Here is a 57671-nt window from a genome sequence, read left to right on the forward strand (position 1 = left end):
GAGCTCTTACCTCACCAACTAGCTAATCTAACGCAGGCTCATCCAATTGCACAAGGTCCGAAGATCCCCTGTTTTCCCCCGTAGGGCGTATGCGGTATTAATCCGGATTTCTCCGGGCTATCCCCCACAACTGGGTAGATTCCTACGCGTTACTCACCCGTCCGCCACTCGACGCCTGGTAGCAAGCTACCATCGTTTCCGTTCGACTTGCATGTGTTAAGCATGCCGCCAGCGTTCAATCTGAGCCAGGATCAAACTCTTCAGTTAAATAGTGTCACGACATAAATGCCGTTAAATCTTTAAGCTGAAGCTCTAAATCCTAACTTAATACGTATAATCAAAAATTAACGTTCGTTAGGTTCATTGCTTCTTGCAGTCTATTGCAAGCTACAAATCCCCACACAAGTTATTTGGTCTAGTTTGTTAATTAGCTACCAAGATCTCTATCTCAGCGAGGAGGCGTATTCTATACAACCCTCAAATTCTGTCAAGTGATTTTATTCACTTTTTATTCAGCTTAGCAACTAACAACACCGTTTCTGCTGGGTTGTTGTGCCTGACTGAGCGGCGCATTATAGACATAAAGAAAAAGCTGTCAATGCCTTTATTTCAGTTTTGTTAAATTAACTTACAATTAACCAATGCAACCCTAAACCTTAGCTTCCGGTATTTAGTTGATGCACACCCTTAACCATATTAGATACTAACTTGAGTCATCATCCCGCTCATCAATGATTGAGCTGTAACAAGCAAGTAGTTACCAAAGGATTAATCAGAATCAGGATAAATATCTTTTAACTTGCGAGTCAGCGTATTGCGCCCCCAGCCAAGCAGGTCAGCTGCATCCTTTTTACGCCCGGCGGTCTTTTGCAGCGCGACCTCTAAGGCGAGTTTTTCAAACTCCGGCGTCAAATCGTCTAACACTCGTGTTTCACCCGCATTTAAACGGCGCTGAATTTCGTGACTCAACAAGGTTCTCCAGTCGCCAGAGGAAACAACCTCCTCAACATCCATTAGTTCTGGTGGCAAATCATCCATCGTGATGTCACGGCCAGATGCCATCACTGTCATCCAACGGCTAATATTTTCAAGCTGGCGAACATTCCCTCGCCAAGGCAAGGTTTGCAGGTAGTCGCTAACTTCTGGCAGCAGCACTTTGCATTCAACCTGAAGGTCTTCTGATGCGCGCTGTAAAAAATGATTGAGTAACAGTGGAATATCAGAACTGCGCTCGCGTAGTGGCGGTATCTGAACACGTATCACGTTTAGACGGTGGAACAAATCTTCCCGAAATAACCCTTCGCGCACCCTGTCTTCAAGATTTTGATGGGTCGCTGCAACAACACGAACATCTACATCGACTGGTACATGACCGCCTACTCTGTAAAATTTTCCATCTGCCAAGACTCGCAACAGTCTTGTTTGCAGATCTGCAGACATATCCCCTATCTCATCAAGAAATAATGTCCCATGGTTAGCTTGCTCAAACCTTCCTTTACGAAGCGCGTGGGCACCTGTGAACGCCCCCTTCTCATGACCGAATAACTCAGACTCGAGCAACTCTTTGGGAATAGCAGCAGTATTGATCGCTATGAACGGTTTGTCTGAGCGTGGGCTATGCTCATGCAAGGCCGCGGCAACTAACTCTTTACCCGTACCGGATTCACCTGTAATCAGCACAGAGATACTAGATTTACTCAAGCGACCAATTGCACGAAACACACCTTGCATCGCCAACGACTTACCAATAATACCGGATTGGTTCATCACTTGTGGCTCAGTCTCAGTCTGTGATGTTTTGCGTTGACTCTTGGTATGTTCCAGCGCCCGTCTGGTAAGATCAGTCGCCTCATTAATATCGAATGGTTTTGGTAAGTATTCGAACGCACCACTTTCAAACGCTGAAACCGCGCTATCCATATCAGAATGCGCTGTCATAATGATGACAGGTAATTCAGGATAATCACTTTGAACGCTGGCGAGTAACTCAAACCCATCCATATCCGGCATACGAATATCACTAATAATCGCCGCAGGACGCTCACGTTTAATGGCCTTTAGTAAGTCAGTCGCATTTTCAAAAGTTCGTACCGGGATCTCCGCACGACTCAACGCACGCTCTAACACCCAACGAATTGACTGATCATCATCGACCACCCACACAGCTTCGGATTGAGACATACAGGATTCTCCTAAAGTACTTGAATGGGCAATAACAACGTAAAACGCGTATCGCCTGGTGTAGATTGAAATTCGATAAGGCCGTCATGCGCATTGGCCAGTGATTGTGCAATGGATAGGCCTAGACCAGTTCCGTCCGGAGAGCCGCTAACCATTGGAAAAAATATTTTGTCTTTAATCGACTCGGGAATACCAACACCATCATCGACAATTTGTAACTTGAGGACCAAGCGATGCGTTTTATGATTCAGCATAAAACGTCGCAGAACCCGTGTTTTGAAGGTAACCACTCCCTTATTACCGACGGCCTTCAACGCATTCACGACCATATTCAGCACGATTTGAATGAGTTTATCTTTATCCGCCTGCATCTCAGGAATACTCGGGTCGTAATCAAAATGAATACTGACATCGGGTGACAGATCAACACTGACTAGTTTTCTAACACGCTCCAGCACCTCGTGAATATTCACCTTCTCCTGGACAGGTGGTGTATGTGATCCACTCATTCTATCGACTAACACCTGTAGGCGATCCGCTTCAGAAATTATAATACTGGTATATTCACGTAGATCAGGACTGGGTAACTCAGCTTCTAATAACTGTGCCGCACCGCGTAAGCCGCCCAATGGATTCTTTATTTCATGCGCCATTCCCTTCACTAAACTCTGAGTCGTTCTTAACTGACTCACTAGTGTTTCTTCCTGAGAAAGGCGAAGTTGTTGGTCGATTCGGTTTAACTCAACCAAAATACAATCCAGCTCACCCTCTACCAGATGCGCACTGACGACAATATCTGCAATTGCCATCTCCCCCTGAGATGCTTGCAGATGAATCTCACGTAGCGATTGTGTTTCATGCGTCTGTATGACTTTCTCTAATATAAGGTAGATCACATCCTGATTGAGTAGATGAGTGTAGGAACGCCCGGTCATGCGACGGCGGCTATGCCCGAACAGAACTTCTGCTGAAGCATTCATATACTGAATATTGAGCTTCTCATCTAACATTAAGACCCCTGTCGATAAAACGTCAGGTATATCTACTAGCTTTGTTTTCATTGATTCCTTTTCGTCATGAATACGGAGGACGTTTAAACCTCCTTATTTGTTACAGAGTGTCAAAGCAATTATCAGGCCAACCAGATTCGCTACCTACTCCGCCGCCTTCAAGTCTATTTTGCACCAAAACAGTGCTACACACCAAAATGATGCACCTAAAAAACTCCGGTGCACCAATACGAAACATGAAAACCATCTCCCAAGTAATCGTAATGCTGGATTTAACAGGCTGAATAAAAGTTGGCACGGGAAATGCTAGTAGCTTAACAACAACAAAACGTAGCGTAATAGCTACGACTGTCACCGGGCTTTGTTTGGGGAACAGTGAGGTTTTGTTATTTCATTTAATCATCAGGAGAGTATCTGCAATGAAATTAATCACTGCAATTATTAAACCTTTCAAACTAGACGATGTTCGGGAAGCACTTTCCGAAATCGGCGTAGCAGGTATTACTGTTACAGAAGTGAAAGGTTTTGGTCGTCAACAAGGTCACACCGAGCTTTATCGTGGTGCTGAGTACGTCGTTGACTTCCTACCAAAAGTTAAAATTGAAGCTGCTGTTGACTCTGACCTTGTTGATAAAGCGATTGAGGCCATCACGAAAGCTGCTAACACAGGAAAAATTGGTGACGGTAAGATTTTCGTTACTAACCTAGAACAAGCAATTCGTATCCGTACTAATGAAACTGGCCCTTCAGCGCTTTAAAGACAGGAGATAACAATGGAAAACCAAATATTTCACTTGCAGTATGCTATCGACACTTTCTACTTTTTGGTTTGTGGTGCGTTAGTGATGTGGATGGCCGCTGGCTTCTCAATGCTTGAAGCAGGCCTTGTTCGTAGTAAGAGTACGACTGAAATTCTGACAAAAAACGTTGCTCTATTCGCTATCGCTTGTACTGCGTACTTAGTTGTTGGTTACGACATTATGTATGACGGTGGAATTCTGCTGAAAGACATCGCGCTAGATGGTGCTGAAAACGCTGATGCAATGGTCGCTAAAGTACTAGCGGACTCTGCTGAAGCTGGTTTCGATGGTGACTCTGTTTACTCTAACGCTTCCGACTTCTTCTTTCAGGTAGTATTCGTTGCAACAGCAATGTCTATCGTATCTGGAGCAGTTGCTGAGCGCATGAAGTTGTTTGCATTCCTTATTTTCGCAGTAGTAATGACTGCATTTATCTACCCAATGGAAGGTTCTTGGACTTGGGGTGGTAAGTCTGTATTCGGTATGTTCTCACTGGGTGATGACTTCGGTTTCTCTGACTTTGCTGGTTCTGGTATTGTTCACATGGCTGGTGCAGCTGCTGCTCTTGCGGGTGTTATCTTACTGGGTGCTCGTAAAGGTAAGTACACTAAAGACGGTAAAATCAATCCGATCCCTGGTGCCAACCTACCGTTAGCAACACTTGGTACATTCATTCTATGGATGGGGTGGTTTGGCTTTAACGGTGGTTCTGTTCTGAAACTTGGTGATATCGGAAACGCTAACTCTGTTGCAATGGTATTCCTGAATACTAATGCTGCTGCAGCTGGTGGTGTTATTGCTGCGTTGTTCGTAGCTAAGATCCTGTTCGGCAAGGCTGACTTAACGATGGTACTAAACGGTGCATTGGCTGGTCTGGTTGCCATCACTGCTGAACCATCTACTCCTTCTCCAATGATGGCTACTATCATCGGTGCCGTTGGTGGTGTGATCGTTGTATTCTCCATCCTGTTCTTCGATAAGATCCGTATCGATGACCCAGTCGGTGCGATCTCTGTACACGGTGTTGTAGGTCTTTGGGGCCTGTTAGCAGTACCTCTAACTAACGATGGTGCAAACTTCGTAGGTCAGTTAGTCGGTGCAGGTGTGATCTTCGCATGGGTATTCGTTACTTCATTCATCGTATGGATTCTGATCAAAGCGATCATGGGTATTCGTATCTCTGAAGAAGAAGAGTACGAAGGTGCTGACATCGGTGAGTGTGGAATGGAAGCTTATCCTGAATTTACTTCAGCTCGATAAGCCACTACGCAACACTGCTTGATAATGACCGGAGCCTTTGTGCTCCGGTTTTTTATGCCTACCTTTCTGAATAGCATATTAACTATTTGGCCCATTGGTCTACTGAGACCTAACAGCCATGACTGAATTAGGGTAGCTTTCAGCAATTAACAACGATAGGCTACACTGCCCTTTTTCACAAACATCGCTGCGATATGACTGCTAGCTCAGAATTTTCTTTTTCGAATGCCGTTCTAGACTGGTTTGATCAACACGGTCGCAAGGATCTGCCATGGCAGCATCCCATCACTCCCTATCGGGTTTGGATCTCTGAGATCATGCTGCAGCAAACCCAAGTCACTACTGTCATTCCTTACTATCAGGCTTTTATGCAACGATTTCCTGATCTGAGTTCTTTAGCAGATGCACCAATTGATGATGTGCTCAAGCATTGGTCAGGTTTGGGCTACTATGCAAGAGCACGCAACCTTCATAAAGCCGCCCAACAAATTCGTGATCAACATAACGGAGAGTTTCCGGATACTCTCGAATCAGTTTGCGAACTCAGCGGCATCGGCCGCTCAACAGCCGGGGCTATTTTGTCGATTGCCTTCAAACAAAAACAAGCCATTCTGGATGGTAATGTAAAACGTGTACTTGCCCGATTTCACGAAGTCGAGGGCTGGTACGGCATTAGTCATGTGCAAAAAAAACTATGGCAACTCGCAGAAAGTCATCTGCCAGATAAGGTAACCCCTCAACGCTTCGCAGATTACACGCAGGCCATGATGGATCTCGGGGCGACACTCTGTACACGCTCCAAACCTGCTTGCTCTGCCTGCCCTCTGAAAAACCATTGCGCAAGCTTTAATCATCAAACGATACACCTATATCCCGCCTCTAAACCTAAAAAGGTCATACCTGATCGCCAAGCCATCATGCTGTTAATGCATCAAGGTGAGAATATTTACCTGATTCGCAGACCACCAACGGGGATATGGGGTGGCCTGTGGTGCTTCCCTCAGTTTGACGATATTGACTCAGCCACCGAATGGTTAGCGCAGCAGGGTAAATCCAGACAAGCGATTGATTCTGCCACAGCACTCCCCCACTATAAGCACACGTTTAGTCATTTCAGACTAACCATTACGCCACTGCTGATTCCTGATGATGACCTTGAGAGTTTAGGTGTCATGGAGACCAGAGAAGCGCTTTGGTATAACATAAACGACGAATTTGACGGAGGGCTTGCCACTCCGGTAAGAGATTTATTGACAACATTTAAGGAATTAACATCATGAGCCGAATGGTTAACTGCGTTTTGCTAAAAAAAGAAGCTCCAGGTTTAGAGCGAATGACTTACCCGGGAGACCTTGGTAAACGTATTTTTGAAAATGTTTCTCAGGAAGCCTGGACGCAATGGGTGGGTCACCAAACTATTCTGATGAATGAGTATCGTTTGTCTCCTATCAACCCTAAGGACCGTAAGTTCCTTGAGGAAGAGATGGAGAAATTCTTCTTCGGTGATGGTCCATCTGAAGTCGACAACCTCGTGCCACAAGGTTAATTCTAAATGGCTTCTGCGTTTATACCTGCCACCGTGCTTGAGAACTACCAATGGGCAGATAATCTCTTCTCTATCAAGCTGGAATCTGAGCTGCTCCCTTTTAGTGCAGGACAGTTTGTACGACTTCAGCTTGAGATTGAGGGTGAGAAAGTCGCAAAACCCTACTCACTGGTTAATTCACCACGGCAGAAAAATGCGGAAGTCTTCTATAACACTGTTGAAAGCGGCGTCATGTCTAATGCGCTCGCTGCACTGACCGCTGGGGACACAATTGAAATTTCCCAACCTGCTGCAGGCTTTTTTGTATTAGCAGAAGTTCCTGATACAAAAATTTTATGGATGTTTGCGACCGGTACTGGCCTCGGGCCTTACCTGTCCATGATGCAGGAAGATGAGATTTGGAATCGATTTGATAAATTAGTGCTGGTGCATGCGGTATCTTATGCCAACAATCTGGCATACCAAGCGCTGATTCACTCTTTAAAAACTCAACACTCCAACATACTAAGTTACGTACCAATCGTCAGTCGAGAGACCACTTCCGGAGCTCTACAGGGGCGCATCCCGGCATTAATAAGTGATGGACAACTAGAACAAGCAGCCGGCCTTCATCTGAATGCTGAAACATCGCATGTGATGTTATGTGGCAATCAGAATATGATCGCGGATACCAAAGTGGTGCTTGCCGAACTGGGTATGAAAAAACACCTGCGCAGAAAACCCGGCCATATAACCACCGAGCAATATTTCTAGCAGCTTAATTAACCGGGAATTGCAATAACTTATTTGTTTCGGTGATTCCCTGAGATGGATATCCGAATGGGTTATCGACATTAGGGCCATCAGGGTAAGGACTGTAAGGCTTATTTATCAAGGCTGAGTTTCTTAGTACATTAAATGTAACTGACTCAGCACTAATTAATGACCTGGCAGCTTTGTTAACAATATTGACCTGTAAAGTATGTTCCCCACGATCGAGATTAGTTAAGTTCGCAACTCTTGAAGTACTTCGGCTAACCTCCTGTCCATCCAAAGTCACCACAATTCTGTCTCCGGGACGTAGCTTGGGCGACACACTCAGTGCAACGGATACATCACCGTCGTTCGCACGAATCGCCTGCCCTTGCTTAGGTGCAATCACGTTCAGGCTTGTGTAGATTGGTTTTTTATCCGAGGACTCAACCTGTGCCACTGCCCCTTCAGGAACCTGATTTGATGCTTGAGTCACAACAGGGTTGGTTTTATAACGACTGGAAAAACCTTCCAGCACCGTTAGCTTTGGTGGCTCAATCGCTTTAGCCGTAACATTCTCGGGTGGCGTATCTCCATAGATTAGATTACCGGACTCATCAGTCCAGCTATATATACTGCCAGCTGCACTGACAACCTGCGAAGTCGCAAGGATAGTGATCAGTAATAAATTACGCATCCACTTAAACCTATCTGTTATTATTTCTACTCACAATATAGCAACACATTGAAAAGCTCGGGAAAATTCCCGATAACAGGGCATTAAACAAGGAGTAAAAGTATGTCGAAGAGTTTAACAAAGGATCAAGAAGTAACCTGGGGAATGGCAGCGCATCTATCCGCATTGCTTGGCATTTTATTCGCTCCGGGAATCGTCATAGGTCCATTGCTAGTCTGGCTCCTGAAGCGAAATGATAGCGAGTTTATCGACACTAATGGCAAAGAAGCACTTAACTTTCAACTGACTGTGTTAGCGGCTACTTTTATTCTGGCAATGCTATCGGCTATATCAGGAATCTTCTTAATTTTAGCCATGGCAGTTGGTATCGCTGGCCTTGGCTTTGCCATTTACGGCGGCCTTCAGGCTAAAAAGGGCATTAATTACGTCTACCCATTTGCAATCAGACTGATTAAATAAGTAATAGAAGTCCCACCTAAAGCAGGTGGGACATTAGTTCACTAGCAAGAACAATCCGTATATTCAGGAAAGTACTCTTCCTGCAAGTGATTATTGGGGACATAAGTTTCGCCAGATGCCACGCTGGTATCCACAGCACTTGTATCAACTGAGCTCGTATCCACTACTTTTTCTGGCACATCATAACTGTGCAAAGTAGTAATACCCACATAAGGCTCTATTGTGTGATGAGAGATTAAAAAATCTGCTCCTGCCGCCAGATAACTACCATTCACACCAGCGGTCAACAACGCTTGCTTTTGCTGTAAACTATAACCGCCACCATACGTTGCCTGCATATTTTCATCACCAGTCACCGCTTCTACCTTTACCTTATCCAGACCGTGGTGAGGCTTGTATGAAACACTGCCTTGCCAGCCACTGACGTCACCGTCTGTTTCAACGTCCACTGAACGATAACCTATTACCACATCCGGCTTCATTGTCTCCGAACCAAATGTCCATTGCAGTGAGGCAAATGGCGTATCCTCTTCTGTCGCGATAACGCTCACCGAACTCAGCATGACCGTGAGGCATGCAATAGATTTCCATATCTTCATTGCTATAATCCTTATATTAGTCTCAGACTACCAACTGATAGTCTATGAACTATTAGACCGGACTCAGCAAAATTTGGAGCACAGACTAACGGCCAGAACCTTCCGTTTGTCGGGGCAATTATTAAAACTTACCGGTAGCAACGGTGTAATAATTAAAACCAATGGTTACCAAAATAATCATTTTCATGAGAAATGACGTAGTATATGCTCGATAGTCTGACCCAGACATAAAACCAATATGCCCTCCGAACAATCACTGACTTCCATGAGTAACAACGACAAATCAAATTGGCTTTGGCCTGTATTGATATTAGCAATCGCTGTGACATTGATCTCAGGGATGATTTATGCGCAGAAGCTGATGCAGCAAGTGGAAACTATTGAACAAAATCAGGTATCTCAGTATGAGTCTCGCAGATTGATGCTGGCTCAGACTGATGCCTTGAACATCAACTGGATGCGCACACTCAACCCCCTTGCGAAGAACATCCAGGGTGACATTGTCTGGAGTAGTTCGATGCAACAAGGCATGATGCGTTTCGCAAATCTGGCAGCCTTGCCAAACGGGCAACAATACCATCTTCTCATCTATGATCTTGCCAGCCCTGCGGATAAACCAATCTCAATCGTGACCTTTTCCCCAGACCTGAATATCCCCACCGAACTACTGATTCCGTTCACTAGTAACAAGGTAATCAAAGAGCCTTACAAATTTATGATTATGCTGGAATATGAAGACAGTGAAATCACCTCAGAGCCTTTGTTACTCGCTCAGCCTTAGTCGCTTCAGTTAACACCTGCTCCATAGATATATTAGATTACGGTGAGATTTCTGCTAGTCTAACGAGTCAATTAACAGCCTCATTCTCAGCTATGCAAACACCCGCAGATTTTGACGTCACCATGCCAGACAACTCACGAGAGTTTTTGGAAGCAGAGTTAAAGAAACGCCAGGAACAACTACTTGCGCTCACACTGGAGTCAGACCCGCTGACACGTGCATCTCTGCAATTCGATACTGCTGAAATCATGATCGAGTTAGCAAAACCAGGAATGCCGGAAGCAGCTTGGGGACTTGCCAAAGAAGCAATGCTGATTTTTATAGAACATAAGCAATGGGAAGATGCTATCCGTGCCAGCGATGCTCTGTATCGTACCGAGTTACCGGCATCTGTTGTTGCGCTCGGTAACGGTTTGTGGCTTTCGATCACCTACCCCGTTGATACCGAGCTGAGTATTCTCATGCTCAACAATCTAATTCAGGATACTCCTGATAAATCAGATGGCGCGGCTGTCGCGGCCGCTGTTGCTCATTACTTAGCAGATTTAAGGCTTGAAGGAGAGAAAAGAGACAGCGTCATGTTTTTGACGGCAAGCATGCTCAGTAAAGTGGCGGAGCGTCACAGTAATGTTAATGATCAGGGGAAAATGAATTTCTGGATGGATAAGTTGGAATTGAATGACCCATCAGTGTTTTTACCAAGAATGGGACAGGTTCTGGACGCTATTGTTAACGGCCAATGGTGGTATGACCGTGATGCACTTCGTGCAGAATTACCGGTCAATTAGAATAGACTTATCGTGAATAACAACCGGGAAGGTTTTAATCGGAACTTCTCCCGGCTCTTCAGTGGGTTCACCAGTACGGACATCAAATCGCGCGCCATGCAAAGAACACTCTACATTAAAGCCTTTCAGACAACCATAAGACAGCGAAAAGTCTTCATGTGTACACAAATCTGCGACAGCAAAATATTCCCCATTAACATTACAGAGTAAAACAGCCTCACCATCTGTTGTGATACGCTTCATGGTTCCGGGTTTTAACTCATCAATTTCAGCGGCTTTAATCATAGGAACACCCTCTTGCATCAACATTGGATAATCGGCTGCGGAGACATCGGTCTTCGCGTTGCCAAGCTAATCAGCGAGTTATATCAGAATGTCCCACACAGGACTAGTGCCCTTATTAGACAGGAAAGCTCTGCGGAACGATGCAAGCAAGCCGGATTAGAAATATTACTTCACGATTTGGATGATCCATCACCTCTGGATGTCACATCATTTGAAAATGCGTCCGTCTATTACTTTGCTCCACCACCGAAAACAGGCGACATTGATACGCGCTTACAATACTTTCTGAACCAAACAGCAGGTGCGCCTAAGCGTATCGTGTTAATTAGCACCACAGGGGTTTATGGCAATAGTGATGGACAATGGGTGGATGAGGAAACTCCTGCCAATCCTCAAACGGATCGAGCGAAGCGTCGCCTGTCTGCTGAGAACCAAGTCTATCAATGGGCAACAACATACCAGCGCGAATATATCATTCTCAGAGTACCGGGGATTTATGCTAAAGACCGCCTTCCGTTGGAACGGCTAAAAAAAGGGCTACCTGTCGTGCAAGAATCAGAAGCTGCTTTTACTAATCGCATTCATGCAGATGACTTAGCACGAATTTGTATTGCAGCAATGGAAAGTGACATCAATGGCGAGATATTCAATACCACGGACGGTCATCCCGGTACCATGGTTGAATACTTTAACAAGGTTGCTGATTTTGCAGGTCTGGAGCGCCCCCCTCAAATTAGTTTAGCAGAAGCCAAACTAAAACTAAGTAAAGGAATGCTCTCATATGCAATGGAATCACGACGTATTCGTAATGACAAGTTATTGAAACTATTAGATATCGAGCTAAGCTACCCTACCCTAGAAGATGGCTTAAAATGAGCATCAGCAGACTCGGGTCAATCAGGCACTCTCTCCTAATGCCAACCATTCGTTGACTACCTTATCTGCTGACAAATGCTGTACTGAGTCGAATGCATTGTCTTTGCAGTGTGCAAGTAGTGCTTTGTCGTAATAAAGCCTGTCGATAGCCTCAGTCAGCGCGACTTCGCTTCCATTTTCAACCAATAAACCGTTTTCACCATCAATAACGATTTCGCGTGGCCCGGTTGGACAATCCGTTGCAACAACCGGGCATGAAAGCACCAGTGACTCAATCAGTACCATTGGAAACGCCTCCGTACGACTGGACAACACCAAAAACTCAGCATTTTTTAAATATCGAAACGGGTTAGTCTGAGAACCTGTCAGGATGACGTTATCAGTCAATTCAAGCGATTCTATCTGCTGCTCCAGATTAGAGCGCATTTCGCCTTCACCGATCAGTAATAAATCACACACCTGCTGCAATTTTGATTTCGCATAAGCATCGACCAATAAATCCAGACGTTTCACATCCGCCAACCTTCCGAGTGCTACGATATATGGTCTGCCATGATGATATTCATCGCTTCCCTGTTGCTTGATTTCATCGAAGGACACTAAGTTATAGATTCGCGACACTTTCTTCATATTGTAATCATCTCTGAGTATCGTAGCGACATCCTCAGAAACAGCAATGATATGTTTGGCGAGAGGGTAGGTCAGCTTCATTAACCACGTTTCGTAGGTTCCGATTTCGTGGGGATTACAATGAACTGAAAGGATAGAGTCTGGTGAGGCCATAGCAACCGGAAAATTAGCCGACTCCATGAAGCCAAAGATGTAATCATATTTTTCAGCATCAAAATGACGCTTCAGACGAAATGCTCGCTTAAAGACGTTATAGGCTTTAGCAATCGTCGACTTTTTATCAGGACAATCAAGGTTGATTAACTTGCATGGTACCTTGTACTGGCGATAGCTGTCCTGAAATACCAGTACAGTTACATCGTGATTCACAGATAGAGCGGCAGCAAGATTAAGCGCCGAACGCTGTCCCCCGCCCAACACTAAATCGGCAATCACTATGGCTATTTTTTTCATTAAGCAACACGCCAGTTTGAGTTTTTAATTATAAATGTGCGCCCATTTACCGGCACCTACTCTTAGTGAGAATACTTAAGTGTAAATTTTGTGTAAATATTCAAGCGATAAAGTGCTCTTTAGCAGCGATTAACGACCATCAGTTACTGGTAAGTCAGGTGGTAATCTATACGCTCCAGCCAGGCCTTCTCACGCTTAAGATCAGCTTCCAGCAATTCACGATCCGCCAGACCTTTTTCATTGCTTAACTCAATATTGTGGCCTGCAACCTTCAGCTTTGGATTCAGTTCATTCAAGTCTCGTCGGCGGTGAAGCAATATCGATAAGCGCATCAAAATACTTAAACGAGTGACCGTCTCACGATCAGGCTCAGGAATGTCTTCAAACTGCGAATGATTCAACTTGCGGCGGTGCGTCTTGACCAGGGTGGCAATCCAGATTTGCTCGCGTCTGGAAAAGCCCGGCATAAATGCATATTTCAGGATATAAGCACCTTGGTAGTGGTGCTTGCTGTGAGTAATGATCAAACCTACTTCGTGGAGCCCAGCGGCCCAAGATAATAAGGCACGCTCTTTTTTTGGCAACGCCCATGCATCAGCAACCTGATCAAATAAGATCATCGCTGTTCGCTGGACTCGTTCAGCATGCGCAACGTCTACCTGAAAGCGACTGGATAGCTCCTCAATACTACGGTCACGCACATCAACACGACGAATACGCCCCAACATGTCGAATAGCAAACCTTCACGAAGCGCGCCATCAGACACCATCATTTCATCAATTTCCAGCGCTTCAAAACCCGCTATCAACACGGCCAGACCACCGGCATATACCGGGCGGCGATCCTCACTTAATCCCGGAAGACTAATATTATCGACATGCCCACACTCAATAAGTCGCTTACGAACCTCGTAAAGTGCATCCAGCGTGATACAAAATGGTTCCAGACCAAGTGCCAGAATAATATTTAAAGTTGTCTTGATGGTACCGGAAGAACCAATCGCCCGTGACCATTTCCCTTTTTTATAGGCTTCTTGTATGGGTAATATTTCAAGGCGAATGGTTATATTCGCTTTTTTCCAAGCCTTGGCACTCAAGTCACCCTTGGCAAAGAATCGTTGCGTACTACTTGCAGCACCCACATCCAGACTTTCAAGCTCTTTGGGGGCAAAATCATGACCAATAATGAACTCAGTACTACCGCCACCGATATCTATAACCAGTTGTTTTCCCTGATCATTGGACAGAGAATGCGAGACACCAAGGTAAACTAGACGCGCTTCTTCACGCCCTGAAATAATCTCAATCGGGTGTCCAAGCAGCTTACTGCCTTTACGGATAAAGTCGTCTGAATGACGCATCCGTCTCAGCGTGTTGGTACCCGCAATCCGGACATTTTTGGAATTAAAATGACGTAAACGATCGCCAAAACGAGATAGGCAGGCTAACGCCCTTTCTTCATATTCGGGATCTAAATTACCTTTTTTATCCAGTCCGCCACGCAGACGAACCATTTCTTTTTCTTTATCAATCAAGGTGAGATTGCCATTCGCATCTGCGCGCGAAACAATCAGATGAAAACTGTTTGACCCCAAGTCAACAGCCGCCAGCATTTGATCGGTAGACTCATTATCCAAAGCTTTCATTCCTCTGTACTAGTCTTCTAAGACCAGATTATCGCGATGTATCAGCTCTTTTTCGCCCATATAACCGAGGATGTCTGCAATACGGTGACTGGGCGTTTTACATATCTTAACCACATCAGCGTCGGAATAATTGCATAAGCCACGAGCAATCACCCGACCGGTTGTATCCGCACAATTGACTCTGTCACCACGCTTAAACTGCCCGGTGCAACGCTCCACCCCCACGGGTAGCAGACTTTTACCGCCAGACAACAAAGCATCGACGGCACCTTCATCCAAAAACAAAGTACCATTCGCCTGTGTTTGCCCGGCAATCCACTGCTTACGAGCAGCCAGTTTAGAGTCTTCCGGTACAAGTAGCGTGCCCAATGACTCACCCTTTCGCAGACGTGATAACACCTGATCTTCCCGACCAGACACTATAATCGTAGCACAACCTGCTTTTGCTGCACGTCTGGCTGCCTGCACCTTCGTCGCCATGCCGCCGCTACCAATGGCCGTTCCGGCCGCTCCGGCAAAACTCACGTAGTCCGGATTCATCGCTACGCCTTCACTAATAAACTCAGCATCCGGGTTATGACGGGGATCCTGATCATACAATCCCTTTTGATCCGTCAGTATCACCAACAAATCTGCCTCAATCAAACTAGCTACCACAGCTCCCAGCGTGTCGTTATCACCAAGACGAATCTCTTCAAACGCAACGGTATCATTCTCATTGACTATAGGCAGCGTGCCTAAGCGAATTAAAGTACGTAGTGTGTTTCTGGCATTTAAATAACGCAAACGATGACTCACATCATCATGCGTTAATAATATTTGAGCGGCCTGAACACCGTATTTCTGAAATTCAGTCTGATAAGCCTGAATAAGGCCCGTCTGGCCAATTGCCGCAGCGGCCTGCAACTCAGGTAATGCTTTTGGGCGCGACGCCCAGCCCATGCGACTCATGCCCTCAGCAATTGAACCGGAGGACACCAAAACCACCTCTACGCCCTGTTGTCGCAACTCGGCCATTTGTCCGGCCCAGTCAGCAATAGCCTGATAATCCAAGCCTTTGCCGTCCTGAGTCAACAAAGCACTGCCAATTTTGACAATCCAGCGTTGACTCTTCTGAGTATACTTCTCTCTATTACTCATAACGTTCAGCTGTGACTAGATGGCTCTGCCTGCATGCTTTGCTCATCCATGTATTGCATGATTTTATAACCCAGATCCTTCGTGCCAAAGTTAGTGGCTGCAGACACCCGGAATACAGGCCCTTTCCAGTTCAAACCATCAATTATTTGCTGGCAACGTGCGTCCTGCTCTTCCTCAGCGATTAAGTCGATCTTATTTAGAACCAACCATCTCTCGCGAGTGCCTAACTCATCACTGTATTTCTGAAGTTCATTTTCGATAATACGCACTGACTCAACCGGATCACTCTCATCGATTGGTGCTACATCAACTAAGTGCAACAGAAGACTAGTCCGAGAAAGGTGCTTCAAAAATTGTACGCCCAGACCAGCGCCCTCAGCCGCGCCCTCAATCAGCCCTGGAATATCTGCAATAACAAAACTCTTATAGTCCTGCACTTTTACCACACCCAAGTTTGGATAGAGTGTGGTAAACGGATAGTCTGCAATTTTAGGGCGCGCTGACGACATACTTGTAATCAGCGTCGACTTCCCTGCGTTTGGCAGCCCCAATAATCCAACATCCGCCAATACACGCATTTCAAGGCGCAATTGACGTAACTCACCTGGCGTACCCGGCTTAGACTGACGTGGAGCGCGATTAACCGAGCTCTTATAACGAAGATTACCCAGACCGTGATAACCACCCTGAGCCACTAACAGACGCTCTTTATCGGCAGTAATATCGCCAATCAGTTCATCCGTTTCGTCGTCATACACCGCGGTTCCGATAGGCACCTGAATCACCTTATCCTCACCACGATGTCCCGTCATATTCCGACCAAAACCATTCTTTCCGCGCTCTGCCTCAAAGTGACGCGCATGACGAAAGTCAGCCAGCGTATTTAAGTCTTTAGAAGCCTCAAGATACACACAACCGCCATCGCCACCGTCGCCGCCGTCAGGGCCACCGTACTCGATATATTTTTCACGTCGGAAACTCACGCACCCATTACCACCGTCACCGGCTTTTACCTGAATGCGCGCTTCATCTACAAATTTCATTGGATATTCTTACAACCTACAGGGGTATAACTTAGTGCTGGTGGCCACCCGGACCGTGTGGGTGACCGTGACTGATTTCTTCTTCAGTCGCTTCACGGACATCGATAACATCAACATCAAAATGCAATGTCTCGCCAGCCATTGGGTGGTTACCATCAATCTTAATCGTGTCGCCTTCGATAGCAGCCACGGTAATAATCTCTACACCTTGGTCAGTCTGTGCCTGAAACTGCGCACCAACAACCATATCTTCATCCGGAATGCTACCAAACATTTCACGCGGTACGTCTTGTGTCAGGTTAGGGTTACGCTCACCATAAGCATCAGCCGGAGCAACAGAAACAACCACTTTCTCACCCGCTTTGCTGTTCTCAAGAGCTTTTTCTAAACCAGGAATCATTCCGCCCACACCGTGCATGTACAAAAATGGATTATTTTCATCGGCTACATCCAGAATTTCACCGGCGTCATCTTTGAGCGTGTAATGAAGTGTAGCGATAGAATTTTTAACGATAGTCATGCTGCTGTCCAAGCTGTGGAAAATCTGAGAATTCTGACATATTTGACCCTAGAGAGATAGTTAATGCGCATATTTATATACAGCTCGTCGGAGCAAATCCGTGTAGACACAACGGAATAAGGGTTATTGAGTAATATTTAGATACAGCTTGTCGTATGGTACTTCGCTGGGAAACAATCAGAATGATAGAATATCAATCAAATACTAAAACGCCAATAACATAATAAAAAGGTACATTATGGCTAAACTATCCGAAATCAAAGGAATAACGATTCGTATTTCTTACATCATAGAAGCTCAAGGGATAAAAACCGTTGAAGCATTGCTTGAGGCATGCGCTACCAAAAAAGGCAGAGAAAAACTTGCTAAAGAAACTGGCCTGGAAAGTAGAGACATACTAACGTGGACTAACCGTGCTGACTTATCCAGAGTAAAAGGCATTGCTACGCAAAATGCAGACTTGCTGGAAGCCGCTGGTGTTGATACCGTTCCGGAATTGGCGCTACGTAACCCTGAAAACTTGCACGCAACTATTCTTGAAGAAAATAACAAGCATCGTATCGTCTCTAAAATGGCGAGTTTGAACCAGGTAAAGGATTGGGTAGCACAAGCCAAAGAACTTCCTCGTGTAATTACTTATTAAACAGTCCCTACACGAGGCTCAATCTTACTTTAAAGGTTAATGTCCGTGTATCGACTGCTTTATTCAGCACTATGGTATTTGCTTTGCCCGTTTATTTTATTACGGCTGTATCTGCGTTCCCGCAATAACCCAGACTACAAACTAAACTGGCAACAACGTTTAGGATACATTCACTGTGCCCAAGCTCCTCGTATTTGGCTGCACGCAGTTTCCGTTGGTGAGACTGTTGCAGCCAAGCCCTTGGTAGAGTCACTCATCAAACAATATCCCAATCACACCTTACTGGTTACAAACACCACTCCAACAGGATCACAAACCGCAAAACGACTGTTTGGTGATCTTGTTGAACATTGCTTTTTCCCTTATGACCTACCCCATGTCATTACCCGGTTTCTAAACCGAGCCGCACCGGACATGCTCATCATCATGGAAACTGAGATTTGGCCAAACCTTCTGCATCACTGTGGCAAAAAAAATATTCCTGTATTAATAGCAAATGCCCGCCTGTCAGCTCGCTCCACCAAAGGCTATCTTAAGATTCGCTCATTAATTAACGATGCCTTGCTTGATGTCTCAACGGTGGCTTGCCGCAGCCAACAAGATGCCGATCACTTTCAACAACTTGGCGCGAAGGATAAACAACTACTGGTGAGTGGTAATATTAAATTTGATGTGATTCAGGGCGCTAAGAATGATACAAACCACCCTCTCTTGCAGAAGGACTCTGACAGAAAAGTGTTAGTTGCAGCCAGTACTCATCAAAGTGAAGACGAAATCATCTTATCTCTGTTCACGAAGCTGAAAAAGAGTTACCCCAATCTTCTGTTAATCCTGGCACCAAGACACCCTGAACGTTTTAACAATGTCTATCAATCCTGCCAAGAAACAGGCTTCGTCACCCAACGTCGCAGCGAATCACTGGATATGGCACAGACTTGCGACATTATTCTCGGGGATAGCCTGGGTGAAATGGCGCTGTGGTATTGTACGGCAGATGTGGTATTTATCGGTGGGAGTTTAGTAGAGACGGGAGGACACAACCCACTTGAAGCAACAGTTTATGGTGTACCAGTAGTCGCGGGACCACACGTTTTCAATTTCACCGATGTATTTGACGTACTGTGTGAAGCTAAACTGGCTTGGGTTGAAAATGACAAGACCTCATTAGAAGCACGTATAAAAACATTACTCGACACATCACCTCAAGCGCTAGAAGCATTTCGTCTGGATGCAACGGAGGTATTAAAAAAACATGCTGGCGTTACGACGCGACTGATACTTGAATGTGACCGCCTACTCCCAAACACCCACAATTAGTACCTGATTTTCAGCACCTTATCGGCACCAAGCCCTTCGTCGCTAAAATATAGACAATCGATCCCCACCAGATTAGTCTTGATTGGTAGACCAAAATACCCCAATAAAAATAATCAGAGTGTCGTCATGAAAAATATCGCCATCGGCTTAGTACTTTGTGCTCTTTCAGTACCAGTAGCCGCTGAAAAACTGACCTTAGGGGTTGTTCCTCAGCAAAGTCCCCTTAAAATGTTTAAAGTCTGGAAGCCTATTACAAAGTACCTGAGCGAAAAAACCGGACACGAGATCATCTTCAAAACTGAGAAATCAATCGCTGAATTTGAAAAAACACTTTATTCCGGCGGCTATGATCTTGCGTATATGAACCCTTACCACTTTGTAGTGGCTAATCGTAAGCAGGACTATCAGGCTGCGGTACGCGCTGACAAAATGATTCGCGGTATTCTGGTATCTAAGAATGAAAAAGACAGCTTCAATAAGATTATCAAATCCAAAACAACACGCTACTTATTTCCGTCTCCAAATGCTTTCGCTGCCACCCTGTTGACTAAGTTTGAATTACTCACCAAGTATGGTGTGGATATCAACAAACAAGATAGCTATCAATACGTTAACTCGCATGATTCGGTCTACTCCGGCATCGCCCGGAGTACGGGTGATATTGGTGGTGGTATTCAAAGAACGTATGCAAATTTTGGTAAGAAGAAAGATAAAAATCAGCTGAATATTATCTACACAACTGATGCGTATCCGAGTCACCCTGTCGCATTCAAACCAAGCTTGTCCACAGAACTGCAAAGCAATCTTAAAGAGGCATTCCTAAACATCCCGGATGAGTTGATTGCAAGACTGAGCATTAAGAAAATCATCCCAAGTAATAACGAAGAGTTTGACGCTATTCGTGACCTTGAATCAAAGCTTGCGGTTATTGAGCGTAAGTAAATCATAAGGTTTTGGGGGGTAGTATGTCGTTTCGATTTCGCTTTGTTTTTTCGTTTATATTATTAGAAACCTTGTTCATGGTTTGCATTGTGGTGGTCAACTTTAACTCTCTGGAGCGTGAATCCAGACAGCTAATGACCGACAAAACTAAACTGGCAAGCACCATGTTTAGCGAAGTGGTGTCTACGCCATTGATTGTGAATGACTTAGCGACGATTGATGATGCGGCTCAGCGCTTTGTCGCCATGCCAGGTGTTGTGCAAGTGGAGCTGTTTAATGATGAAGGACAACTCCTTTCCAGCTCGTTCAGTGACCAGGCGCAATACCAGTCTGAGTCAATCAAACCAGCACTCACCAATAACCTAAGCACCATCGAAATCGATTCCAACGGCGTTAAACAACTCGAGGATTACCACTTCCTGACAGTGACTGACCCGATTACTGTCGAGCAAGAAGAAATAGGCTCCGCAAACTTTGTCTATGACATCACGCGCAGTATTGTCGTGCTCAACAACAATGCATTTTGGACGTATCTGCTGGCTGGCATTGAAATTTTCATCAGTACCATTGTGGCGCTTTTCATGGGCTTTCGTATCGCAACAGCCATCGACAAGCTGAGCTTTGTGACGAAAGAAATTGCCGAAAACAGACCTGTTGAGATACCTCGCTACAAAAAACGTGGTGATGAAATTGACCAGCTCTATGGTTCTGTAAAAACCATGCAGGATAATATTATGCTTCGTACCAGTGAGCTGGTTGAGGAAAGCAAAAAAGCCAGAGCGGCTAGCAAAGCGAAGTCTGATTTCTTAGCAACCATGAGTCACGAAATACGAACACCTATCAATGGTGTCATGGGATCTTTGGAGCTGATTGATTTACCTGATTTAAAAGAGAAAGACGCTTCACAGGTACGTACTGCGCTGAGTTCTGCAGAAATGTTAATGACCACTGTCACGGACATACTGGATTACTCGAAAATGGAGGCTGGTAAACTAACTATTCACAACAAGCCTGTCTCATTAGATCAGTTCGTGGATAACATTGAAGACATCTACCGGCCTTTGGTTGAAAACAAAGGACTCGCCTTTGTCATTGATAAGACCAACTTAAAACAACATTATGTGTTTGTTGACGAAAGCCGTCTCAAGCAGGTTCTGAGTAACTATCTAAACAACGCCATCAAATTTACTCAGTCTGGCGTCATTCAATTGAATGCGGAATCAACACCTGAAGGGCAAGTCAGCTTTATGGTTATTGACCAAGGTGTTGGTATCCGGGAAAGTGATATGAGTCTCTTGTTTCAGGAGTTCTCACAGATCGATAGTGGAGCAGATCGTCATTTTGGCGGCACGGGGCTTGGCTTAGTTATTGTTAAAAAGCTTGCTCAGCTAATGAATGGAACCACACATGTTGAAAGTGAGTTTGGACGCGGCTCTAAGTTCTCTGTTCAGCTACAACTGGTTTCTGCGACAGCTCAGGACTTTGAGTCAACTCAACCAAAGCCTGTCGAATCATTAACCAACACAACAACGTTAGACGCCAAGGTGTTATTGGTTGAGGATAACCTAATTAACCAGAAGGTTGCGCAGAAGGTTTTAGAAAAAATCGGTTGCAGTGTGACCTTGGCAAATAATGGTTTAGAGGCGCTTGAGCACATGGGCACCGACCGTTTTGATGTAGTATTGATGGACTGCCAAATGCCTGTAATGGACGGTTTAACAGCGACCACAAAGATACGTGAAACGGATGCAAAAACACCGATAATTGCACTCACTGCGAACGCTCAGGAAGCTGATAAAGATGCTTGCTTTGCAGCGGGAATGAATGACTTTGTGAGTAAGCCGTTTAAACAGAAGTCTTTGTTCTCTGCTATGGCGGCACAAATAGCGGGTAATCCAGTGCTAGCATGCGAACCAGCCTGAACTACCCTCCTACAATCGACAACAATGATTAGAGCAAGGCTGCTTTAGCCTGCTCTTTAGCTTTTTTACGCATCAGTGCTTCAATCTCACTTTCCCCTTCAATAATATCGTCATCCTCGTCCTCTTCATCTTGGATTGGCTCCAGCATCATGTCATTGAGTACAGAGTCCCGCGCTTCTTTGGCTTCATCGTCTTGCCCATCAGCATTTTGCATCAAATTGATCTTCACTTTCATATTATTAGGTGAGTCAGCATTTTTCAGTGCTTCCTCCAGTGAAATACGACCCTCTTTGTAAAGGCGATACAAATGACTATCGAAGGTTTGCATACCAAGCTCTTCTGACTTTTCCATAATCTCCTTCAATGCATGGATGTCCCCTTTCATAATCAAGTCCTGAACCATAGGCGTACCAATCAGGATCTCAATTGCAGCAACTCGTTTACCGTCTACCGTCGGGATCAGACGCTGTGAAATGAAGGCACGGATATTCAATGAAATATCCATCAATAGTTGATTGCGTCGCTCTTCCGGGAAAAAGTTAATAATCCGATCCAGCGCCTGATTAGCACTGTTCGCGTGCAAGGTGGAAAGGCAAAGGTGACCGGTTTCCGCAAACGCCAGCGCATGCTCCATCGTTTCTTCTGTGCGAATCTCACCAATTAAGATCACGTCAGGCGCTTGTCTAAGGGTGTTTTCCAAAGCGTCCTCATAAGAGTCCGTATCCACTCCTACTTCTCGCTGACTCACCAAGCATCGTTTATGAGGATGAACATACTCGATAGGGTCTTCAATCGTAATTATATGACCTGTAGAATTTGAATTTCGATGATCGATGAGTGCTGCCAAAGACGTCGATTTACCAGACCCTGTTCCACCCACAAACAATATCAGACCTCGTTTCTCCATGATCACTTCTTTGAGTACACTCGGCAGACCGAGTGTATCCGCATTAGGGATCTCAACTTTGATATTACGAATCACCATTGCCAAATGAGTCCGCTGCTTGAAGATGTTGATTCTAAAGCGCCCGATTCCAGGCTCATCCAGCGCAAGATTCATTTCCGGTTTCTTTTCGAACTGCTGCTGTTGATCTTCATTCATCAACTCATTCGCCAGATTATTAAGTGTTTCAGCATCCAGCTTTTCCGGACCTAAAGCACGAAGCGCGCCCTGAAACTTTGCAGCAGGCGGGGCATTGAATGTTAGATATAAATCAGATCCATCATTTTTAACTAAGATCCGTAGGAGGTTTTTAAAATCCATAAGGCATACCCGTTTTATTATTGTTTTTTTGTTAGAGCTTAGGGCATCTGCAAAAAAGGTTAAGTACTTTACGACAAAATGAATCGCTTAGTACTTAACCTTTTCATGTGACTGTCCACGCTTACTCGTCGATTTTTACGCGATAACTCACTGAGCCACCAGCACCACCTGATAATGTACCAGTGAAAGTCCAGCTCAGGCTATCATCTAAACCTAGCGGGCTGGCAACACAGGTCATTCCTAATATGACAGCGCCACAATCTGCTGAGCCAACCATCTCCGTGTATGGCGGTACTACATCATTAATCACAAGCTCAGTCAGTGGCCCTGTTCCGCTATTAACATAGTAAACACGATACTCCAGTGTATCACCCGGCTCTGCTGAGTTAACTGTTTCAGTTTCTGGTGTTCCCTGATCAATGTTGCGTACCGTTTTGCGTAATTCCAGACGAGAAGGTCCAAGCTCAGGAACAACTGGTGTCGCGGCTACCGGAAGCTGTTCTGGCTCCGGATCAGTCTCAGGCACATATGGCGTGTCAGGCACTTCAGGAGTTGTTTCAGTTGCCGGCACATTAGGTGTCGCAGGCTCTTCAGGTTGCGCAGGAACAGCAGGCTCAGGTGCAACTACCGGAGTTGCCGGTAGTGTAGGCGTCTGAACTTGCTGCGCTGTCGTCAGATCCTTAGCCAATAAAGTCTCTGTACCTGCTATCGCATTATTGTAATCAAATAATGCAGTGATCTCTTGCAAGTAGCTATCATTGGCCGCAACGTTTGAAGGTGCGTACACTTTATTAATAATACACACACGTCCTCCGGCAGTAACACCAACAGGATCACTTTTCCACGTGCTGTTAGGCTTCGTGATCGAAGGTGTTAGCGAAGATACTCTGCCACTAGTTCGGATTATGGTTGAGACTTTTTCACCTTGCATCGGTGCCGACCCTTCAGCGCCATCTAACTTGCCATTACAGTTAGTGTCTTGATAAATCAGACTTGCCCAACCCGTCGTGGCGTTGTTTCCAGACACGCTGGTGAAACTTACCGTGCCTTGAGTCGGCGTGCTAAAGCGATGCGCATAGAACAACACATTGCCCGGCAGAATTTGACTACTATTGTCCGGCTCAAACACAGGTGGCTTAACTTCACCAAAGTCTTTATCTGTTATGTCACTGGTTGTGACATCAAAAGCAGGGGTGACATTCACAGTCGTTGATCGATATCCCGCAGGGTCTTTAGCGAAAGCCACACCACAATTACGTGGCGATGGTACAGCCTCACGTGACGCTTCATACACCTGATAGTTACCAGCAACAACATCTTCGAATACATAGTCGCCATTACCATTAGTGCGAGTACTGACACAGGCTTGATTCGCAGTGTCATACAACACAACGGGTAAGCCTGTTACACCCACTTCACCTGCATCATTCGCAGCATTCACATTGATGTCTCTGAACACTCGTCCACTCACTGAGACACCGGCAGTCGTGATGGTAATTGGATAATCCTCTACCTCACCATCCAGCTTAGGACCATACGGTTCTCTGTTGTTCAATGAGTCTGTGGTTAAACGAACACGCACATAAGTATCACCTTCCTGAATATCCAGAGGTATATTAGACCAGTTCAGCGTAATATTCGCACCAGAACTACCTGCAGATACCGAACGTATAGCGGCCTCGTCAGCGTCGAATTGTCCGTTACGATCAAAATCAATCCAAGCAATTAACGTCGCTGTCTCACTTGTGCGATTAGTTGTTCTGGCAGTTACACTGTAAGTACGGTCACTAGTAGTCAGCGCTCCAAACGTTGCAATACCATCTTCATCAGCACCATCATTAGTGGCGGATGAGCTTGGTTGACCATCATTATCCACATCGGGCTTTGCGCTGCCTAAGTAGACATCATTAATCACATCATGACGCGCCCCATCCGAGATTAGTGTTGTTTGATAACTGCCCGGCGCATCACCATAATCCTGACCTGCGATCGTTGCTACCGCCGAAAACTCAGACGTTCCGGTCCCAGCAATCGTTGCAGTGGCTGTCACTTTATCGCCGATTTGTAAGGAGCCAGGTAAAGACATTCGCCACTGGAATGGGCTCATCCCACTCGCATCATTTCCATCAGAATCAGTTAGACCGCCACAGTTCACTGCAGGCAAGGTGCTATCTTCTCCCACCCCTTCTTCAAAGGTAGCGATGTAAGTTTCACCTTCTCCATAGTCCTGAGTCTTACCGAATGTATTATCACCAACACTCGCGCCACTGCCAGAACCAGAAGATACATCAGCCTCAAAAAGCTCAACCGTTGAACCCGTTGGCGCACAACCCTGAATAATCAAGTCAGAACCGGAGTGCACTGCCCGCGTAAACTGCGGGAAGTTGAGTCCAGTATTAGGGCCACCATCAGAATCATTAGCGTCATTTAATGTGACCTGATCCGGGCTACCGTTTGTCGTATTATGCGAGATATCGATGCCCAGCTCACCATTGTTGTAAATGCTGTTTTGAGTAATCGTGGACTCTACCCCGAGGCCAGCCGCACGCAGTTGCACCGAGACACCGGCGTTCAGGTTGTCATAAATCACATTCTTTTTTACCGTGGTGTTAGTCACCGTATTCCGTAAACGAATACCCGGTCCAAAGTTGCTATGCAGTGTATTATTTTCGATAACAGAATTCGCAGACACCTGTGCATTGCTCGCAGCGCCGAGTTCAAAACCTGCACCGCCACTACTGACCGAACTATTCGAAGAACCATTGTGATGCATCAGGTTACCAATCGTGGTCCAAGTACCACCGGCATCCACTGCATCCTGTCCGCTGTTGCTTAATACCAAGTGATGTAACTCATTACCGGTTAACAGATAGGTTCCACCTGTATCATCCGCATGAATACCACTGTTTTCAGAGTAAGCGATTAAGTTATCAAGGAACTCAATATTCGGTGGGGATGTGAAGTCTACATCGTCATAACTACGACCCAAACGTTCACCCGCTCCGGGATCCGCTCCAGTTGCACGAGGCCCGAGGTAAACATTTTGAATCGTCAACTTAGTCGCAGCGGTTAAACCAACACCACCCTTATCAATAGTCGCACTCGCCCTGTCTGTGTCATAGATCGCAAGACGCGCAATCAGCACTTCGCCTGCACTATCAACTCTCAGACCACTAAAGTCATTAGCGTCAATTTCAACTTCGGGCTTTTGATACTGTGGCAAGGTCAAACCATCAACACCAACGATACCACCGGTGCCCATTACGCCTGCATTAGTATTACCAATATTGCTGGTCTGCGTGCCTGCATCTACCGCAGTGCTTGAGCCTGTAATGATCGGTAGAGCTGTGTCCAATTCGATGGTCGCGACCCCTGAACTCAAGTCAGCAGCTGGAATCATAAAGATAGATGTTTCCCAAGTAGCTGTTTGACCGACTTGTGCCAATGAGGCCTCATCGGTCAGTAAATTACTGTTGAGAATAAACTGACGCAGCGAACCTTGGCCATTGTCATTTGCATTGACGATAGTATCGAAGTTATAACCAAAATCGATACCCTCAATATCCGCCCCTGCTAGGGTGACAGATGTAACTGACTGTGATTGACCACCATCCAAAGCACCACCTGTAAAAGCATAGCTAGACGTGTCCAGTGTTGAAGGACTAGTCACATCGTGTGCTGTGGTGTCGCTCAGTGATGGTTGGCGTCCACCAACCTCTGCAGTGACATCTGTCGTCCCGTCACTTCGGAATGTCTGCACAGCCAATTCACTGCCGTCTGATCCGCTCCTCGTCGAGTTCACAGAATCGCTCACAACCCGCACATGGTAATCACCGTCGATCAATGCTGTAAACTCATAAGCACCATCAACACTGCCATTATTAGCAGTGGTCGTGTTTGCAATGAATGTACCGGATGCATCATATAATTCTACGGTTGCGCCATTGACTCCGGCACCGGATGCCGAGGTTTGATCTCGCCCTGCTCCACCACCGTAATTGATATCTTCAAATATGACACCCGTCAATTTATGAGTCGCGGTTACTGTCACAGCATAATCTTCAACTTCACCATCGAGTGCAGCCAATGTGGAGCGCTCATCTATCGTCTCGGTCGCAGCCTCATCACTCAGTACATTTGAGGTTAAACGTAAACGTGCATAGGTCGTCCCAGCGGCCATGATATCAGTGAATGTCCAGTCCAGATCAGTCTGAACAACACCTGCAATTACATCTGCGCTTGCAAATTCATCTTGCTGGTATGCACCGTCGCCATCAAAGTCGATCCAGGCTGTTAGTGTACCGTCACCAGTCGCAGCAATGTCAGCAGCTGCTATCTGGTAAGACGTCATCGCGTCGGTTAACAATGGGAAACTTGATATAGCATCATCGGATGCATCATCAGCAGCCAATGTACTGACCACATCTGGCGTCACTGTTGCACCTAATTGAATGCCGCTGAGTAATTGATGAGTCGCCTCGCCATAAGCTGAAGCTGCAACTGTCCCATTCGGTGTATCCAAACCATCTGCCAAACCATCTGAATAGTCAGTCGGGCAGACGTAATTCAATAGCGTTGGACGACCATAAGCCTGTGTTGGATCAAATAATGTTGTGTAGACATACACCACACCATCAGATGGGTAAGTTACTGGAATATCGAAACTTTCACCGATACCTCCACCGCTTGCATAGGTATAAACGAAATCAGCTGAACTTAGAACATTACCCGCTTCATCTTCTATCCAGTAAGCAGAATACTCGGCTCCGCCATTGGTATCGTAAATGACCGTTTCAGTGGTTCCCGGCTCACCTTCCAGACGGAATATGGTCGCATGGTACTCTGCTAAATGACCACTATCCGTTCGTGCTGTGGCGCTTAGATTATTACCCACGCGAGTTGGAATGCTTCCGGTGATCGTTTCCAGAGGAGTACCAAAGGAAGAGATAATTTTACCATTTGACTGACGTCTCAAAGCGGTAAAGGCATATGGGTCATTTTGCACACTGCCAGAATTAAAACGTATATCATTATCATGCAAGGTACCCGCTGCGGCTGACTTCCAACCACGCGACACAAAACCTCCACAGACGCCGGGACGCGTCATGATATCCGGCGTATTATCAAGGACAGTGATGGCATAATCTTCAACTTCACCATTACTTGCAATTGAAGCAGGCGTGTTAGCGTTAATGGAGGGATCGGAGGTGAAACGGAAACGCGCGAACGTTATATCGTTAGCACTTAGCCCAAAGTCGGGATTACCTGCCAAACCATCCAACGCCCAATTTAATGCTCCAGCTGAACCACTTGATACCAACGTACTGCTGTGCTCATCCGGATCAAAAACACCATTACCATCAAAGTCTATCCAAGCATGTAAGGTACCAGATCCGACCGCTGTAATATCAGCGCTTACAATTGAATAAGCGGTATCACCTGCCACAAGCGTCGGTAACAGTATGCCGTCTTCATCGTCACTACCGTTTAAGTCATCACCATTTGCTAAGTTGCTGTCTTGATAGCTCGCATCAATATCAGGGTCACTGCTACCCAAACTCATGCCAGAAACCACCGCATGCTGCGTAATACCATAATTATTTGTACCGGAACCGCTTGGTGCTGTACCGGATAATGGCGCATCACCATAGTCGAAGCTTGAAACCAATCCGATTGCTGAGAACTCTGATGTACCCACCGATGCTACTGTTGCTGTTGCAGTCAGTTTGTAATCCAGTACGACATCAGTACCCGCAGGCAAACTACTCAGTGCAAATGTTTCACTAAACGCCAACATACCCGTCGGGTTGTTGTTATCCGCATCAACATTTAATGCACACGCAGTACCTGTGGCAGGTATAGTCCATGACCTCAGGAAGACTTCACCTTCACCATAATCCTGCGTACGCCCGAATTGATTGCTACCGGTAGCCTGACCGCTCGTTGAGCTTGGCGATACATCCGCTTCAAACAGCTCAACAGTAGACCCCGCTGGCGCACAACCCGCAACCGTTAGATTGCCACTGATAAGTGTGACTTGTGAGAACTGAGGGAAATTTAGGCCGTCATTCGCTGCACCAGCATCAACATCACCGGCATCATTCAGCGTGACATTATCCAAGTCAAGATCAATACCCAACCCTGTATTGGCATACATCACATTTCGGCTAACTGTATTGTTATTGGCACCTGCTCCGAGAATTGTGACCGCATCACCTGTGTTATTGGCAATAATGTTTGCGTCATTAGCACCACTACCGCCAACCATGGCACCAGATGTATTTTGGATAATCACACCACCATTGGTATTACCCATCGCCGTGGTACCATCCAGTGCCACACCAATGCGATTGTTTTGTATTGTGTTATTAGTGGCAGTACCACCAAATATCCGGATACCGCGATTCCCATTCGCACTGATGGTATTGACACTGACATCTAAATTAGCAGCAGCCGTTCCCACATCAATACCATAGGTTGTATTACCGCGTGCAGCGGTTCCCGCCTCATTCAATCCGATCAGGTTATCAGTGACCGTAGTATTCGGACTATTCACCAGATATATACCACGGGTACCATTTGCAGAGATGATGTTGTCCGTGATCACAGCGCCATCAGTTGCCACCGTTTCAACACCTGACTGACCATTACCCGCAGGACTATCAGCATCTGACAATAAGCCCACTACGTTGTTCTCAATTAAAGCATCAGAGACAGCTCCCACAACAAAGACACCGATCACACCATTAGCAGAAATCACATTGCGGTCATTCACTGCACTACCACCGATTTCTACATCAGCAGCATTTTGTATATAAATTCCGTGTAATGAATTCCCTAAACTTGACATGCCGCTAGTATCAACACCAATGTAGTTACCTTTGACTGTTGTACCACCAGAATTGGTTATGCGAATACCACTGATATCATTGGCAGCAATAACGTTTCTACCCGCTACGGTACCGTTACCGACAGTTGCATTGGCGGTGTCCTGGAAGAAAATACCATTATCCTGATTACCCAGATCACCCGTACCATTGATATCAACACCAATGTAGTTACTTAGAATACTGACGGTGTCAGTTCCAAAGCGTGAACTGAATCCATCTTCACCATTGGCAGAAATCACATTGCGATCAGCAACCGATCCACCCACGGTGATGTCATCAGTATTAAAGCTGTAGATACCTGCTCCTGAGTTACCCAGTGCAGCTAAACCATCTGCATCCGTACCTATAAAGTTACGCTTGATATCGATGGTATCAGCCGTGTTCAAGTAAATACCGTCAGTGGTATTTGCCGGAGCTGAACCAAAGGTCTTGTCATTTCCTGAGATCAGATTATCAAAGATATTAATATTCCTGGCATTCGCTATCGCAGCTACACCACCATACTGCGCACCTTCCGTATTATTTGAGCGTGCACTTGTTCCACTGATATCTGTACCGACATAGTTATATCTGACTAGTGCTGTATCAACACCGTCCAAACTAATCCCGTGACGCGTATTTCCTGACACGAGATTTCGCTCCGTGTCACTGCTACCACCGATAGTGATATTCGTCGCATCTTCTATCCAAATACCATGTAAGCCATTACCACTGACAGTATTACCGTCAGCCTCCATACCTACGTTGTTACAGGCAATCAGAAGATTATCAGCATTTGCACTTCCGTAAATACCTTGCTCACTAAACTCTCCAATCGCGAAACCCCGAATAATGGCATCACTAGCATCGATGCTCAGACCTTGCTCATTCACACCGGCATTTGTTCCATCGAGTTGAACCTGCAAACTGCGTGATCCCGATACACAACTAGCGCCTTGCTGAGTAGTGGCATCCAAAGCGGTGAAACTATCCGTTACGGCTGGCAGGCCTGAAATCGGACTGATTTCATGCACACCGGTGCCCGGAATTTCGAAAATTGATGTCTCGACACCTGGTGCCGGATCCGTTGCCCCATCAGCAGGGTTATCAACCTGATCTAAACCGGTGTTATCGAGGAGATTACTGTTTAAGATGAACTGACGTAAGGATCCTTGCCCAGCATCATTTGTGTTAACGACGGTGTCAAAGTTAAAACCAAATTCAATCTCAGAAACATCAGAATTAGCCACTGTCACAGCCTGTATTGACTGAGCTTGCCCCCCGTCTAAACTGCCTCCGGTAAAGCTAAACGTTGTGGTATTGAGTGTGGAAGGACTCGCAGCATTGTAAGCCGCTTCATCAGCAACAGCCGGATTCCGACCACCTACTTCATTGCTTGTATCAGTTGATCCATCCGAACGGAATGTTTGTACGGCAAGCTCACTGCCATCAGCTCCACCACGTGTTGAGCCTACAGTGTCATTGACGACACGAATGTAATAATCGCCACTGTCTATATAATCGAAGCGGTACGTACCATCTGCGCTGCCGTCATTGGCAGTCGTCGTACTACTCAGGAATACACCAGTATTATCATATAACTCGACGGTTACACCGTTGACGCCAACACCTGACGCCGATGACTGATCACGACCAGCACCACCACCATAGTTAATGTCTTCAAAGACCACACCACTGAGCACCTTTGGGCAGCTATAGTCTTCAACGGTTGTCTTTCCGTAGTAAGAAGACGGATCGAATAAACTTCCGTAAAGATATACGACGCCATCAGCAGGGTAAGTAAAGGTCAGTGATACTTCTTCACCATCACCGCCGTTCACTGTGGTAGGAACAGAATAAATAAATTCATTGGAATTGGTTAACACTGTTCCCGCAGTGTTCTCAATCCAGGCATAAATATTATCTGCACCACCCACCGCAGTGAATTTCACAGTATCGGTAGTGCCTGCCTCCCCATCTAAACGGAAAACAGTGAGGTGATACTCTGATTCCTGACCGGGTTGTCCGACAGCAATCTCGGACAGTTCTGTACCTGCTTTGCCTGGAATCGCGCCACTTAGTGTTTCGTCCGGCAGCCCAAATGAAGTCAGAATACGACCTTCAGCATCTCTGCCGAGACCCGCGTAAACATAGGGGTCTTTAAGTGGATCGTTACTACCAAACAAAATATTGGTATTGATATTAGGACCCGCTGGCGTTAACCAACCCGCATGATTATAGAGACCACAACTACCCGGTCTTGCAACAAAATCAGGCGTACCTACCGCGAGCTGATAATCTTCCACTTCACCGTCACTTGCAGAGGTAGCCGCATCAGCATTCGTTAACGAATCTGAAGTCAATCTAAAACGAGCAAACGTTTTCCCGATGCTATTTGTATTTTGTCCGCTCCAGATTAAATCATTTGCAAGCGTACCAGCGCTCACTGAAGATAATGCGTGTTCACTAGTATCAAACAGACCATTGCCATTAAAATCGATCCACGCATGCAAGGTACCACTTCCAACCGCTGTTATATTACTAGCTGGCAAGACATAATTGGTGTCACCAGTCGTCAGGGTTGGAAATCCAGATACGCCGTCATCATCGTTATTACCATCACTATCATCACCATTTGCAGTCGGTGTTGCCTGGTTATTCGCATCAGAATCAGGCAAACCTGCCCCCATAAAAATACCAGAGACAATACTGTGTGATGCTTCACCATAGGCATTCATTCCGGAACCAGACGGCGCTGTTCCGGTTAGTGGCGCATCACCATAATCTGTCGCGCATTGAGTACTCGATAATTCAACATTATCCAAGGTCACTTCAGCAGTTTGTCCACTGCTTCCTAATCCATTTACGGTACAAAAGCCCGAGGTATCAGGATTACAATAGCCCCCGTTATCCTGATAAAAATGTCCGTAGTTTGTAAAACTAATCACCGTGTTAGTCGTGGCTGCCGTAAACTCTACCGTATAGCTTTTAACTCCTTCATTACCAGGCACTTCGACATGGATGTAGTCGCCATTTATATCTAGTTTCACAATCCCTGAAGGTCCATTGCCACCCTCACCTTTCACGGTAAAACGCGCTCTATAGGTTTGACCGACCACGGTGGGTACTGCCTGCGATAAACTAGGGGCTGAGCCACCGTAATCACAGCAGTTACTGGTAGACCCGGGTGTAGAGCCGCTAACACCAGCAAGGTCATCACTGGCGTCACGAATTTGGATAAAGCCAGGGACATTCGTCGCTTCACCATCGGCTGTAAATGTAAAACCACTGGTCAAAGCCGGATAAACTCGTTTAACGCCACCATTGCCAAAGTAAGCACTGTTTCCGGAAACTGAGCCTCCACCGCTGTTAACAGCAGCATACGTATCAGTCCCTCCACCAGCGGCAGTCCATCCATTAATCGTCCCGGCACCAGCCCGGTTTACCCCCCAAAAAGTACCAGACACCGTATCTTCAAAATCACCATTAACCAATACATTCGGACAGGACAAGATAGGAGCATTAGGTACAATAGTTATTCCACCGGTAGGTTGTGTAACAGCCGGCAGCGGTGTCACTGATGAGCTAGCTGACTCATCACCAACACCATCCCCTGGAGTTGAATCTGGATCGAACACGCTTGATTCGATGACTTCGGCTCTGTTGTTATAATCACCGGTTTCAAGCACAGTTGCGACCACATCCATAGTCACAGTTGCGCCCTCTGCCATGTAGCCAATATCCCACTCACCGGATAATGGATCATAACTACCTTGGGTCGTCGTATTCGACTTGTAATCATATCCCGATGGCAGCAAATCCAAGACCTTAACCAAATCGGTATTATCAGGCCCCTGATTAGTCACCGTCACTCTGAATGTTGCATCATCACCGATCATTGGAGCGCCACCAGATGTCACAATCTTTTCAAGGCTGAGATCAGCACGCGCAAAATCGATAGTGAATGCACCAGCGCCCCCCCGTCATGCTGATAAGTGGGACTACTTGCACCTTGCAAACTAAATGAGTTAATACTGCCCAAAGCTGGGCCATTTCTGAATTGCGCGGTCAAAGAGTACCCATCAGTCTCGTTATAAGTGGGAACATTCGATGGGAAATGACCGTTTGGATTATTGACTACTAAATCCAATACTGAACTAAATCCAGGCATTGTTGCGTATGTTTGGCTAGCAGAATACGAGAAGCCATAAACGAGTAATCCACTCTTTGGGTCATCTATCGCCTGGCCTGCATCTAACGCAGCACTTGATAAAACAAAATTCCCCGGCTGAGGTGGTTGCGACTGAAAAGCCCACCCAGAACGAACGATTCCGGTGTTTGTGTCATTTACATTTTCAAAAACAATGGCAATTAACGAAGCCTCATCACCCGCTGATGTCGGAAGCTTTATATCGCCAGAACTTAAATTCAGGTTTCCTGAGGCACTCCCGCCTAGGCTCCGTTGACGTTTTCCAAGCAGATTATTTGAATGATAAAATGACTGCTATTTAACCAGCTATATGAGTATAGAAAGAGCCACAATCAGTGATAGAGAATGGGAGTTGATTACCCCAGTATTGCCAACACTACCCAAAGTAAAAATCGGAAACCTGGATAAGTGCAGACAATTTATTGGCGCTGCTTTATGGGTTTTACGAGGAGGAATTGAATGGCGTATGTTGCCTCCCGAGCAAGGCAAGTGGAATAGCGTATTCAAACGATACTCCCGCTGGTGCGCTCATGGGGTGTGTTATTGAAACATTTCTCTCAACAAGCTGATCTACAGGATGTTTCCATAGATGGAACAATCAATCGTGCTCATGCTTGTGCCGCAGGTTACGAAAAAGACTCGGCTTTCCGAGAAGCATTGGGACGCTCGAAAGGTGGACTTAGTTGCAAAGTACATGCTATTTGTGACGCTCACGGTTTGCCGATTAACTTCATTTTGACCGGAGGCCAAGCAGCAGAATGTACCCAAGCGATTTCACTGTTGACAAATGTAGGAGCAAAGGCAGTTCTGGCCGATAAAGCCTATGATACCAATGAACTCAGGGACTGGCTGAAAGAGCATGAAGTAAAGGCAGTCATTCCTCCCAAATCGAACCGGAAAGATGAAATTCTCTGCGATTTTTGGCACTACAAAGAACGGCACACCATTGAATGCCTGTTTGGAAAGTTGAAATACTATCGTCGAATCTCAACCAGATATGAGAAAAAAGCCATAAATTACAAGGGCATGCTTTATTTGGCATCTGTCTTTTTATGGCTTAGGTAAAACGTCAACGGAGCCTAGCAAAAATTCAATCTCACTCTCATAAATTGCGAAGTGATAACTTTCTCTTGATATAAAAGCACCATTACTCCCGGTACTACCCATATAGTTTCTTATCATTCTGAGAAATCGCAAATCACCATCAGGAAACACAAAGGGATTGGTTTTATTCAAACTTCCACCTGCACCGCTAATGATCATATTAGTTTGGTTATCATCAATAACGTTGTTAGCAAAGTTATCGGACAGTAGTGGCGAATCAACATAACACCCCGCTGCAGTATCATCAGCTACAGAACAATGCTCTCGTTCGAAATGACTGATGATGAATACCGCCCGGTTATTACCTTCCGGCACGTTTACAGTTAATGAGGGAATACCTGATGCACCTACTCCGCTGGCGCTGGAGCTAGCCTGATTGATCACTGTTACTTCATACTGGGCGAATGCCGATGAAGCCATCAACAGAAGTGTTAAACCCACCAAGCTTAGGAACTGGATAGATCTGCTGATACGGGAAAATAAAGTCGGAATATGGTTTAACATGCGATGTCCATTTTTCTTATTATCTACAATAATCGCTCTATGGATTTTTGTAGTGAGCATGACGCTAAACACTGAAGCTGATGCGCCACTTATCAGTTTTATATCAGAGTACTGAACACTAACCTTACGATAGCTGAATGACTTGTTCTGACATTTTTTATCAAAGATTTTATGTGACAAACAAAAAGGGAGGACTATAAAGCCCTCCCTTGTCAATGTGTTATTGATGCTGTGGCTGCTACTCAACCATCACACCAAAGACCAATGAGACTGATCCGCCGGGGTTAACATCTCCGGCACTTCCTTCGACTAATCCGGTATCACCCTCTGCCGGACTCTGAACTATGCTACCTTGTGTGATGGTTGGTAAAGCACCGCCATCCGTGAAGTGACTGGTAAACTCAGGAATCGCATCATCAATTCGTACATTCTTAGCAATACTTGAACTAGTGTTGGTTGCGGTTAGGTTATACAGCACACAGGTTCCCGGCTGAGCCTGAAATGCATCAAAGCTAAACACTGAACCACCATCAACATCTCCGTCACAATTCACATCCGGTGCTTGCTGTTTAGTGATGTTCATATTACTCATCGCAACAAACGTCATGTCCTGAGCTTTGACTGTGATGTTTACTGGCGTTCCGGCATCGGTAGTACCAATTGCGGTAATGTCTGTTAAGTTATGTGCTCCTAATGGTGCATTGGCCGGTGCAAACACCTTTGCAAAAATGGTTTTTCTCTCACCGATACCCAAGTCAAAACTTCCAACAGGCAAGTCACCAGCACTCAACACACCATTACCGTCAGTATCTTCATACAGTACCGATGTCCAACCATCACCAGCCAATGTATCGGTGCTGGTCATATTGATTCCGGTAAATACCGTATTGCCTGAGTTATGGATATCATGCGTATAAACAACACTGGATCCTGGCTCAACCTGAGCGCGATTATCTGGTTCAAGAATCAGATTTTGAGCAGCGGTCATGTAGACAGCGTCATGTTTAATATCACTCGCCTGAGTCAGAGGAGACTGCACCCTGAAATAAATACTGACGGCGTTGCCACTAAAATCAGCATTTTTTGGCAAGGTTATCTTGGCACAAATTAACTTGCTGTCACCCGGCGCAATCAGCGCTGTATTGTTAACAACCGGGCCAAGCGTCGAACAGTTCGTCGCACCGGCATCGATATGAAATGCCACTCTCCAGCCAGCAGGAGCTGTACCGGCGACAAATGGGTTATCTTTACTGAACGTCAGATCAAAACTATCTGCAACAGTACTGGTGTTATTTACATAAAGCTTGAATACACCCGACTCTCCTGGCGCCAGAATCAGTTGCGACTGAGCATTAGTCTCTGGCCCCGGGCCAACACCTAAAACACCGGCACCACCGATTGCTGCCACATTAGTAAGATCAACCTCGCTACCGGTGATTTCATCTAAATGATCAGTTACCGGATTAGAAACACTTGGATCGTTTGCCGAAATCGCGGTCTTAGTGACATCAAAGCCCGCCCCACCATTATCACCGACAGCGCTGCCAGTCATTGGTAACTTCGCTTTCAGAACGACCGTATAAGATTCACCGGGATCCAGTGGTCCGGTATCGACGACACTTGAGTTATCGGTATCAAGCAAAGGTGTATAACCATCACTGTGATACAAAGTAAATGTTGTGCCTGTCGGGAAGGTAGATCCAGCAGTATCGACGCTGATATCAAACGTATCGACTGAGTTACCACGGTTCCAGATGACGTTATCAAATGCTACGGTACTGCCTAACGTAGCGGTGGTTTGAGAGACCGGTTCATCGATACCCTCAGCATCATTGGTAGTCGAACCGTTAGCAACCACCCCTGGCTCTGCAATCACTTCCAGAGGGACTTGATTCGTTTTTTGATCCGTAATCACTACAGCACTGTTGAAATACTGGAACTCTGCTGTATTTAACAAAGTAGAGGCTTCTAAAGTTGAGTCAAGTGTGACATCAAAACTAATTGTACCGCTGTCACCTGACACTACCGTTGCAATGATTGCAGTCACTTGGTTAGTACTTAGATTATCAGCGTCCATTGAGGCCTCAGCAAGGCCTGTACAGTCTGCATGGTAGGCGCAATAAATAACCGTGTCTGCACCAATACCTTGCGCGTCGGTTTTGTTATTGTCTGTCAAAGCAACACCAGAACCTGTCAGGCTCCACTCACCACTGTTTGCGACATAGTTCATGCCTTCAGGTAGTGCATCTATCAAAATTACATTTGAAGCATCTGATGTACTCTGATTACTGTAGGTCAGTGTGACAGTGTAGGGGCCGCTCCCAGCTTCGCCGCTGTTAGAGCTGATACTCTTTGTGACTTGAATCACAGCTTTGTCAGAGACGATTACCTCATCTGCATTGGTCTGGCTTGCACCACTAAAGTCGCTCACACCTTCGACAAGTAGGTCAGCGGTTTGAGCATCCGTGGCGCTATCTGGCACTGTAGCGACGACGACAAAGTAAAACGCCTCTTCACTCGCCAACACTCCGGTGTCTGTAATTGGTGTCAGACTGTCTGCCACTCCATCCTGATTGACATCCGGATAAATAGTGATGTTAGTAAGATCGTAATTATCCCCAGTAAGATTGCTCGCATTCAAGGTGAAGGTATCATCACCATTACCTGTATTGGTTAATACATGAGGGAATGAAACAAGCTGTCCGGCAATGCCATACCGTGATTGATCGGACTCCAGGATAAATGCGCCGACCTGTTGAATAACCGTCTCTACCAAATTTGAAGTGGCGGTTTGTTCTATACCGGCAGAATCCTTGTAGGTAGCCGTTGCCTGATTCTTGATAATAGTTCCGGCAACTGGTGCTTTAGCATTCACTGCACCTGACACTAATAGTAAAAACACCATTAGGTAGTTGATAAACTGATGACTTTTTTTATTTTGATTCATTATACAAGCCTGTTTCTTAACGTTTACGCGTATCCCCACACCCGTTCATCGAACCTTGCACGAATGCAAGGCCGATGATCTTAGTTTGCTTACTTCACAGGGAACGGTGCATTAAAGCTGGTTGCCTTAGGTTGAACTGCCAGACTCAATGGTCGTCCACTTGCATCCAACAACATCAACTCAACTCTTCGGTTAATGACGCGTTCCGCCTTCGTGTCTCCCAGAATTGGTAACTCTTCACCCAGTGGTGATACCAAAATCCGATCACGAGACAGCCCCTTATCCATGAAGTAATCAACAACGGTCTGCTGACGTCTTAATGCCAGCTGTCGATTGTATGCTTGTGAGCCTTTACTATCAGTGAACGCCTGAACACTTAACTTCAATGATGGGTTTTTCTTCAACACCAACATATCGCGGTCCAATCTAGCTTGCTCAGAAGCATTCAAGCTGGATAGATCAAATCCGAAGTAAACGGCCGGCTCCCAAATTTCTCCATGAACAGCCTGCTTGACGTACTCTACCTTGTTTACAACCTTAACTTTCTCAACCACTTTGATCTTGGTCTCAGGGACCATGACGCGCTTAACCCGGTCAACATACTTGATCGTTTCAACCGGCTTAATCTTTTCGACGATCTTGATCTTCTCCACTGGTTTGATCTTTTCAACAACTTTGACCTTCTCAACCACTTTCTCTTTCTCAACGACCTCCTTGACGATTTTTACGCGTTCAACCACTTCTGGCTTTGGCAGTTCACACACGTCTTCATATTTTGCGTAAAGATCATTCGTGCTGGCACAGCCACTGGCTAAAGTAATCACACCGGCTACAGGCAAGATACGCTGAGCTAATTTATGACATTTCATTATTATTTTTCTCCTGTCAGCCAGTTCAGGCTATTTTCATCGAATTTATACTTCAGGCCGATGTACAGACCTTCGTCGTTATAATTTTCGGGATCAAGATCTTCATCCTCAAATCCAGTCACGTTATAACCAATACCCGCGCGAAGATTCTTTCTTACGAGGTAGTTAATACCAGCACCAAATGAGTATTGTTGCTCACCCATACCATCGGTAGCCAACACACCTGCATGAACATCAAGGTCTAAACGATTAGTTAGGTCATAAGTAAGACGTCCATCCAGTACAACTGCATCACTCTTAACACCGTCACAGTCTTCAGTTTTTCCACCTAAACGACCTGATAACAGTACGTCTTCGTTGATCTCATAGTTCTGATGCGTAGACAATATATGTGTACTACAGTCGCCGTTATCACCAGCACGCTCTTCTTTATTTTGATAGAAGAACAAAGAGTGTTGCTTGTTATCACGACGTGGGCGATATGCAAGGCCCAGCGTAAACGTGTTATCCATCAAGTCATCACCCGACTCTGGTAACTCATAGCGCAGCGTATCTTTCATTAATACACTCCATTTTGAGTCTAAACGCTTTACGTAGTCTGCCTGCAGACCATAGTACTCACGGTCATCATCATGTCTTGTCTCAAGGCGTAGAGATGCAATTTGATCCGTTGAACGCTTATCAGTAATAGCAATAGACGCAGCCACAGAGTCACTACCATCTCCATCCAGGTTATTCACAATCTCCAGGTGCGGAGATATGGATAAGCCCTCGGCCAGCTCATAGGTACCTCTGACCCCTGAAGCTGTTTCAAGATCACGCGAGTCAATTCCACCACGTACGCGGTACTCTGAGAAAAGCTCAGTTGATTTCAGGAAGTTTGACTTCACACCAATTGCAATGGTGTCTTGCTCATTGGTTGTTGAAGAAAGTCCACTCACACCTGAGAGGCTATTGATGCGCTCTCCCCGTGCATACAACTTTACTTTTTCATGAACCTGAAGGTCACCCGTCAACGCGATGCGACGACGATCAGAACTGTCAAAGTCCTGCTCATACTCAGCCGCAACAGAACCCTTTCTACCGGCGATATCCAGATTCTTCTTTATACCGACAATAAAGGTTTGGAACTCTTCATCTCCTGTCGTCTTCTCTTGCCTAATGTGACGTACACCACCTTTTATATTCCAGTCTTTAACATCCATATCAGCGGTTACACCAATACTCTGCTCAAGATCATCCGTATCCAGCATCTTGCTGTGTATTGCCTCAATCTCAGCATTCAGATCTTCGTAAATCTTCATCTCATGTTTAACACGAAGCTCTTCCCTGTTTTCAGCTATGCCTGCTGCAGAATTTATAAAGCCATCGCTGGCACGCCCCAGAGTGACAGTCGTTAATGACTTATCTTTCCACTCTTTAGCCATGTATAGACGTGTAGCAACACCAGAATCATTACTTAGATCCCGGTGAGACATACGACCAACACTTCCACGAACCTCAAAGCCGTCATCATTTTTATATTCAGCCGTCACACCGTATAACTCGAAACCTTCGGAGTCATGCTGGTTAACAGTGTAGTTCAAACCTAATTTAAAGCCTGGCGCTACTTCACTGCTCAAGCGGGCACCCGCAATGGTGTAGTCATTGCCATCACCCTCTACATCGTAAGTTGCACGGATGTAAACAGGATTCAGGTCTTCATCTGAAATTGGCACTGTCTCGCTAAAGCTCAACTCGCCGGTCACAAAGTCCAGAGTGTAATCACCAAATCTACTCAATGTTTCTGTCGTTAACACAACGCCTGGGTTATCACGAGAGACAGTGATGATCTCAATAGTTTCACTGTTGATCACCAGCGGCGCTTTCTCTAGCTTGTAATTCAGAGCGACGCCCTTTCCGCGAATACGATCGACGTAATTCTGCTCATCAAGCTCAGAGACAAATAACTGTGCTTCAACCGGGCCACTTTTCGTGACTAAGTTCGCACCAGTGAGAGTACGTTGAACACGCGTGACATCCTCATTCATAGAGTTGCCATCCGTGACAAAGTCACCCCACATGACGCTATCTTTGTTCTTCTCCAGCTTAGCGTAAACCTTACTCCGGCTCTGCGCCTCATAGCCACGCTGTGAACTGTCTCCGTGAATTGGATACGACTTATTTGGATTAATGTCGCGGAACAGTTGAGCATCATCTTCCTTGTCTGTATCTACAGACATTGTGAGATGCATATCACCACGAACCTTACCCTTTAAGAAGAATGCTGCACGAGAGTCAACATCATCTTCAAGACCAGCATATGGAGAGCTTGATCCGCGATCAAACAGATGCCCGCCAACTTCAACTAAGCCGATTGCAACCAGCGGTCGTAACGGAGCAACCTGAATTACATTCGTTTCAGCTCTCATAGATCCGTCACTAACACGAACCTTGATCGTTCCACTTCGCTCAGAACTTCGTAGGTGAACCGTGCGTAAACCATTTACAACACGCACTTGTCGTCCCTGTACCTGGTCCTGAACATCACGCTCAACCCACTGTCCGTCACTTGCTTCCAGAGTGACGAAGTTAACCCCTCGAGCCAAGTATCCATTAGCATCCAGTAGTTTGATCGTTACTGGCAAATAGGAACGTCCACCATCAGCCGGAAGTTGATCAGTTCGCTTTTCTAAAACTAACTTCTCTGCAGACACCGGACGATTAAAGGTACCTTTGGCCAGTACGCGTCTGTTTCCAAACATGTCTTTAGCCACAACCTCTAACTCATTCTTTCCTGGTTGCAACTGAACACCGTACCAAGCAGCTACTTGGGCTCTTTCACGACGATTCTCAATTTGCTCACCTAGCTGAGACTTTGGAACCGCTTTACCATTAAGCATCAATGTCGGTGTCAAGCCTTTACGAGTCACAATCATGAAACGACCATCCAGGCTAACATTGCCTTTTGGCCACAGCCATACACCTTCTTTAGCCTGAGCCTTAGTCACCGATTTAATCACTTCTTTAGCAGGTGTCATCGTCTCCAAACCACGCGGTGTCTCAAGGCGGTCAGCCACCTCATCAGAGATTTGCTCATACACGGTTGGGACTACACTTGCACTGTCAGCCAACTTTAATGCTTTCAGACGTGCGTAACTTGTTTTCTTGTCTAGATCAAAACCGTGACGAACAGTAAAGAAGTCACCCGCTTCGTGAACGAAAGCTTCCTTTATAAGCTCTGCATCGAGTTTTGCTAGCGCTTCTTCCGCTAATTGCTGCTCTCTAAACTTCGACAGCTCAATCGAGTAGCCTGTGGTCAGACTCAGTTTAGTAGACTTTGATTTAGCAAATGACCTCAGGTTACTGTTCCTACCACTAGAAATATCACCATCAATCTCACCAGTCTTCTGGAGATCATCTGTTATGATTTCCTTATCCGGGTCGTATTTCTGAGCATTTTCCAACATCCAGTCTGTCTTGCCGATATTGCGAGCTTTGATCTCAGCCTGAATTTCATCTCGGTTGACTTTCGGGCAAACCGCCGCGAAATCAGCTCGATGGAACTCACCACCAGTCAAATCTACTAAGCGAGAGTGTGGGTCAGCCATCTGACGATTATCAGTCGGTTTAAAGACGATCCCTTCTGGTAGTGTCAGAGGATCCATCTTGATGGCGTGATCACCTGGGTCCAGACCATAGATACTATATTGACCATTAGCATCTGTGATCGCCCAAGTACCATCTTGCAGATAGAGCTTTACTCCACCGATTGGCCATTCGCCACCGTTTTGGATGTTGTTACAGTCAGCATCTACATAGACCTTACCGAAAATGATCGCTTTATCCTGAAGCACACCATCTCGCTCAATCTTAACGCGTACTTTATCTTCATTTGACTCAAGCGCTACCCCCGTCGGAGTTTGTGCTGTTGCTTGGGCACTATTGATCCCGTCACTGCCAACTGCTCCGGCTGTCGTTCTGACACGATAGCTCAAGGTATGCTCAACAGTATCAAGAACGCCGTCGGCAGCACCTTCAATAAAAGGCAAGTTGGTAAATAGTAGATTTGGTCGTGGCGCACCTTCAGGGTCCGCAATCGGCACACCGTCCAAGGTCGCAGTGCCACTTACGTAGTTAAAGCCGCGAGGTAGAGTATCCCTGATCTTTACCGCATACAAACGTTGGCCAGAGTGGTTTTCGATACGAATCGAGTAATTTATAGAACTACCAACACTTACCTCACTAACTGATGCAGTCTTTTGCACAGATAAATCGGTATCTAACTCCGGATCAAGTGGAATATCGAAGATTAGCAGTGATGCTTGGGTGAAGATACCACTACCTGCAATATTGTCAGGACCATTAACACCGAAGGAGTAATCATTAACCTCTCTCTCCGGACTAAATTCATCAACTTCACTAGGGAATGAGTATTGACCTGGTGGAGTGACACCGATGTAATATGAGCCATCAGGATCTAATTCCGGAAACTCATAACGACCATCTTCATCCGTAACCTGTGGATCATAAGGAAGATCTGACATTGGATTGATCGCTGGCGAGCCATCAGCGTTTCGTATAGTAACCGTCGCGCCAGCAACCGGAGTATTGTAGGCTGAGTCGAACACAACACCCAAAGGATTGATTAGTGCAGCATCTTCAAGCACCTCTACTGCGCGTCCTGAACCAGGATCAGATACTGTCGCTGTTACTGTCAGATTCCCATCAGGTGAGCCATTAAGCACACAGCTGTCTGCGGCTTGAGTGTAATCAGGATCAGACACACCAGCTGCAGGACAACTCGCACCGTCACCCAGCTCAGACTCACTCATTACGATAGATGATAAGCTACGGAAGATTCCTGTATTAGGACCAGTCTCCAGCAATGACACCAGCAGCGTATCTCCGGTGCCTGATGTTACCGTAACAACGATCGTTTCTGCTTTATCTTCGTCTTTGTTTACCGCGCTTGATGCTAGCTCAATGTAGACACCATCACGCACAGGATCATAACTTGATAACCCACTATCTAGCTGATAGATAGAAGCATCTTCAAAGTGATCATCATTGTAGAAATCAGGTGTACTGCTACCACCTTGAGTCAGTGATTTTTTGATATCTAAGACAGGCGTCAGGAAACGAATAGTAGCGTCAAATACCGTATCTGGCTGCTCACCTTCATCACCACGTGTATTCCCTGGCTCAATGGTTGTACAGACGTTGTTACTGTAAAACTCAGTATCCGTTGCGTCGTCAAGATCGAATTTTGCCTGATTGAAAATAGTCGTTGAAGTCACGTTTGGATTGATAGTGACATCAAACTCAAGCATACCACTCTGATTGGGCTGCATTTGATTTGCAGGAATATACAAACCAATTTTTGATATGACATCAACACCGTTCCAGCTAGTGAAACTAATCCAACGTGATGTATCTTCGTCTGCTCTCAGCTGAACCAAGATAACACCTTGATTTGGCGCTGCAATAGGTAGTGGCAACTTATCAAAGGTGACGTTTGCAGGAATAACATCCTCCAGCAACACGCCCATCACGATTTCGCCATCAATGCTTATTTCTTTTTCTGCTGGTTGAGCATCACCGATATTGCTGAAATCAATTTTGTACTTAATCGACTCACCCGCTTTCACAGGCACACCACAAACTGGCGTCGCAGTCTTTGAGAGAGTCAGCACTGCACCATCAATAATGTCGATTAAGTCATTGTTTACCCAATCTTCTGGTAAAGCTGATGACGAAATTTGTCCTGCGTTAAGAGCGCTATTTTGCCCACCATGACCACCCTCTTCTGCTAGAATTTCAGCATAGCTTGCAGGATAGACGCGTACATTCATTCTGTACTCATCTCCTCTGACTGCATTAGCTAACGTGCTGCCCGAGATAACGAATTCGGTAACTTCACCCGGATCCATTTCAGGAACATGGTAGCAAGTGACATTCGATTCCAACGGCTCACAAGTCACTGTGTTCCATAGAGGCTCTCCAGTATCAACAACACCATTCGAGTTTGTGTCACCATAGAGATTAAGGTTTTCCAGATTTCCTGAATCGCCCTCATCGTGACGCACTCTTAAAATGTAATCTGAAGGCGTATTACCGGTATTGGTAAGACGATGTGGAAGATCAACAATTTTACTGGCACGCGTGTGACGCACGTTATCGCTAGTCAACAGTAGTGACCACTGCTTGCTGACTACGACACTAGACACATTTGAAAAGGCATGTTTTAACTGGCCATCTTCTGTATCAAACCAAGATATTTCAGCTTGGTTTGTGATTACCGTACCGGAGGTAGTTTTAGCCATCAACGGTGGGGAGAAGAGCACAAAGAGAAACATCAGGAAGCTTAAGGTTTTAGCCCCTAACCAATCAGGAATTCGCATTATTGACTACCATTTTTATTATTTTTATAACTCCGGGCTGCGGAGCAAGCAAAAAGACGGTTTGCTTCTGAATGCTCCCGCCAGGCAGAAGCATTCAGAAGCCCTCTCACCATATTGGGCGAGAGGACGTCAGGTTCAACTGATTACTGAACTTTAACGGTAAACTCACCCGTTGCTTGTTCACCAGCAATCAATTCTCCACCAGTGCCTGCAACAGGATTCGCCTGAACAACATCATCCGCATTACCAGCAAAGAATTTAACCAGACCTGCATCATAAGTACCTTGGTCACCAGCATCTTTAGCATCCGTTACTGCCGATGGTACACACCCGTTACCATGACAGAACTTCAGCTTGCCACTGACAATATCAGTAAACTCAGGAGCAGCATCCGAAATCACAACATTCTGAACGGTTGCACTACCTTCGTTGGTAGCTGTTAAGCGCCATGTTACACACTGACCAGGCTCAACTTGCTGTGTTTGAGTCGCAAGGAAACCAGTCTCTGGGTCACCATCACAGTCCACGTCAATTGCAGCTGTCTTATCCAGACGTACCTGCCCTAAGATTACGGTTGTCTGATCTTGAGCAGAAGTTATTTCTGGATTCAGAGGGTCAGCAGCATCAGCAACTGTGATTGTAGAAGCATCAACAGATCCCAAAGGTGCATTAGACGGTGACGTGACAGTCGTTGTCATATCAACGTTTTCGCCTGGTTCAAGATTCAACTCAGGGATACCATCGCCATCAGTATCTGTGACTTCGATATCTACGTAGTTACCATCTTCATCAACACCAGTGATCGTCGTTCCTGCAAGCGCACTTGTCAGGATCGTGTCTGGCACACCATCATTGTCAGTATCAACATTGATGATTGTTGTCCAACCAGATTGCGTATTGTCTGAACCCAGCTCAAGAACTTCCGTTTGGTTACCGTTATTCTCAAGTTTATGGCTGTAATCAACCGTACCACCTGGCTGGATCTGATTCTGTCCGTTTGGAGTGATGACTACATCACGATCAGGAGCGATATCAATTGCGTTAGTCAATGAGTCGCTAATTGAAGGCGTAGATGTCGAAGTCGCAGTGAAGTTAATCTGGTAATCCTTATCACCATCACCGTCAACCAAGGCAACTGAGCCATCATTTACAGCATCATAACCATCGACCGCACCAACCTGGTCTGCATCACTCATTGATTCAGCAGGGTCAGCAGAGATAGTTACCACAGCCTGATATTCAAATACTTCGCCACCAGGTACTAGTGATGTAGTAGTAATCACATTGCCAGCACTGTCTTTGAATACAACATCCCATCCATCAGGAATATTATTTGCGCCAAGTGTATAAGAGTCAGCAGAACCAGACTCATTCGCTAGCTTCAGGTTAAACGTCACAACCGAGTTAGTCGCACCATCTACAAGAAGGGCCGGAGCTTCGTCCTGAGCATTTTGACCATCACTGTCGTTAAAGCCGTTTGCTAAGTCATCTCCCTGGCCACCCGTCATTACGTTAGCGATATCAACGTTTGGTGGAGTAATCTCACCAAGCTTCAATGCTGTCGTATCATCTTCTGGTGATGCAGATGGGTCACTGGTTGAAGTCGCAGTCAATGTTGCGTTGTAGCCCGTTGGTTGTGTACCAGATACACCGGCAGGTAATTTTGCTTTTACCTTGATTGTCGTGTCAGCACCAGCACCTAACAGACCTGTGTCAGGAATACCATCATCGTTAGTGTCCGTTAGTTGAACAGAACCTGTCGCATCCCAGTAAGTGAATACTGTACCTGCAGGGAAACCATCCACTACATCGTTCTGTACGTTGATGTTGTAAGAGTCTTCACCATTACTATCATTTGTAATAACGTGATTAAACTCAACTTCTGCACCTGTGGCAGCAATATCTACATACTGTGAGTCATTTCCACCATCACTATCATCATCACCACCGTCATTGACGCCCGCACCAGGGTTAATACCCGTGTTATCAGCAATTACGCCATAAGTCTGTGGAATCTCGTCGTGGGTAGTATTCGATGGTACGACACCAGTCGTAGAATCATCTGGCGTGCCATCATCATTGATATCATCAAACGCAATAAAGGTATTATCGATATCAACACCAGCAGCCCATGTTGGCTGGTACTCAATAGTATATACAACCGTAACCGTTGTATTCGCAGGTAGTGTAACGTCTTTAGCGACGATTACATTTAGAGAGTCGGTTACATCACCGTCAAAGTTAAGATCACCAAGATCTGACTCAGCACCGATTACAGTGCTTGTAGGTACTATGTCACCAGCGTTAACCAAACCACTTACAGCAATCGAACTTGGAACCAGTGTAACTTGTGTGTCTGCTGTGCCATTATCATCAGTATCAACTGATGGTAATGCATCAATAATATTGACGTTAGTCGCTTCAGTACCACCGTTGTTTTTAACAGTCAGTGTGTATGTGATTTGATTATTAACTTCATCATGTACAGATGACTTATTCAATACCAATACTGGGCCAGTTGAAACAGTTGCAACGTTGTCGACAGTACCATCTGTAGAATCAGAGTTATCACCCACATCAACAACAGTTGCTCCACCAGTGGAAACAGCGGTCAACTCTGAGGTGTGTACGGAACCGTCTGCCGCATCAGTAGGAATAGGCAGCGCTACAACAAAGTTGGCTTGCTCACCTGCAGGAACAGCGATCGGCCCTGTTACTAGTGGCTCACCCGGATCAGGCTGACCATTGTTGTTCTGATCATAATACACATCGCCTGCATCAGCAGTTACTGTATATGTATCCGCAACATTACCCGTGTTGCTTAATGTGTGTGGGAAGTAAACCGTTTGACCAGGAGCTGCCGACAAAGAGTTATCGTTTTCAATTGTTGCAGAGAAAACCGGTGCAACCGTTACAACTGCTTCATTTGACTGAGCAGAGTACTCGTTACCATTCTCGTCCTCGTAAGTTACTGTCGCGAGGTTTTTGATCAGTGTACCCGCTGCAGTCTGGGCATATACCTGAGCACCAAAACCAGCCATTGTACCGACAGCTAGTGACGTGGCGATAAGGCGTGCCAGCGGTTTCATTTGATTTTTTGTTTTCATTATTGATGTTTCTCTTTATAAATTATCGTTCTTTTAAAGAAATTGTCGCTGGGCACGACTACTCGGAGTTCTGCCCGACTAGGGAGGAATCTCACACTCTAAAATTCAATTATTTTTATTCAATTTTGGTTTTAGAGGTGACAGTCACAAATACATGTTCAAACCATGTAATTTACTTAACAGCTACTCTGTAAGTGTAAAGCTGACGACCTAGAGCAGCGATCGGCTGTTTAACTTTCCAACGAACATTTGTGTACTTCTCAGCTGGAATGATCACTGTCTTCATTTGACCATCAGCCATCTTCTGTTGACGACGTACTGGCTCACGCTCAAACGATGCACCACCATCAATACTCACTAAAAAGTCAGATGGAACGGCAGTCTTAGCACTGCGACCGATGTATTTCGTGTTAGCAGGAATCGGACCACTGACGACTAAACCACTCAATGTCTTTTTCGTTTCGTTAGTATACGTCAGGCTGTATTCCAGTACTTGACCAGGCTCAGTTTGCTTAGCTGGTTGACGGTACTCTTTACCTTGGGCATTGGTCTTAACCAAATATGCCTGCATGTTACTGACTAATGTAGGTTTACTCTTAGCAGTCGCGTTAAACATAACGCCTGCTGTGACAGTTACTACACAAAGTGCTAATGCAATTTTCTTAAACATTTCTATCCCCAATTTTATTTTTATAAATTACTAGTGCATGCAGGAAATCGTTTACGACACACTAAAAAAACACTTACACCAAACTGGCTCTTCTACATTAAGCTCCAAGCGGCATAATCGCGATAAAGATTAAGTGCTTTTTACTTAACAGTCGGTGAATAGCGTAAAAAGATTTCATCGACGGTGCAAATTAGAAACAGAATTTGTTCAGACAACTTATCTCTCGTGAATATAATTGAACCACTTTTCGTACAATGCTTTGCTGGGCGATGCAACCGTAGAACGTTTACTGACTGATGCACTGAATACAGGATTCCCCTCCAACGTTGATGCCATTCCACCCGATTCTTCTAAAATTAACGATCCCGCTGCGCAATCCCACAACTTCATACCGCCGTGTAAATACAACTGCCCACGACTAGCCGCCATCCACACCCATTCCAGAACGGTTGACCCCAAATTTCTTTGTGAGCGATAGGGTGTGTCCTGAATGATTCTCAGCGTGATATCAGCGGGAAGCCTTTTAAAATCAACCAAAGCGACACAAAGTTCCAACTCATCAACACTTGACGTGCAATTTAATCGTTCTCCGTTTAAGTAAGCGCCCTCACCCTTGATGGCAGTAAACATCTCATCTCGATTGACATCATAAGTAATCCCCATCACGACTTCGCCATCTTTTATCAGTGATAGTGAAGAAGCAAACAATGGTACACCCGCTGCAAAATTACTGGTCCCATCTAAAGGATCAAGACACCAAACCTCCGATTCATTCGTTAATAAATCGATCTGTTGCTGCTCCGTCATCTCCTCACTCATGAAGGCGATACCGGGGTAGTGTTGTGACAACAACGAATGTATCCGTTCGTCTGCTGCTAAATCGGCTTCCGTAATCAGACTGCCATCATGCTTAAGCTCATAGCCAATTTTATTAAAGCGTGGCAGTATCTCTTGTTGAGCAACATCGCGAATGATTGTTTCAATAATTTTCATATCGGGCAGCATACTAGTTGTTCCTTTTTTAGTTGGCATTATCGCCATATTTATTAAGTTGGTAGCTTATGAGTAGTTTGCTTTTCATTCTGTTATTAGCGGGTATAGCTTGGTTTTGGTTTGACTCCATTCGAGCCAAGGAGACAGCAACACGCGCTGCCTCAAACGCCTGTCAAAGTATTAACGCACAATTACTGGACCAGACAGTCGCTCTAAAACGAATCCGCTTGTCCAGAAACACGCAAGGCAGACTTCAGCTGGAAAGAAGCTTCGACTTTGAGTTAAGCCTCGACCGACAGGAAAGGTCATCAGGTCGTGTCATTCTTCTAGCCAAACAAATCTCCAGCGTACAACTCGACAGAGGTGATGGCACCACTATTCTGTAAGTATATTACATCAGCACTGGATCACTGAAACGGTTCTGAATTAAGTTTACCAATGAACCATGATGGACATTTTTAGCACTATGACAAAGAGGAGCGGAAAATGACAATGTGTCGTTAGTCAGCTAAAGCTGCATTCTTACACAACGATGCTATGATTCATGCTCCCAGAAAATTTAATACTAATATAAACGGAGAAAATTATGTCTATCGCAAAGGTTACAGAGATCACTTCGACTTCTAAGAAAAGCTTTGATGATGCTATCCATGATGGAATCGAGCGCGCTAACAAGTCACTTAAAAACGTCACAAGCGCATGGGTTGCTGATCAAAAGGTAACAGTTGACGGTGGAAAAATCACTTCATACCAGGTACGACTAAAAATTACTTTCGTACTGGAAGACTAAGTTACCCGAGCGCTGCTCTCAAGAGACAGCGCTCTACCCTACCACCTATATTGTAATAGCTACCCCTAAGTCTTATTATTGCCCGGTTCATTCAACTGAGGAATAATGATGGGATTTTTAGCGGGTAAACGCGCCCTGATTACCGGAATTGCCAGCAACCGTTCGATTGCCTACGGTATCGCAAAAGCCATGCATCGTGAGGGTGCTTTATTAGCTTTTACGTATCAAAACGAAAAGCTCAAACCACGGGTTGAGAAGTTTGCTGCTGAATTCGGTTCTAATATCGTCATTCCATGTGATGTATCAGCTGACTCAGAAATCGAATCCACATTCACCGCGCTTAAAGAGCATTGGGACTCTTTAGATGTGCTCGTGCACGCCATCGCTTTTGCACCAAAAGAACAACTGGCTGGTAGCATCGTTGAAAATACTACTCGTGAAGGTTCTGCAATCGCACATGATGTGAGTGCTTACAGCTTACTAGCCATGGCGAAATACGCCAAACCACTGATGGTCGGTCGCGACTCTGCAATCTTATCGTTAAGCTACCTTGGTGCTGTTTCAGCAATCCCAAATTACAACGTTATGGGTATGGCAAAGGCAAGTCTGGAAGCAGCCATTCGCTATATGGCCTTTGACTTGGGTAAAGATGGTATTCGTGTAAATGGTATATCGGCCGGCCCGATTCGCACCCTTGCAGCAGCAGGCATTGGTGATTTCCGTAAAATGCTGGATCACGCTGCTGAGAACGCACCACTGCGTCGTAACGTTACCATTGATGAAGTCGGCAATGCAGCAGCATTCTTATGCTCTGATCTTGCATCAGGCATTAGTGCTGAGATCACGTATGTTGATAGCGGTTACAACACTGTCGGTATGACAGGATACGGAACCGCAGAATAAGATTTGCAGCGCAGAGTCTATGACATTAGCTCTGCGCCTTCTGTACCAAAGGCTTAATCTGCGATACTGGTACTGGCAATTCCTTGCGCCCCATACTCTCTGGACAATTCCAGATCCTTATCGCTCAAACCGCCAATAGCGTAAACCGGAATATTGACTCGTCCAACCAAGCTTTGAAATGAGGGCCACCCTAAAGCTTGTTGCACATTAACTACTGAATTCATAAGTACCGGACCGATGAAGATAAAGTCCAACCCTAGCCTCTGTGCTTTAAACAACTCACCAGGCGAATAACACGTCGCAGATACTCGCTTAGCTTGTGGCTTGACTTGTGTTTTTAATAATTCGTCAGCACTTAAGTGTAAATTAAAGTCGTGTCGAACCAATGGCGGTGGTGATTGCAATATCACTTCCACATTTCGGCTGGCCGCCGTATCAAGCAACCAGCTTAGTTGCTCATGCGTAAGTTCAGTGTCTTCGAAGTTATGCATCAGAAAAGACTGCCCGGATGCCAACGAAGCCAATGCCTGCGCCTCAAACGACTCAGCCGTTACAACAGGCTTTAAGATCTTTATGAACTTCGGAAGTATCGCCGCCTCAATGATTGGCTTGTTGGCCTCAGGAAACTCAAAGTCATTCAGCGAAGCTGGACGAATCCACTGAACAGGCTGCCCTTCTTTGCCTGTCGCCGTGCCGCTCCATTGAGTGATTTCATAGACATCCAGATAAATCGATTTATTCTCGTACTCATGATAAACGCTAATGAGGCGGGCACTGTGACCCACATCAATGCCTAGCTCTTCGAATAACTCTCTGCTGAGTGCGGCGCGGCGCGACTCCCCAGCCTCCACCTTGCCTCCCGGGAATTCCCATTTCCCGCCCTGATGCTTGTCTTGAGGACGTTTCGCAATCAGAATATTTCCATCGTCGTCGCGAATCACTGCCGCAACGACTTCAATCGGCTTCCTGCCAAGTTCATCTTCCACTTATTTTACTCGTAAGTTTTTCTTGAAATAGTTCAAGGGAACAAAGTCTGCGGCACAACGCATGCTCGGAATCCATCGAGCTAAATTATCAGCCGTAAAGGTACGTCCGATGTGTTCATTCTCAAACACACCATCATGAAATAACACAACACCAACACGGCCTTTTCCTGAGCACATTTGATTCATGACATTATCTAAAATCTTATCACCATCCTGGTATTTTGGATTCCAGTCAAAGGCAGTCATCTCCCACCCAATATGCTCAAACTTGTTTCGCTTAAGTGCTTCCATTACCTGAGGACTGGTCTTCTGGTTAAACCAACCATCACCATGCGGCAAGCGGAAAATGGCAGGCTCTGTGGTAAAGAAAGGTGCCAAAATCTGACGGGACTTTTGGATATTTCTTTCTGCCATTGCCAACGGAATAGCCGTGTGACGATCATGCTCATAACTATGAGAACCAATCATGTGGCCTTCGTTTTTAATACGAGACAGTGTCTGTCTACGCTGCTGACACAGCTGGAAAGACTGACACTGTTCACTTTGAGGATTCGTCTTACAGTCATTGGTGTATAAACTGCAATCAACTTTATTGCCCAGAATAAAGAAGGTTCCCTCAATTTTTTCACGCTTCAGAACATCCAAAACCTTAGGCGTGACATCTGCCACCCCGTCATCAAAACTGAGTGTGATTTTTTTCTTTTCAACCGGACATTGGTACTTCGCTCTTACCTCAGCACAATCAGGCTGAGCTGCTAACGCCACATTGACAGGCAATAAGCCGATTAAGAAAAGACACAAGCCCATTAAACCCATTTTATTTTTATTCATTAACTTCGGTACTCCGCATTTATCGTCACATAGTCATGGGATAAATCAGATGTCCAAACCGTGGTCGATGCGTCACCCGCATGAAGACCGATACTAATGGTTATCTCTGCTTTATCCATTTCTTGTTGACCCTTTGCTTCTGTGTAAGTTGCAACAGGTTCGCCATCTTTGATCAGGGCCGTCTCTCCTAAACTTAATGATAGTTTGGAGATATCTAATTCTTTGACAGGGCTTCGGCCGATTGCAGCTAATAAGCGTCCCCAGTTTGGGTCACTGGCAAATAAGGCGGTTTTAACAAGAGGGGATCTGGCAACGGTATAAGCAACTGCGCGGGCTGTTTCTAAGTCAGGTGCGGTATCAACCGTTAAGGTCACGAACTTTGTCGCACCTTCAGCATCACGAATAATCGCTTGAGCAAGATACCGACAGACTTCGTCTAAAGCTTCCTGAAACACCGTGGCGTTAGTCGTGTCAACCACAGCCTGTGACTTACCCGTCGCCATCAACATAAGTGCGTCATTAGTCGATGTGTCACCATCAACCGTGATGGAATTAAAGGATAAATCAGCCGCTTGCTTCAGCATAGACTGCAACAACTCTGGCTCGATCTGAGCATCAGTTGCCACATAGGCCAACATCGTCGCCATATTCGGCTCGATCATTCCAGCGCCTTTAGCGATACCCGTTATCGTGACGGTATTGCCACCGATATCAAGCTGCTTGCTAAATGCCTTAGGCAACGTATCGGTCGTCATAATAGCATTAGCGGCACTTGACCAATTGCCAGCATCCAAGCCATTTAAAACCTCTGGAAACGCCGCCCTAAAAGGTTCAACAGGCAATAGCTCACCGATCACACCGGTCGAAAATGGCAGAACCTGCTCCGGAGCAACACCGGTAAGCGATGCTAACTCTTCACAAATTTCACGAGCATTATCCAAGCCAGCCTGACCGGTACCAGCATTGGCGTTACCAGAGTTAATAACTAAATAGCGCGGAGCGTTGTCTGCCATAAACTCCCTGCATAACAGAACGGGCGCAGCACAAAAGCGATTTTGCGTAAAAACACCAGCAACAGAACTGCCTTCAGCAATTTCAACAACCAGTAGATCTTCCCTGTCTTTGTAGCGAACACCTGCCGCTCCACTAGATAAACGAATACCCTCAACGGCTAGTATGTTACTAGCCGGTGTATAGTTTACAGCCATGCTTAATCCCTTGTTGTCGCTGTTTAGTTCAGCTTACCGTGACACTGTTTGAACTTCTTTCCTGACCCACATGGACAAGGGTCGTTACGTCCTACTTTGTCACCTATTCTCTGGAATGTTCGAGTCGTTTCAGGTGGTGCTTGTGGCGTATCATCACCCAACGCACTTGACGCTTCAGCGTGTGAATACTCCATCGGTGTTGCTTCTGGCTCAGGTGGTGCTAAATCCTGCTGAGTATCCTGAGAGATCTGGATTTTCATCATAAAGCCAATCACGCGCAGTTTGATTCGATCCAGCAGATCCTCAAACATCTCAAATGCTTCACGCTTGTACTCTTGCTTTGGGTTCTTTTGCGCATAACCACGCAGACCAACACTCTGACGCAGGTAATCCATTGACGCCAAGTGCTCTTTCCACTCTTCATCCAGTACATGCAGCATGACATCGCGCTCTAACTTACGCATGTTTTCGCTGCCGATGAGGCTCTCTTTATCCTTCAGTTTTTTCTCAACCGCTTCCTGAATGCGTTCACGTAGTGGCTCTTCATACAAGGTATCATCCTTGTCCAACCACCCCTGAATATCCAACTCTAAGTCAAACTCTTCAAGTAGATAAGCCGTTAAACCTTCAATATCCCATTGCTCATCCAGACTTGCTGGCGGTACGAAACGACTGATTGAGCTATCAATCACATCAAAACGAATTGAATCAATAGACTCCTGAACATCCTCACCTTCAAGTAACTCAGTACGCTGCTGGTAAACTACTTTACGCTGGTCATTTGCCACGTCATCGTATTCGAGTAGATTCTTACGAATATCGAAGTTGTGCCCCTCTACTTTACGTTGTGCATTTTCAATCGACTTGGACACGATCTTAGCTTCAATAGCCTGACCTTTTTCCATGCCAAGCTTCTGCATGATGCCTTTGACTCGCTCAGAAGCAAAAATACGCATCAGGCTGTCTTCCAATGACAGGAAGAAACGAGAAGAACCCGGGTCACCTTGGCGTCCCGCACGACCACGTAACTGGTTATCTACACGGCGTGATTCATGACGCTCAGTACCGATAATATGCAGTCCACCCGCAGCAACCACTGCATCATGGCGCTTTTGCCAGCCTTCTTTAGCTAATGCGATGGTTTGCTCGTTATCGCCCAGTTCTTTGAGCTCAGCTTCCAGTGAACCACCCAGCACGATATCGGTACCACGGCCCGCCATGTTAGTCGCAATTGTAACCGCGCCTGGACGACCCGCATTTTCAATAATATGCGCTTCACGCTCGTGCTGCTTCGCATTCAGAACTTCATGCTTGATTTTTGCTTTGGTTAGCAGACTAGAAAGCAACTCGGAACTGTCGATTGAAGCAGTACCAACCAATACCGGCTGCTGGCGCTCCTGCGCCATACGAATATCATCCACAATCGCATTGTATTTTTCTTCATGCGACATGTAGACCAAGTCATTCTCATCTTTGCGAGCCGTGGGTTTATTCGTTGGAATAACAACTACTTCAAGATCATAGATAGACTGTAATTCAAAGGCTTCAGTATCGGCCGTACCGGTCATTCCTGACAACTTGTCGTATAAACGGAAGTAATTCTGGAAAGTGATTGATGCCATGGTCTGGTTTTCAGGTTTGATCTCAACGCCTTCTTTGGCCTCGATTGCCTGATGCAAACCTTCTGACCAACGACGCCCCGGCATGGTACGACCTGTAAACTCATCAACAATGACAATCTCACCATCCGAGATGATGTAGTC

The 57671-nt window shown here is 45.7% G+C and carries 41 protein-coding genes and 1 rRNA gene (1 of these 42 running past the window's edge); 18 read left to right on the forward strand and 24 right to left on the reverse strand.

All coding sequences use genetic code 11. The annotated features are described in order from the left end of the window. From DKW60_RS03745 to glnL, 3 genes are all read right to left on the reverse strand, one after another. Positions 1-267 (reverse strand): 16S ribosomal RNA (locus tag DKW60_RS03745); the annotation flags it as partial. A 501-nt stretch (positions 268-768) separates the two neighbouring features. Continuing rightward, positions 769-2181 (reverse strand): nitrogen regulation protein NR(I), encoded by a 1413-nt coding sequence (ntrC, locus tag DKW60_RS03750; protein ID WP_109836332.1) that lies wholly within the window; start codon positions 2179-2181, stop codon positions 769-771. An 11-nt stretch (positions 2182-2192) separates the two neighbouring features. Beyond that, on the reverse strand, positions 2193-3242 hold the full coding sequence (gene glnL / locus DKW60_RS03755) for a nitrogen regulation protein NR(II) (RefSeq protein ID WP_109836333.1): 1050 nt from the start codon (positions 3240-3242) through the stop codon (positions 2193-2195). Between the two features lie 368 nt (positions 3243-3610). Between glnL and DKW60_RS03765 the strand changes: the two genes are divergently transcribed. The 5 genes from DKW60_RS03765 to DKW60_RS03785 all read left to right on the forward strand — a co-directional run bounded on the left by DKW60_RS03765 (position 3611) and on the right by DKW60_RS03785 (position 7550). Next, positions 3611-3949 (forward strand): P-II family nitrogen regulator, encoded by a 339-nt coding sequence (locus DKW60_RS03765; protein WP_109836335.1) that lies wholly within the window; start codon positions 3611-3613, stop codon positions 3947-3949. A gap of 15 nt (positions 3950-3964) precedes the next feature. Further along, positions 3965-5251, forward strand: coding sequence for an ammonium transporter (locus tag DKW60_RS03770; RefSeq protein ID WP_109836336.1), 1287 nt, complete (start codon positions 3965-3967; stop codon positions 5249-5251). A 194-nt stretch (positions 5252-5445) separates the two neighbouring features. Further along, on the forward strand, positions 5446-6531 hold the full coding sequence (gene mutY / locus DKW60_RS03775; protein WP_109836337.1) for an A/G-specific adenine glycosylase: 1086 nt from the start codon (positions 5446-5448) through the stop codon (positions 6529-6531). Beyond that, positions 6528-6797 carry an oxidative damage protection protein gene (locus DKW60_RS03780; RefSeq protein WP_109836338.1) on the forward strand — a complete coding sequence of 90 codons (270 nt, stop codon included), beginning with the start codon at positions 6528-6530 and terminating at the stop codon, positions 6795-6797. Before mutY ends, DKW60_RS03780 begins: the two co-directional genes overlap by 4 nt. Before the next feature lie 6 nt (positions 6798-6803). Continuing rightward, positions 6804-7550, forward strand: coding sequence for a ferredoxin--NADP reductase (locus DKW60_RS03785; protein ID WP_109836339.1), 747 nt, complete (start codon positions 6804-6806; stop codon positions 7548-7550). A 4-nt stretch (positions 7551-7554) separates the two neighbouring features. Here DKW60_RS03785 and DKW60_RS03790 read toward each other — a convergent pair whose 3' ends face one another. Beyond that, the gene (locus DKW60_RS03790; RefSeq protein ID WP_109836340.1) at positions 7555-8226 is read right to left on the reverse strand and encodes a DUF4124 domain-containing protein; all 672 of its coding nucleotides are present in this window, start codon (positions 8224-8226) and stop codon (positions 7555-7557) included. 102 nt (positions 8227-8328) lie between these two features. Here DKW60_RS03790 and DKW60_RS03795 point away from each other — a divergent pair, with 102 nt between their 5' ends. Then, on the forward strand, positions 8329-8685 hold the full coding sequence (locus DKW60_RS03795) for a DUF4870 domain-containing protein (protein WP_109836341.1): 357 nt from the start codon (positions 8329-8331) through the stop codon (positions 8683-8685). A gap of 41 nt (positions 8686-8726) precedes the next feature. Here DKW60_RS03795 and DKW60_RS03800 read toward each other — a convergent pair whose 3' ends face one another. Beyond that, positions 8727-9284, reverse strand: coding sequence for a hypothetical protein (locus tag DKW60_RS03800; protein ID WP_109836342.1), 558 nt, complete (start codon positions 9282-9284; stop codon positions 8727-8729). Positions 9285-9522: 238 nt separating this feature from the next. Here DKW60_RS03800 and DKW60_RS03805 point away from each other — a divergent pair, with 238 nt between their 5' ends. Continuing rightward, positions 9523-10065, forward strand: a complete 543-nt coding sequence (locus tag DKW60_RS03805) for an anti-sigma factor (RefSeq protein ID WP_146203424.1) — start codon at positions 9523-9525, stop codon at positions 10063-10065. Between the two features lie 92 nt (positions 10066-10157). Continuing rightward, a complete protein-coding gene (locus tag DKW60_RS03810; protein ID WP_109836344.1) occupies positions 10158-10853 on the forward strand; it encodes a hypothetical protein in 696 nt (231 codons plus the stop codon). Here DKW60_RS03810 and DKW60_RS03815 read toward each other — a convergent pair. Next, a complete protein-coding gene (locus DKW60_RS03815; protein WP_109836345.1) occupies positions 10839-11138 on the reverse strand; it encodes a non-heme iron oxygenase ferredoxin subunit in 300 nt (99 codons plus the stop codon). The genes DKW60_RS03810 and DKW60_RS03815 overlap by 15 nt on opposite strands. Positions 11139-11150: 12 nt before the next feature. Between DKW60_RS03815 and DKW60_RS03820 the strand changes: the two genes are divergently transcribed. After that, positions 11151-12014, forward strand: coding sequence for an SDR family oxidoreductase (locus DKW60_RS03820; protein WP_245929572.1), 864 nt, complete (start codon positions 11151-11153; stop codon positions 12012-12014). Between the two features lie 21 nt (positions 12015-12035). On the opposite strand, the gene DKW60_RS03825 is transcribed toward DKW60_RS03820, so the two are convergent. The 5 genes from DKW60_RS03825 to DKW60_RS03845 all read right to left on the reverse strand — a co-directional run bounded on the left by DKW60_RS03825 (position 12036) and on the right by DKW60_RS03845 (position 17446). After that, complete coding sequence (locus tag DKW60_RS03825; protein ID WP_109836346.1) at positions 12036-13097, reverse strand: glycosyltransferase; 1062 nt, start codon at positions 13095-13097, stop codon at positions 12036-12038. Positions 13098-13240: 143 nt separating this feature from the next. Further along, a complete protein-coding gene (locus DKW60_RS03830) occupies positions 13241-14743 on the reverse strand; it encodes a Ppx/GppA phosphatase family protein (protein ID WP_245929574.1) in 1503 nt (500 codons plus the stop codon). A gap of 9 nt (positions 14744-14752) precedes the next feature. Further along, complete coding sequence (proB, locus tag DKW60_RS03835; RefSeq protein WP_109836347.1) at positions 14753-15883, reverse strand: glutamate 5-kinase; 1131 nt, start codon at positions 15881-15883, stop codon at positions 14753-14755. Between the two features lie 5 nt (positions 15884-15888). Beyond that, positions 15889-16926: an Obg family GTPase CgtA gene (gene cgtA, locus DKW60_RS03840; RefSeq protein ID WP_109836348.1), complete on the reverse strand. Its 1038-nt coding sequence runs from the start codon at positions 16924-16926 to the stop codon at positions 15889-15891. A 31-nt stretch (positions 16927-16957) separates the two neighbouring features. After that, a complete protein-coding gene (locus DKW60_RS03845; RefSeq protein ID WP_109836349.1) occupies positions 16958-17446 on the reverse strand; it encodes an FKBP-type peptidyl-prolyl cis-trans isomerase in 489 nt (162 codons plus the stop codon). A 238-nt stretch (positions 17447-17684) separates the two neighbouring features. On the opposite strand from DKW60_RS03845, the gene DKW60_RS03850 reads away from it, so the two are divergent. From DKW60_RS03850 to DKW60_RS03865, 4 genes are all read left to right on the forward strand, one after another. Next, complete coding sequence (locus DKW60_RS03850) at positions 17685-18089, forward strand: DUF4332 domain-containing protein (RefSeq protein WP_109836350.1); 405 nt, start codon at positions 17685-17687, stop codon at positions 18087-18089. A gap of 45 nt (positions 18090-18134) precedes the next feature. Continuing rightward, entirely contained in the window at positions 18135-19406 is a 1272-nt protein-coding gene (gene waaA, locus DKW60_RS03855; protein ID WP_181389575.1) for a lipid IV(A) 3-deoxy-D-manno-octulosonic acid transferase, read from the forward strand. 126 nt (positions 19407-19532) lie between these two features. After that, on the forward strand, positions 19533-20348 hold the full coding sequence (locus tag DKW60_RS03860; RefSeq protein WP_109836352.1) for a phosphate/phosphite/phosphonate ABC transporter substrate-binding protein: 816 nt from the start codon (positions 19533-19535) through the stop codon (positions 20346-20348). 23 nt (positions 20349-20371) lie between these two features. Then, positions 20372-22270, forward strand: coding sequence for a response regulator (locus DKW60_RS03865; protein ID WP_109836353.1), 1899 nt, complete (start codon positions 20372-20374; stop codon positions 22268-22270). Positions 22271-22298: 28 nt separating this feature from the next. Here DKW60_RS03865 and DKW60_RS03870 read toward each other — a convergent pair whose 3' ends face one another. Together DKW60_RS03870 and DKW60_RS03875 are read right to left on the reverse strand one after the other, a co-directional pair. Beyond that, entirely contained in the window at positions 22299-23534 is a 1236-nt protein-coding gene (locus DKW60_RS03870) for a PilT/PilU family type 4a pilus ATPase (RefSeq protein ID WP_109836354.1), read from the reverse strand. Between the two features lie 121 nt (positions 23535-23655). Then, on the reverse strand, positions 23656-34362 hold the full coding sequence (locus tag DKW60_RS03875; protein ID WP_281271815.1) for a GEVED domain-containing protein: 10707 nt from the start codon (positions 34360-34362) through the stop codon (positions 23656-23658). A 561-nt stretch (positions 34363-34923) separates the two neighbouring features. Here DKW60_RS03875 and DKW60_RS24625 point away from each other — a divergent pair. Together DKW60_RS24625 and DKW60_RS03885 are read left to right on the forward strand one after the other, a co-directional pair. Further along, positions 34924-35160, forward strand: coding sequence for a transposase (locus DKW60_RS24625; protein ID WP_109836356.1), 237 nt, complete (start codon positions 34924-34926; stop codon positions 35158-35160). Then, on the forward strand, positions 35157-35678 hold the full coding sequence (locus tag DKW60_RS03885) for an IS5 family transposase (RefSeq protein ID WP_219988626.1): 522 nt from the start codon (positions 35157-35159) through the stop codon (positions 35676-35678). The genes DKW60_RS24625 and DKW60_RS03885 overlap by 4 nt, the downstream gene beginning before the upstream one ends. Here DKW60_RS03885 and DKW60_RS03890 read toward each other — a convergent pair. The 7 genes from DKW60_RS03890 to DKW60_RS03920 form a co-directional block, all read right to left on the reverse strand. After that, positions 35664-36467 (reverse strand): hypothetical protein, encoded by an 804-nt coding sequence (locus DKW60_RS03890; RefSeq protein ID WP_146203425.1) that lies wholly within the window; start codon positions 36465-36467, stop codon positions 35664-35666. The two genes, DKW60_RS03885 and DKW60_RS03890, sit on opposite strands and share 15 nt — an antisense overlap. After that, positions 36460-39168 carry an autotransporter outer membrane beta-barrel domain-containing protein gene (locus DKW60_RS03895; protein ID WP_109836359.1) on the reverse strand — a complete coding sequence of 903 codons (2709 nt, stop codon included), beginning with the start codon at positions 39166-39168 and terminating at the stop codon, positions 36460-36462. Before DKW60_RS03895 ends, DKW60_RS03890 begins: the two co-directional genes overlap by 8 nt. An 89-nt stretch (positions 39169-39257) precedes the next feature. Beyond that, a complete protein-coding gene (locus DKW60_RS23930) occupies positions 39258-40037 on the reverse strand; it encodes an OmpA family protein (RefSeq protein WP_219988627.1) in 780 nt (259 codons plus the stop codon). 2 nt (positions 40038-40039) lie between these two features. Next, the gene (locus tag DKW60_RS03905) at positions 40040-46420 is read right to left on the reverse strand and encodes a DUF11 domain-containing protein (RefSeq protein WP_109836360.1); all 6381 of its coding nucleotides are present in this window, start codon (positions 46418-46420) and stop codon (positions 40040-40042) included. Positions 46421-46563: 143 nt separating this feature from the next. Then, on the reverse strand, positions 46564-49527 hold the full coding sequence (locus DKW60_RS03910) for a DUF11 domain-containing protein (protein ID WP_109836361.1): 2964 nt from the start codon (positions 49525-49527) through the stop codon (positions 46564-46566). A gap of 172 nt (positions 49528-49699) precedes the next feature. Next, positions 49700-50197, reverse strand: coding sequence for a hypothetical protein (locus DKW60_RS03915; RefSeq protein ID WP_219988628.1), 498 nt, complete (start codon positions 50195-50197; stop codon positions 49700-49702). A 216-nt stretch (positions 50198-50413) separates the two neighbouring features. Beyond that, positions 50414-51229: an inositol monophosphatase family protein gene (locus DKW60_RS03920; protein WP_245929576.1), complete on the reverse strand. Its 816-nt coding sequence runs from the start codon at positions 51227-51229 to the stop codon at positions 50414-50416. A gap of 29 nt (positions 51230-51258) precedes the next feature. Here DKW60_RS03920 and DKW60_RS03925 point away from each other — a divergent pair, with 29 nt between their 5' ends. The 3 genes from DKW60_RS03925 (at position 51259) to DKW60_RS03935 (ending at position 52883) form a co-directional block, all read left to right on the forward strand. Next, on the forward strand, positions 51259-51576 hold the full coding sequence (locus tag DKW60_RS03925; protein WP_109836363.1) for a DUF3301 domain-containing protein: 318 nt from the start codon (positions 51259-51261) through the stop codon (positions 51574-51576). 200 nt (positions 51577-51776) lie between these two features. Further along, positions 51777-51980, forward strand: a complete 204-nt coding sequence (locus DKW60_RS03930) for a dodecin family protein (RefSeq protein WP_109836364.1) — start codon at positions 51777-51779, stop codon at positions 51978-51980. Between the two features lie 108 nt (positions 51981-52088). Then, the gene (locus DKW60_RS03935; RefSeq protein ID WP_109836365.1) at positions 52089-52883 is read left to right on the forward strand and encodes an enoyl-ACP reductase FabI; all 795 of its coding nucleotides are present in this window, start codon (positions 52089-52091) and stop codon (positions 52881-52883) included. A 53-nt stretch (positions 52884-52936) separates the two neighbouring features. On the opposite strand, the gene DKW60_RS03940 is transcribed toward DKW60_RS03935, so the two are convergent. The 4 genes in view from DKW60_RS03940 to secA are tightly spaced (at most 23 nt apart) and all read right to left on the reverse strand, a layout consistent with a single transcriptional unit that may run on beyond the window. Then, on the reverse strand, positions 52937-53869 hold the full coding sequence (locus tag DKW60_RS03940; protein WP_109836366.1) for a Nudix family hydrolase: 933 nt from the start codon (positions 53867-53869) through the stop codon (positions 52937-52939). Further along, entirely contained in the window at positions 53870-54700 is an 831-nt protein-coding gene (locus tag DKW60_RS03945) for a polysaccharide deacetylase family protein (protein ID WP_109836367.1), read from the reverse strand. It lies immediately after the preceding gene. Further along, positions 54700-55908 (reverse strand): bifunctional glutamate N-acetyltransferase/amino-acid acetyltransferase ArgJ, encoded by a 1209-nt coding sequence (gene argJ / locus DKW60_RS03950; RefSeq protein ID WP_109836368.1) that lies wholly within the window; start codon positions 55906-55908, stop codon positions 54700-54702. The genes DKW60_RS03945 and argJ overlap by 1 nt, the downstream gene beginning before the upstream one ends. 23 nt (positions 55909-55931) lie before the next feature. Next, positions 55932-57671, reverse strand: partial view of a preprotein translocase subunit SecA gene (secA, locus tag DKW60_RS03955; RefSeq protein WP_109836369.1) — the 3' portion only. The gene runs 963 nt beyond the window's last position; only the last 1740 of its 2703 coding nucleotides appear in the window; its start codon lies beyond the right edge, outside the window; it ends in the stop codon at positions 55932-55934.

The organism is Leucothrix pacifica, from assembly GCF_003172875.1.
In the GTDB taxonomy this organism is placed as follows: Bacteria; Pseudomonadota; Gammaproteobacteria; order Thiotrichales; family Thiotrichaceae; genus Leucothrix; species Leucothrix pacifica.

Excerpts from the sequence above, each read along its gene's own strand:
- ntrC (WP_109836332.1), bottom strand. The coding sequence starts at position 2,181 with ATGTCTCAATCCGAAGCTGTGTGGGTGGTCGATGATGATCAGTCAATT.
- glnL (WP_109836333.1), bottom strand. The coding sequence starts at position 3,242 with ATGAAAACAAAGCTAGTAGATATACCTGACGTTTTATCGACAGGGGTC.
- DKW60_RS03765 (WP_109836335.1), top strand. The coding sequence starts at position 3,611 with ATGAAATTAATCACTGCAATTATTAAACCTTTCAAACTAGACGATGTT.
- DKW60_RS03770 (WP_109836336.1), top strand. The coding sequence starts at position 3,965 with ATGGAAAACCAAATATTTCACTTGCAGTATGCTATCGACACTTTCTAC.
- mutY (WP_109836337.1), top strand. The coding sequence starts at position 5,446 with ATGACTGCTAGCTCAGAATTTTCTTTTTCGAATGCCGTTCTAGACTGG.
- DKW60_RS03780 (WP_109836338.1), top strand. The coding sequence starts at position 6,528 with ATGAGCCGAATGGTTAACTGCGTTTTGCTAAAAAAAGAAGCTCCAGGT.
- DKW60_RS03785 (WP_109836339.1), top strand. The coding sequence starts at position 6,804 with ATGGCTTCTGCGTTTATACCTGCCACCGTGCTTGAGAACTACCAATGG.
- DKW60_RS03790 (WP_109836340.1), bottom strand. The coding sequence starts at position 8,226 with ATGCGTAATTTATTACTGATCACTATCCTTGCGACTTCGCAGGTTGTC.
- DKW60_RS03795 (WP_109836341.1), top strand. The coding sequence starts at position 8,329 with ATGTCGAAGAGTTTAACAAAGGATCAAGAAGTAACCTGGGGAATGGCA.
- DKW60_RS03800 (WP_109836342.1), bottom strand. The coding sequence starts at position 9,284 with ATGAAGATATGGAAATCTATTGCATGCCTCACGGTCATGCTGAGTTCG.
- DKW60_RS03805 (WP_146203424.1), top strand. The coding sequence starts at position 9,523 with ATGCCCTCCGAACAATCACTGACTTCCATGAGTAACAACGACAAATCA.
- DKW60_RS03810 (WP_109836344.1), top strand. The coding sequence starts at position 10,158 with ATGCAAACACCCGCAGATTTTGACGTCACCATGCCAGACAACTCACGA.
- DKW60_RS03815 (WP_109836345.1), bottom strand. The coding sequence starts at position 11,138 with ATGATTAAAGCCGCTGAAATTGATGAGTTAAAACCCGGAACCATGAAG.
- DKW60_RS03825 (WP_109836346.1), bottom strand. The coding sequence starts at position 13,097 with ATGAAAAAAATAGCCATAGTGATTGCCGATTTAGTGTTGGGCGGGGGA.
- DKW60_RS03830 (WP_245929574.1), bottom strand. The coding sequence starts at position 14,743 with ATGAAAGCTTTGGATAATGAGTCTACCGATCAAATGCTGGCGGCTGTT.
- proB (WP_109836347.1), bottom strand. The coding sequence starts at position 15,883 with ATGAGTAATAGAGAGAAGTATACTCAGAAGAGTCAACGCTGGATTGTC.
- cgtA (WP_109836348.1), bottom strand. The coding sequence starts at position 16,926 with ATGAAATTTGTAGATGAAGCGCGCATTCAGGTAAAAGCCGGTGACGGT.
- DKW60_RS03845 (WP_109836349.1), bottom strand. The coding sequence starts at position 17,446 with ATGACTATCGTTAAAAATTCTATCGCTACACTTCATTACACGCTCAAA.
- DKW60_RS03850 (WP_109836350.1), top strand. The coding sequence starts at position 17,685 with ATGGCTAAACTATCCGAAATCAAAGGAATAACGATTCGTATTTCTTAC.
- DKW60_RS03860 (WP_109836352.1), top strand. The coding sequence starts at position 19,533 with ATGAAAAATATCGCCATCGGCTTAGTACTTTGTGCTCTTTCAGTACCA.
- DKW60_RS03865 (WP_109836353.1), top strand. The coding sequence starts at position 20,372 with ATGTCGTTTCGATTTCGCTTTGTTTTTTCGTTTATATTATTAGAAACC.
- DKW60_RS03870 (WP_109836354.1), bottom strand. The coding sequence starts at position 23,534 with ATGGATTTTAAAAACCTCCTACGGATCTTAGTTAAAAATGATGGATCT.
- DKW60_RS24625 (WP_109836356.1), top strand. The coding sequence starts at position 34,924 with ATGAGTATAGAAAGAGCCACAATCAGTGATAGAGAATGGGAGTTGATT.
- DKW60_RS03895 (WP_109836359.1), bottom strand. The coding sequence starts at position 39,168 with ATGAATCAAAATAAAAAAAGTCATCAGTTTATCAACTACCTAATGGTG.
- DKW60_RS23930 (WP_219988627.1), bottom strand. The coding sequence starts at position 40,037 with ATGAAATGTCATAAATTAGCTCAGCGTATCTTGCCTGTAGCCGGTGTG.
- DKW60_RS03905 (WP_109836360.1), bottom strand. The coding sequence starts at position 46,420 with ATGCGAATTCCTGATTGGTTAGGGGCTAAAACCTTAAGCTTCCTGATG.
- DKW60_RS03910 (WP_109836361.1), bottom strand. The coding sequence starts at position 49,527 with ATGAAAACAAAAAATCAAATGAAACCGCTGGCACGCCTTATCGCCACG.
- DKW60_RS03915 (WP_219988628.1), bottom strand. The coding sequence starts at position 50,197 with ATGTTTAAGAAAATTGCATTAGCACTTTGTGTAGTAACTGTCACAGCA.
- DKW60_RS03920 (WP_245929576.1), bottom strand. The coding sequence starts at position 51,229 with ATGCCAACTAAAAAAGGAACAACTAGTATGCTGCCCGATATGAAAATT.
- DKW60_RS03925 (WP_109836363.1), top strand. The coding sequence starts at position 51,259 with ATGAGTAGTTTGCTTTTCATTCTGTTATTAGCGGGTATAGCTTGGTTT.
- DKW60_RS03930 (WP_109836364.1), top strand. The coding sequence starts at position 51,777 with ATGTCTATCGCAAAGGTTACAGAGATCACTTCGACTTCTAAGAAAAGC.
- DKW60_RS03935 (WP_109836365.1), top strand. The coding sequence starts at position 52,089 with ATGGGATTTTTAGCGGGTAAACGCGCCCTGATTACCGGAATTGCCAGC.
- DKW60_RS03945 (WP_109836367.1), bottom strand. The coding sequence starts at position 54,700 with ATGAATAAAAATAAAATGGGTTTAATGGGCTTGTGTCTTTTCTTAATC.
- argJ (WP_109836368.1), bottom strand. The coding sequence starts at position 55,908 with ATGGCTGTAAACTATACACCGGCTAGTAACATACTAGCCGTTGAGGGT.